The sequence below is a fragment of the Nonomuraea sp. NPDC049028 genome (assembly GCF_043197735.1).
Lineage (GTDB): Bacteria > Actinomycetota > Actinomycetes > Streptosporangiales > Streptosporangiaceae > Nonomuraea.
This window is the reverse complement of sequence record NZ_JBICTR010000003.1, coordinates 419957-475076: the sequence shown is the minus strand read 5'-3', so window position 1 is coordinate 475076 and position 55120 is coordinate 419957. Positions and strand designations below refer to the sequence as shown.

The window sequence follows — 55120 nt, the reverse complement described above, 5'->3', positions numbered from 1 at the left end:
GGGCGAGGAGACCGAGCACCGCGCCCGGCTGCTGTCGGCCAAGGAGCGCGAGATCCTGGAGAACCACCTGCTCAACGAGGTCGCCGGCACCCTTCAGGAGCTGATCACCGCGGCCGAGGCCGAGGTGCGCGAGATGAACGCCGAGCTGGCCGCCCGCCCCACGTCCACCGGAATGCGCCTGCGCCTGCTGTGGAAGCAGGCCAGGAACGCCCCGGAAGGGCTCGATCGGGTACGCGACAAACTCCGGCAGATCGTCGACGCGTGGTCGCTGGAGGATCGAGCGGCGGTCGGGGCGTTCTTGCAGGAGCGGATAGCCCGCGAGCACGCCGACAACCCGGCGGCGGGCTGGAGCGAGGCGCTGACCAGGGCGCTGGACTATCGGACCTGGCACGAGTTCGCGATCCAGCGGCTCCAGGACGGGCAGTGGAGGCCGGCCACCGGGCCTGCGTCCGGTGGTGAGCGGGTGCTGGCCGCGTCCGTTCCGTTGTTCGCCGCCGCGTCGGCGCACTACAAGTCGGCGGGGAATCCGTACACGCCGCGGTTGGTGGCGCTGGATGAGGCGTTCGCCGGGGTGGATGATGATTCGCGGGCCAAGTGCTTGGGGTTGCTGGCCACGTTCGACATGGATGTGGTGATGACCAGTGAACGTGAGTGGGGTTGTTATCCGTCGGTGCCGGGGCTGGCGATCTGCCAGCTGACCAGGCGTGACGGTATAGACGCCGTTCTGGTGACGCCGTGGCGGTGGGACGGGCGTGAGCGGACACGGGCCGAACGTCCGCAGGCGATGGCCGCTGCCGTCGCCGATCCCGGGACTGAGCCCGCCTCCGCTGCCGTACAGGACAGCCTGCTTTGACGGGCGGGGTGACGGACGGAGATGCGGCGGGCCGGGGTTTGACCGGCAATGGTTTGACCGGCGGCGGTTGGACTGGCGAGGAGCGGTTGCGACCACTGTCGGGCGGCGAGGAGCGGTTGCGGCGGCTGTTGGGGGGTGAGGAGATCGCGTGGCTCGTCGACCGCGCCCGGCAGCGGCTCGAACGCGGCCGGCCGCTCACGGGCACGGTCACCCTCGGCACCGCCTCCGCGGCGCAGCGCCGCGCGGCCGAACTGCTGCTCGGCCGCCGCGCGGGCGCCGGCGCCTCGCTGTCGGTCTCCCTGGAGGAGGTGGACCGGGTCCTGCGCGCCAGCGGCGCAGCCCCCGAAGGGCTCCATGAGGCGGTGGTACGGCTCCGCGGCCCCCTGCGCGACCTGGCCGGGGAACGGGAGGCGTCGGCGTCGGCCTGGCGGGCGGCGTACGGGAACCTCGACGCCGCGACGGCCGTCCGCCCCGAGCTGGCCGGATGGCGGGCCTGGCTGGAGTCCACCGGCCTGGTCAGGCGGCTCGCCCCGGACCCGGTCCAGGCGCGGCACCTGCTCGACCAGCTGGCCCAGGTCGTGGCGCGACTGCCGTCGCCCGGCCTGCCCATCGGCCGCTTGGCCGCGCAGACCACCGGTGATGCGCACGCCCTCGACGAGGGGAGGCCGCTGGGGACACTGGCGCTGTCGGCGGCCAAGGCGCTCACCGGCCGGGCGTACCCCGGGGAAGGCGGCGCGGACGCCCGCCGCGCCGCGTGGGCGGCCGTGGGCGTGCACCTCGACGACCTGTCCTCGCTGGTGCTCTGCCTCGGCCTGCCGGGCGACGATCGGACGCCGACCGGGCGCATCCTGGCGGCGGCCCGCGCCGCGGGCGAACCCTGCGTACTGACCCTGCGCCAACTCCGCCGCCACGACCGGCCCCTTTCGTGCGGGCTGGTGCGGATCTGCGAGAACCCCGTCGTGGTGGCGGCCGCCGCCGACGAACTGGGACCGTCCTGCCCGCCGCTGGTCTGCGGTGGCGGCCGGCCGTCGGCGGCCGTCTGGCGGCTGCTCGACCTGCTGTCGGAGGGCGGTGGGCGGTTCGCGTACCACGGGGACTTCGACTGGGGCGGCGTCGCCATCGCCGCCGCCGTCCACGACCGGTATGGGTTCGAGCCTTGGCGCTTCGACACCGCCGCCTACGAGGCGGCGGCCTCCCAGATGATGGCCTCCCAGGCAGCGCTGACCGAGCGGCCGTGCCCGACGCCGTGGGATCCCGCTCTGGCCAAGGCGATGGCGCGCCGCGCGGTGCGAGTGGAGGAGGAGCTCGTCCTACCCATCCTGCTCAGCGATCTGTCGTCAGGCCCAAACGATCGAGGTACGAGATGATGGACCTGTAGTGGACTCAGTCCAGATGGCCGAGATAGGGCCCGGCACTATTTCTCCATGAGCTGCCGGGTCGCCTCCGCACAGTGATCAGCGAGTTGTCGGCCCTCCTCGACCAGGTCGTCGACGCCGCCGGGCTCGTCATCGGGCAGTGGATTGCGTTTGGTCCACCGGCGCAGCCGTGCCAAGCCTGAACCCAGATCGGGCAGCGGTGGTCCATCGGCCAGATCGAGCCGTACCTCGTGATGGTTCTGCTTGATGGTTTCCTGCATGGAAGGCGTCTCGTAGGTGAGGTTGTGGTACCTGGCGGTGCGGTTGAGCGGGCGCGAATGCCGATGTGAACAGGCTTCTGAAGATGTGGAACAGCCATCCATCCTGCCAGGTTCGGGGCAGACGAGAAGTAGACGTACCTGGTCGACGCTCCTCTCGAGCGCCAGGCCATGCGGGAGCAGTCGGACCGGGACAGCTGATCGGGTAGAGCCGTACCCAACTGGGCTGGTAGAGCCGACCAGCAAGGTGCTGACCGAGCGGGGCAGGGCCCGAGGCCCATCTCAGCCAATGCCATACGGCTTATGCCAGATGGTCGAATTCGCCGTCCTTGGCACCGTCTAACCAGGCCTGCCACTCCCTGAGCGTGAAGACGAGCGTCTCAGCGGTGAGGGAGAGACGCATCGCGACGTGGCTGCCGGCGAACGCGATTAACAGACGAGCATCCGACTGGTCAGGGGCGTGCAGCCAGTTGGCACTGATCAGATTGAGATCCTCGGGCGTTGGCTTCGCAGTCCCGCCCGTAGCTGCCAGCGGGGGAGCAGGCAGCTCGAAATAGCCGTTCTTGGCCCCATTGAGGAAGGAGTACCAGGCATCTGCGCCTGCCCGCAGTTGGGGACCGGACGGGTTTTTTGAATCACGTAAGGCGACCCCTGCGCCGTTTGGCCTCATTTGGACGCATTGCTGGCCACTACCGGTGCGACTGCTGGTGATCCAGCCCTGCTCGTCAGTCATCGCATCGCCTTCCTCGCGTCCTTGATCAGGGTCACGGAGTCATCGGGTGCTAGAGCCATCCGGCGAGCGGCGTCGGCGGCCGTGCGATAGCGGGCAACGTCGCCCGGCGCTTCCACGAAGATATCCCCGAACAATCCCTCTTGATGGGCGACGGGAGGATCCTCTTTGTCGGGAAAGTCGAGGATGGTGAACTCGCCGTCCAGTCCGGTATGACCACCCGCGCAGAATGGGATCAGATAGATCGTGATCGCTTGATGTCCGGAGAGCTCGATCAGGTGGTCGAGTTGATGGCAGGTGACCTCCATCCCGCCGACGTGCCTCCGTAGGATGGCCTCGTCCAGGATCACGGTGATCTCGGGCGGGGCGTCCCGGCTTAGCAACTGCTGACGGGCGATCCGTGCCTCGGCTCGCCGCTGGATCTCTTCCTGCGAGCCGTCCACCAAAGTGGCCGCGATCAAAGCGTGGGCGTACTTGGGCGTCTGAAGCAGCCCGGGGATGTTGTGGGCGAGGAAGGTGATCGCTGAGGCGTCGTCTTCGAGGACGAAGTACGAGCCGCCCTTGTACATGTCGCTGTACGCCAACCACCAGCCGCGCTTCCACGCTTCCCGGCACAATCTGCCGAGTGCCTCCGCCTGGGGTGAGGGTACGCCGTAGATGTCGAGAAGGAGTTCCAGGTCTTCGACGATCAGGCGGCTCTCTCCGTTTTCGACGCGGTAGATCTTCGAGCGGGACCAGGCGAGTTGTTTGGCTACCTGCTCTGGCGACAGGCCGCGTGATTCGCGGATGGCGCGCAACTCGCGCAGCAGTCTGCGTCCGCGGACCGACAGGCTGTACCGCATCTTCCTCCTCTTTTGTTTTGTCCGGCATGGCGTCGATTCCGCGTGGATTGCGCAAGGTCGATCTTTTGTGAGTTTGAGATTTCTCATAGAAGACCTGTTGCGAAGTCAGGAAGTCTCGCCGATGATAAAGCCGCATGGTCGCTCTATGTAGTTGTGTCGTCACATCCTGCCCTTGGAAGGGTAGCGTTTCGCACGCCTTTCCCTCGCCCTCCGAACCGAGGAAGGCCTTCATCGATGAGCCCGTCAACGACGACGTCCGCAAGCCTGCCGTCCCTGCCCGCCTTGCCGGCGCTCCTCTTGTGGCCGCTGATGGCGGATGCTCCCCTCGCACGACAGGCCCGGGGTCTGCTGCTGTCCGCGCTGACCACTCTGCCCACCAGTCCGAAGCGCGTCGAAGATGCCCTTCTCATGATCGGCGAGGTGGCAGCCAACGCCGAGAAGCACGCCTCCCCGCCGTACGAACTGCGGATCTACCACACCCATCGCCGCACGGTGGTGGAGTTCATCGACGGCGACTGCCGACCATTGGTCCTGCCCCCTCAGCTGATTCCCGAGTTGACGCTGGCCGACATCGACTGCTTGGAGATCGAAGCCTTGGAGCGGGGTCGTGGCCTGCATACTCTCGTCGCTCTGGCTCAAGGGGATTGCGGCGTACGGCAACTGCCCGCTCAGGGCGGCCGTCCTTGCATCGGTAAGGTGGTCTGGTTTGCCCTGCCTCGATGAGGGTCCCGCGGCGGCTTTACTCGGTCCAGGCGCGGCACTTGCTCGACCAGCTGGCCCAGGTGGTGGCGCGACTCCCGTCGCCCGGCCTGCCCATCGGCCGCCTGTCCGCGCAGACCGCCGGTCTTCGCATTCGATTCGACGCGGGAGGTCATCTTCCTCGTCTCTGGTGACAAGGCGGGGAGCTGGGAATCCTGGTGCAACGAGGCGATTCCGCTGGCCGCTGAGCGGTTCACGGAGCATTTGATCGCGTTGAAGAAGCAGGGAGGTCGATGAGCGCCGAATTCGTCAAGTAGAGCGACGTCAAGGCAAAGGCTCGCTCACTCGACCCCCGTAGCGACGCCGAGCGTGAGGCGGGCCGGCTGGCGGCGCGGGCTCGTCGAGAGGCATACAGCGCGGCTATCAGTTGCTCGTGGAGCACCGGGATTCGTCACTGACCGCGACGCTGACCGGCCGGAAATCCAGGGGAAACCGACCCGCCGTTTAGATAGCATCCGGCCCATGGAGGTCTCCAAACGCACTCTCGCCGCAGCCGCACGAGCTACCAGCTCGTCGGTTGCCGCTGCCTGACCTCCTCTTCATTCGCCGGCGACCGGGAACGGCCGCCAGCGCGTCGTCTGACTCTTGTTCGCAGTCTGTGCTCGTGGCCCTTTCCGGTCCCTCATGACCACGAAGGGCCTATTGCCATGAACGTCGATCAGACCATCAGCACCTTCCTTGACTTCTTCCAGGAGCGTGGCCATCAACGCGTCACCGGAAGCTCGCTCCTGCCGCCTTCCGGAGATTCGGTGCTGTTCACCACCTCCGGCATGCACCCGATCACCCCGTACCTTGAGGGCCGCCCGCACCCGCTCGGGCGGCGCCTGGTCAACCTGCAACGCTGCCTACGCACCACTGACCTGGATGAGGTCGGTGACAGGACCCACCTGACGGTGTTCGAGATGCTGGGTTCCTGGTCGCTGGGTGACTACGACCACCAGCAGAGTCTTCGATGGGGCTACGAACTGCTGCGCGACGGCTTCGGCCTCCGCCCCGACCGGCTGTACGTCACGGTCTTCGGTGGCGACGAGCAGGTCGGGCCCGACACCGAGTCGCTGCGGACCTGGGGCGAGTTGGGCGTGCCGGTGGAGCTGACCGGTGATGACAACTGGTGGTCCAACGGGCCGACCGGTCCGTGTGGTCCCGACTCGGAGATCTTCGTGTGGACCGGGGAGGGCCCGCCCCAGGGCACCCCGACCAGTGACCAGCGGTGGGTGGAGGTGTGGAACCACGTACGGATGCGCTACCGCCGCCACGAGGACGGCAGCCTGGAATCCCTGCCGCAATCGGGGATCGACACAGGGATGGGGCTGGAACGGCTCCTCACGATCTTGCAAGACAAGCCGTCGGTCTTCGAGACCGATGTGTTCCAGCCGTGGATGACGACCATCCCGCTTCTGTGGAGCACGGACGAGTCGTCGTCACGGGTCATCGTGGACCACCTGCGTTCCGGCATCGTGGTCATCGGCGACGGGGTCAGGCCGTCCACCACCGGGCGGGGCTACGTGCTGCGCCGGCTCATCCGGCGGGTGCTCACCACCCTGTGGCGCGATGACTCCTCCCGCCTCTTGTCCGACCTTCCTCGGGAGCTCATCGAGCACACGCTGGAGCACTTTCGGCAACCGTGCGAGGTCAGCCAGGTACGCGAGGTGCTGCTTGATGAGGAGGGACGGTTCTCCAGCCTCCTCAGGCGAGGCCGGCAGGTGCTGACCCGAGAGGGTTTTGTCGGGAAGTTGCGCGAGGAGGACTACGACTACCTGCACCAGACCCATGGCCTGCCCCGTGACCTCGTCGACGGCCTGCTCACCCAGGGCGGACCAGGTCCATCCACTGGCACGCCGGGCTCTCAGACGTAGGGAGCAGGCCCCGCTCTTCTTACGCGGCCATATCCCATCGGTCGAGGGACACGGTGATCGGGTGGTTCTCTCGTAGCTGGGCCAACTCCGCCTCCGTGAGCGAGGTCGCGGAGGGAGACGTGCCCCCACCTTCCACCCCGCATGCAGCAGGGCGTCCTCGAGCGCCTTGATGGGGTTCGGGTGGCGAGCCAGCCGTGCAGGAACGACGCGAACAGCGCCTGCCTCGCCCGGCTGTGCTCGTCACGCTCTGCGAACGCGCGTGCCCCAGTAAGGGCCGGAAGAACGCGGTTTTGTTGAGTACCCCGATGTCAGCCGACCGCCTCCTCTGGGGCGTCATCGTCCTCCTGCGCTGCTGGCAGCGCTCGGACTGCCCGCTCTGCCATAGCGGAAGCGACCAACTCGGGACTGCCGAGAGGACGTGCGGACTGCTCCGCGGCGTGAAGTTCGATCAGCTGCCCCTCGACCACCTTGAGGGCGTGAAACTTACGCGCTGTCACGAATACCCGACTTTCCATAGAGCCGACCGTTTCGTTGTACGCCTTGACTGACCGGTCGAGCGCGCCGCCGAGCTTGTTGAGGTGGCCGCCCATGAGCGACAGGCGCTCGTACAGCTCCCGACCGAGGTCGTAGATTTGCCGGAGATTGTCCTGCAGTGCCGCCTGAGTCCAGGCGAAGGCGATCGTGCGGAGCATGGCGATCAGGGATGTGGGCGTCGTGATCAGTACGCGCTTGGATACCGCGTACTCCAGGAGGGACTGATCATGCTCCAGCGCCGGCTGGAGGAAGGCGTCGCTCGGCACGAAGAGGACCACGAACTCCGGCGACACGGCCACCCTGCGGAAGTACTCCTTGCTCCCGAGGGCGTCCACGTGCTTGCGCAAGTGCTTGGCGTGATCGCCCCAATGCTTCTTCGCTTCGCTCTCCTCGACGGCCTCGGTCGCCGCCATGAACGCCGCCATCGGTACCTTCGCGTCCACCACGACCTGCTTGCCGCCGGACAGGCGGACCACCATGTCGGGCCGGAGGGCGCTTTCCTCATCGGCGAAATGGACCTGAAGGTCGAAGTCACAGTGTTCGACCAGGCCGGCCAACTCTGCGGCCCGCTTGAGGTGCATCTCTCCCCACTGGCCGCGAACCTGCGGCTTCTTGAGCGCCTCCACCAGGTTGCGGGTCTCCTTACGGGTTCGGACGCCCTCCTCGGTCAGAGTGACCAACTGCTGGTCCAGCTTCGCCTCTGCTGCCACACGAGTGCTGCCGAACTCCTTGAGTTGCTGGTCCATCTGCGCCAGCCGCTCGTGAACGGGCTTGCTGGCCGCACTCAATGTCGCCTCGGCCTTCGAAACCAGTTCCGTCTCGGTCTTCTTCAGCATCTCGGCTGTCGTGGCGCGCAGTGTCTCTTCCAAAAGCTGATTGTTGTGCTCGCGGCTCTGGTCAAGCTCCTTGCGGACTGCCTCCAGGGCCGTGGCCTGCTCCTGAAGGGCCTGCTTTTGCGCGCTTAGCTCGCCGAGCTGCTCCTTGAGCCGCTGAATCTCCGCGCGCAATTCCCCTTCCGTGGCTGTCAGTGCCGAGACCTCCAGGTTGGTTTCGCGAACCCGGCGCTCGCTCTCTGACAGACGGCTCTGCTCGGTGCTGAGGGACGCTTTGAGCTGCTCCACCTCGGCCTGTCTGTGCTGCAGGTCGGCCTGGGCCGCCTTGGACTCAGCGATGAGGCAACCGATCCGCTCATCGAGAGCCTGGCGCTGAGTGAGCGAGGTGATGTACTCCCGCTCAAGCTCCGTGGCTCGCTCCTGGGCCTTGTCCCGCTCCACGCGCAGATTCTCGGCTTGTTCGCGGGCCTGCCGGTGCTGCTGTTCAGCGAACTTCATGTCGGCGCGCTCGTCGGCGCTCCGGCCGCGGGCGATCAGGTAAGCGACCGCGGCGGAGACAACAGCGACCAGGATCGCAAGGATGACAACGAGTTCGGGGGCCAACGGGCTTCCTCTCGGACGTACCGCAACCGGGGGTCGGCTGGGGAAGACGCGGTCACGGGAGTCCCGTCCTCATCCTCAGAGAACAGGCATCCCAGCAGGAGCAACTGTAGGCCTGAGCATCAATCCATTCTCTTAATTCATTGATATACCCTGTTATCAAATATTAACTGTCGATTTGGGACGGTTTGGTTATTGGCGAGTCGCGCGATATTCCCATCGGCAATTGCGCTGGACGACACGCTCGACGAGGATCGGCTCAACACGATCGGTGCCAAGCTCGACATCCTCAGCGAAGACCTGGAGATCAGCCGGGCGTCGCCCCTGGTGTTCATGCTCGACGAAGAAGATCATCTCCGCAAACTTCGTCGGGTTATGCCAGATGGTCGAATTCGCCCTTCTGGCGCCGTCCAACCATGCCTGCCACTCCGCGAGCGTGAAGATGAGCGTCTCGGCGGTGGAGGAGAGACGCATCGCGACGTGGCCGCCGACGAACACGATTAACAGCATCCAGCCCTGCTCGTCAGCCATCACATCGCCTTCGTCGGGCCCTTGATCAGGGTCACGGAGTCGTCGGGTGCCAGGGCCGTCCAGCGAGCGGCATCGGCGGCCATGCGATAGCTAGGTTGCCTTTTCCCGAGCTAGGTTGCCTTTTCCCGCGGCCAGGTGCCGCCCGTCCGCAGGGTCAGCCCGCCGCCCAGTGGCGGCCTGCCGATGAGCGGGTTGCTGTCCTCTTCGAGGAGGAAGACGGGCTCGCTTTCGACGTGGCGCAGGAGGTCTCCGCCAACCCAGCGTTGATCGCTCGCCGGAGCCGACGTGACCTAATCGCTCACTGTCTGCGCAGCGCAGATCGCGAGAAATATGTCGAAAGCCACCGCCCCGTAGGCGGTGGCCACGATATTGCGTCGGTCAACCTATCGCGTCAGATATGAGCGTGATGATGTGAGTTATAACCCACATCATCATATTGACTACAGCAAATGGGTGCATCCCGGTCCTTTCGGACATTCCTCTACATTGCCGGACGTGAACCGTACCCCAGGGGGAAGGTTGGCATATCTATCAAGCTTCCCTTTTCTGGCTTAAGCCTTTCACGATCCTGTGCCAGGGTGTGGCGGTTCGCCGAAATGATCTTTACGGGATGCCGTGCGGAGCGCGGGCATGCCGAGGACCCGGTGGCATGGCCTGGTGCGATCCGTGGTGTCTCTGGCGGACAAGTTGCCTTCCCCTACGCGGCGGTGTCCCAACGACCGAGGGACGTGGCGATCGGGTGACTCTCCCGCAGCCGGGCCAGTTCCACCTCCGTCAGCGAGGCCGTACTCGGAAAGGTGTCACCCACCTTCCACCCCGCGTGGAGCACGGCGTCCTTGAGTGCCGTGACGGGGTTCCGGGTGGCGAGCCAGCCGTGCAGGAACGACGCGAACAGCGCGTCCCCCGCCCCGGCGGTGCTCAGCACGCCGCGCGGCGCGACGGCCGCCGCCTTGATCAGGGTGCCGTCGCGCAGCCCCATGAGGCAGCCGCGCCCGCCGAGGCCCACCGCGGCGATCGCGCACCCGGGATAGCGTTCGAAGACGCTCGCCACCCACTGTTCCGGCGGGCCGGCCAGCCGTTCGTGGCTGCAGAAGACGATGTCGGCGACCTCCAGCCAGGGCCGGTTGTACGCGTCGTCGATGTCCGTGATCAGATGGACGTCGACCGCGATCGGCACGTTCCGTGCCCGTGCGTGGCCCAGCAGGGGCCGGACGAACGCGGTGTTGGTGAGCACCGCGAGATCGACGTCGCGGACCAGGCGGCGGAACACCTCGACGGGATATTCGGCGGTGTTGACCGCGGCGACGTACGGATGCCCGGAGCGCCGTCCGTCCGGCGCCACGAGCACCACGCCGAGCGATGAGCGCGGCACCTTCACCACCCCCGGCCCGAGCAGCCCGCGGGCGCGTAACGACGCGTTGATCGCCTCACCCGCGACGTCCTCACCCACGAAGGTGCACAGGCGCGCCTCGTCGCCCAGGGTGCGCAGGGTGTCGGCGATGTGGCACGCGGCCCCGGACACCTCGGCCCGCATCCAGTCGGGGAACCGCAGCGACGTGTACGGGAGCGGGAACTCCTCGACCGGCATGGCCATGTAGAGGCTGCTGACACCCGCTACCACTACCTTGCTGCCCATTTCTTCTCCTTCAGGGGGTGAGATGCGGCGGGGGGACCGGATCGGTCCGCGGAATGGTGAGTGGCTGCGTCATGCGCATCAGCCGGTACATCAGGCGCCGCATGTTCCGGTCGAAGCAGCCGGGGGCCGAGGTGAGCCGGGCCACGACGGCGTCGTGCCGCCCCTGCCAGTGGCCGGCGGCGGCCGCGCGCAGCTGGGCCGCCAGCGGCCCATGGGGCCGTAGCCGGGGCGCCGCCGAAGCCAGCAGCCCTCCGGCGGACTCCGGGTCCACGTCGTCCTTCGCGTCGCCCACCAGCAGGACCGGGGCGCCGCAGACCGCGCCGTACACCGCGACGGAGCCGTGGTCGCCCACCACGTGATCGGCGGCCACCAGCGCACCACGCCAGTCCGCCTCGGGCGGTATCAGGACGAGCCCGTCACGCAGGCAGTCGGCCAGCCAGGCTCTCACCTGCCAGACGCCGTGGCCGAACCAGACATTCGGATGGAAGAGCGCGGCCACGCGGTAGCGGTCGCGGGGCAGCTCGGCCAGCATCCGCCGGAACAGCTCCGCACGCCGCCCGAAAAGGGATCGTGTCCCCCAGGTCGAGGTCACCACCACGAGCTCGCGGTCGTCCTGGACGCCGAGGGCCTGGCGGTAGGCGCGCCGCTCTCCGGCACTGGCCACCAGCCGGTCATGGGAGGCGTCGCCGACGACCTCGGCGACCGCGACGGCCTCCGGACAGCTCCGCGCCAGCCGCCCCCGCTCCGCGTCGTGGGCGAGCACGATCGCCGACGGGACCACCATGCCGTCCCGGACCAGCTCCTGAGCGCTGAGCCCGTACACGCCGCGGGCCGCGACGGCGCCACCGCCCAGCCGGCGGCTGACTCTCTTCTGGTAGCCCGCGCCGTGCGGGATGACGACGAGCGGCGCGTGAACGTCCTCGATCCCCCCATAGGCGGCGGACACGGCGAGGTCGAAGCGCTGTCGAATGGCCAGCCGCCACGGCATCACCACGCCGCCGATGCGCCCGAGCAACTCGCTCACCCCGTTGCCGAAGACATCCGGGGCCCTGGTGAAGACCACCTGGACCCGCAGATCGGCGGCGAGCAGACGGACGACGTCCAGCAGAATCTGCCCGGACGTGACCGTGTGAACGATCACGAGTACGGTCCGCAGGCCGCGGCGCGTCACCCAGCGCGCCGCATCCGGCCCGACCGGCACGTGGTACCCCTCTGAACAGGACATCGGGCTTTCGACCCCCCATTTCGCGTGCGACGCGGTTTCGCGCCGCCGTATTCGCCCGGCCGTAATCCCCGTTTCAACGGCTCTATCCAAGGGTCCACCGCTTGCCTGGACAAAACCTTGCAACAATCGTGAAGTTGAAGAGTCAGATCAAAGGTGCGTATGGACCATTAAGCGAATGCGCGGGAAACTGGCGGCACGTGGGTCTTTAGCGGTGAAAGGACACTCGTGGAGTTCCGAATACTCGGCTCCGTGGAGTTGTGGTCCGACGGGGAGGCATGTGAGCTCGGATCGGCCAAGGAACGGTACATCCTGGCCATCCTGCTCCTGTCGCCTGGGCAGCCCGTGTCCATCGAAACCATGATCAACCGGGTTTGGGGCGACGCGCCGCCGGCAAAGGCGCGCGAGAGCGTCCATAGCTATATCGCCCGGCTGCGCGGACGCCTGAATCGCCGGTTCGGGGATAGCGGGGCACGACTGATTTCCCGTTCCGGGGCTTACCTTCTGGAAGTCGATCCCGAGCAGATCGACCTGTATCGTTTTCGGCGGCTGAACGTACAGGCGCGCGCTATCGCGGCCAGCGGCAACCCGGAGGACGCGCTGCGCCTGCTCCGCGAAGCGGAGAATCTGTGGCGGGGCGATCCGCTTTCCGGCCTGTCCGGGGAATGGGTGACGCAGGTCCGTACGAGCCTGGAGAGCGAGCACCGGGCGGCGATCGGCACCCGCCTGGCGATGGAGCTCGACGCGGGCCGGCACGCCGAACTGGTGGGGGAGTTGTACGGGCTGGTCGATCAATATCCGTATGACGAGTCGTTCGTCGAGCAGCTGATGGTGGCCCTGTATCGCTGCGGTCGCCAGGGTGACGCGCTGACGGCGTACCACCGGGCCAGCCACCGCCTCTCCGACGACCTCGGAGCCGACCCCGGGCCCTCCTTGCGCGGCACACACGACCGCATGCTCCGCGGCGATCCGGACCTGGCCGTGCCGCCCGCCCGCCACCGCACTCCCGGCGGGCCGCTCGCCGACAACCTGCCCCGCGACATCGCGGACTTCACCGGGCGAGAGGCGGAGCTGAACCAGCTGTACGCCGTGTTGGATCGTTCCCCGTCGGCGGTCGTGATCGAGGCCATCGACGGCATGGCCGGGATCGGCAAGACGGCCCTCGCCATCCACGCGGCGCACAGGCTGGCGGACCGGTACCCGGACGGGCGGTGGTACCTCCATCTCCGCGCGCACGATCCCCACCAGCCGCCGCTCGATCCCGCAGAAGGTCTCGACACCCTGCTCCGGCTTCTGGGAGAGGATCCCAAGCGCATCCCTGGGACGCTGGAGCCGCGTGCCGCGCTGTGGCGAGCGTGGGTCGCCAACCGCAGGATGCTGATCGTGCTGGACGACGCGGCCGGCGCCGACCAGGTGCGGCCATTCCTTCCCGGGGCGCCCGGCTGCCTCGTGCTGGTCACGAGCCGGCATCGGCTCGCCGGCCTCGAAGGCGCGCGCCCGCTCCCGCTGGACGCTCTGGCGCCACCGGAAGCGGCGCTGCTCTTCCGCCGGATCGTCGGCCAGGACCGGCAGCTCGACGCGGGTGACGTCAACCAGCTGGTCCGTCTGTGCGGCTACCTTCCGCTCGCGGTCACGATCATGGCCAACAAACTCCGCCATCGGCCGGCCCGCGGGGTCGGAGACCTGGTGGCCAAGCTGTCCCGCTCCAAGGACCGGCTGGCCGAGATGCACGCGGGAGACAGTGACCTCGTCACCGCGTTCGAGCTGTCGTACCGGGAGCTGTCCCCGGAGCGGCGGCACGCCTTCCGTCGCCTGGGCCTGCACGTCGGCGCCGACCTCACCGCGGGCGCGGCGGCCGCGCTGATCGGCTGCGACCTCGAGCGGGCGGAGCGCGTCCTGGAGGAGCTGATCGACCGCCATCTCGTGGAGGAGCCGGACTCCGGCCGGGTCCGCTTTCACGACCTGCTGCGCGCCTATGCGGCGGAGCGCGCGGCCGAGGAGGAACCCGTCGAGGAGCTGCGGCGAGCCGTCCACCGGCTGCTCGACCTCTACCTGCACACCGCCGACCAGGCCGATCGCGTCCTCTACCCGCACAGGCGCCGCGCCGCCGTGGACGTCACCCATCCGCCCGTGGATCCGCCGTCCGTGAGCGACCCGCGTGCCGCCACCGAGTGGCTGCGCGCCGAGCGGGCCAATCTGCTCATGTGTGTACGTCACTCCGCCGAGCGGGGCTTTCCGGCGCATGCGGCCCACCTCTCGCAGGCCGTCGCGACGTACTTCGAACGATCGGCGCTCTGGGAGGACGCCGCCCGCGTCCACGAGCTCGCCCGCCAGGCCTGCCAGGAGATGGGCGACCGCGAGGGGGAGGCTCGCGCGGAGCTCGAACTCAGCCTGGTACGCAGCCGTACAGGCGACTACGCCGTCGCTTTCGAACATGCCCTCAACGGCCTCAGCGCTTTCCGCGCCCTCGGCGACCGGCGCGGCGAGGCCGACGCCCTGGACCATCTCGCCCTCGTGCACTGGCTGTCCGGGCGCAACCGTGAGGCACTGGCTTACGCGGAGGAGGCGCTTGGGCTGTTCCGTGTCGTGGAGGACCGGTATGGGGAAGGGAACGCGTTGCTGCATTCGGGGATCGCGCTGTCGTACCTGGGGCGTACGGAGGAGGCAGTGGCCGTCTTCGAGAGCTCGTTGGAGATCGTGGAGGAGATGGGGGACGTCGCAACCAAGGCGATGTTGTTGAACAATCTCGGGGAATTGCACCTCAACCGTGGTGATCATCGGGAGGCGCTCGGACTCTTCCGGGACTCGCTCGCTGTCATGCGCGAGACGGGGTGGCGGCAGAACGAGGCCGTGGCCTTGAACAACGTGGCCGGCGTCATGGCCCGTGAAGGGCGCCGCGACGAGGCCTTGCATTTCTATCGTGAGGCTTTGTCAACTTATCGCGAGACCGGTGATCGCCGGAACGAGGCGGACGCGTTGAGCAATATCGGGTCGATGTACCTGGACGCGGGGCTGACCGCTGAAGCGCTGATCCATTTCCAGAAAGCGCTTGCCCTTTCGGGCGATATAGGGGATTTGTACGAAACTGCGCGTGCGCTCCAGAGGATTGGTGACACTCAGCAGGCTAGTGGGCAGTTTGTCCTTGCTCGGGATACTTATGAGCGTGCGCTCTCTTTGTCCAGGGATGTGGCGGATCCCCAGTTGGTGGCGGGTTCTCTCCAGCGTCTCGGTGAGAGTCTTCTGCAGATTCATGGGAGGAGTGCGGCGGAAGAAGTGTGGCGGGAGGCTTTGGGGATATTTGAGCGGTTGGGCGCTCCAGAGGCTAGGATTCTGCAGGATCGCCTCAACGGTCACGATGTAGCGGGATAAAAGCTGGCGCCCAATCTCCTTATTGCCCTATCTAAAAGGATATGCTTCACTTGCCGCGGTGAACGCGACAAGTTCTAGAAGGGTAAGAAAATGCCCCATATCTTCCCAATGATGATGATGTGGGTCCTGGAGGCGCTGAAGGTGGTTTTCAGCTAAGGGACCCTCAAGAGAGATGGTCCAGGCGGCCCCTGAGCCGGAGATAGGTCGCAGACTCGGCTTCGCCAAGCACTTCCAGCGCCATCTCATAGCAGTGATGTGCCTCTTCCGGTCGGCCGGTACGTTCGGCCAGCTCGCCCAGGCCCTCCAGGGCCGCGGCCCGGCCGGCCGAAGATCCCAGCTGATCCATGATCTCCAGCGCGGAACGCAGCTCACGATCCGCCTGCTCCTGATCGACATGGGCATACCCAAGAAGGATCCCCACTCGGGCCCGGTTATAGAGGTCGTCGACCTCGCTCAGCATCCTCCGCGCCTGCTCCAGATGGATCACCGCGTCAGATCCCCGCCCCTGAGCCACGAGAACGCCGGCGAGATCCGTAAGTCCCAGCGCGGCCTGCCGGTCGGCCCCCGACTCCCGGTACATGGCGATCGAGGCGGTGAACCTGGCGATCGCCACCTCATGGTCACCCCGCGCCGCCGAGACCAGCCCGAGCCGCCGCAGTGATCCGGCCTCTCTGCCCCGCTCGCCGAGCCGGCGCCAGATCTGCAGCGCCTCCTCGAACCGCTCGACGGCGTCGTCGTAGCGCCCCAGGTCGTACAGGCTCAGCCCCAGGCGGTTCAGCATCTTCGCCTCGGCGTAGGGGTCTCGGGCCGCGCGCGCCGCCGCCAGCCCCGTCTCCTCCACCCCGACCCGCTCCACCTGATGGCCCATGTACAGGAACAGCGACCACATGGAATCGGCGAGCTGCCATGCCGAGACCTCCCGCCCCCGTGTGTATGCCAGGGTGACGGCGGCGCTCAGGTTCGCGCGTTCGGCCGCCAGCCAGCCGAGTGCGTCCTGTGGGCCGCCGAAGTCCGTCGGCTCGGCGGGCGGCGGTTCGGCATCGCGAGGCAGCCCGGTGCGGTACGGCCGGAGCTGCCGTTCCGCGTTCGCGGCCGTGGCGAGGTACCAGGCGAGCAACCGCCCCTCCGCGCCCTCACGGGCTTCGCGCTGGTCCTCCGCCTCGGCCAGTTGGGCGGCGTGCAGGCGGACCAGCGCGTGATGGAAGCGGTAGCGGCCGTCGGAGATGTCGGTCAGCAGGTTCGCGTCGGTCAGCTCCCCGAGCAGCCGCCTGGCCTCCAGCCGGGGGATGTCGGCGAGCGCGGCCACCGCGTCACCACCGAACGTGCTCCCTGGTACGAGAGCCAGATACCGGTACAGCCGCGCAGTTTCGGGGCCGAGCGCTCGGTAAGAGAGGTCGAGCGCGGAGCGGACTGCCATGTCGTCTCCGATCGTCAGCGTCCGTTGCTCCTCGGCCAGCGCGGTGACCATCTCGCGAAGCGGCCAGCTCGGCCGCGCGGCCAGGCGGGCCGCCGCCACGCTCAGGGCCAGTGGCAGCCGCATGCACAGTTCGACCAGTTCGGAGGCCGCCTCCCGCTGCCGGTCCACCCGGTCGCTCCCCAGGGTGTCGCGGAGAAAGGCCAGGCTCGCCGCGGCGTCGAAGCGGTCGACGTACACCCCGCGCGCACCCTGCGCCAGCAGGCTGGTCAGCCGGTGCCTGCTGGTCACCACAGTGACGCTCGTCGGCGAGGCCGGAAGCAGCGGGCGTACCTGAGCCGCAGTCAGCGCGTCGTCGAGCACGACGAGCAGCCGTTGGTCATGGGTCACGGTGCGATACAGCGCCGCCCGCTGGGCCGGTTCGCCCGGTATGAGCTCCGCCGGGATGCCGAGGGCGTGCAGGAAGTCGCCCAGCACTTCCTGAGGGGAGGCCGGGGCACGGTCGGAATGTCCGCGCAGTTCGGCGTACAACTGCCCGTCGGGGTAGTACGAGCGGATCATGTGCGCCCAGCTCAGGGCCAGCACGGACTTGCCCACGCCCACCGAACCCGTTATCAGCACGGTGACCGGCACATCCGCCGCGTCCTCCCGCAGGCCATCGAGCTCGGCGATGGCGGCTTCACGGTCGATCAGACGCGGGCGCGGGGGAAGCTGGCTCGGCGCGGGCAGGGAGGCCACTTCGTGGAAATGGACTCCGCCGGATATGTCACGGGCTTGGACAAGCGAACCATAAACTATCCCACCCGCCTCGTTATACACAATTTCTGACAGTTTTCTCTTGGCTATCACGCCGTTTCGACACCAATCCATGCCTAGGCCCGGCTTCTGCGCCATACAGACGGAGCGGTCCGGAATGCGGGCATCAGCTGCAACGATGACGGATGAAAAAACATGCTGCAATATGCCGAGGATTCATTTCGGGCATGATGCTCTGTATTCTGTCGCTGACATAGGCGGTGATATTGGCCTGCACCAGTCGGAACGCCCACAGGGTGACTACACGACACCGCAGCGAAACGGTCGCCCATCGGAGATTCGCGGTGCGGCCATTACATACAGGCTCAAGGGGTGAGCCCCTCTTGATGGACGACGGGGTGGATCTTCTTCGTCAGGAAGGTCGAGAACAGTGAACTCGCCGTCCAGTCCGGTATGACCACCCGCGCCGAAAGGGATCAGATAGATCGTGATACGTGCCTCCGCCGGATGGCCTCGTCCCAGGATCACGGTGACCTCGGGCGGCATGTCCTGGATCAGCAGCTGCTGACGGGTGATCCGTGCCTCGGCTCGGCGCTGGATCTCCTCCCGCGAGCCGTCCACCAACGTGGCCGCGACGCCTGGGCGTACTGAGGCGTCTGCAGCAGTCCGGAACCCCGAGGCTGGGTGGCCCGACCACGCCCGGAGCTGTTCGTGAACGTTTCGACCGGACGGGGCCTCGGCATGATCCGTGAGGAACGATTGCGAGCCGCATCTGCGAGCGCGCACAGCCGGTGACTGCGTAAAATGCCCGTCCAACCCCGTTGGTGGATGGAGAGATACCTTCCCCGTATGATGTACACCTTTGAGCAACTCCGAGGCTTTGTCGCCGTAGCCGAGGAACTGCACTTTGGTCGGGCGGCCATGCGGCTTCGCATGACCCAGCCGCCGCTGAGTCGGCAGATCCGGAAACTCGAATCAGCCGTGGGCGTGCAACTGCTCGAACGTGACAATCGGCGCGTGGCGCTCACGCCGGCCGGTGAGGCCTTCCTCGGCGAGGCTCGGCGCATTCTGGCCATCGCCGAAGCCGCGTCCGATCTGGCGCAGCGCGTCCACTTCGGCACCTGTGGCTTGATTCGGCTCGGCTTCACGGCCACAGCCACGTTCAGTGTCCTTGGCCGTATGCTCAACCAGCTCGAACACGAATTGCCGGACGTACAGATCGAACTGTTTGAAATGGTGACCCGCGAACAGGTCGCAGCTCTCGCCGGCGAGGACCTCGACCTCGGACTGGCACGCCCACCGTTCGACCCCGAGTTGTTTGATTCCCTCTTGGTGTATCGCGAGGCACTATTGCTGGCGGTGCCCGCCGGGCACCGGCTGACCCGACTCGATCGGCCCGCGCACGCCGACGACCTCGGCACAGAGCCGTTGATCTTCCACGGGCAGCAGCGAGCTCGCTACTTCTACGACCTGGTGGTCAGCACTGTGCCGCTGACCCAGGAACGAGTGGTGCACAGCGTGAGCCAGGTGCTCACCATGCTGTGGTTGGTGTCCGCCGGTCGTGGTATCGCCTTCGTTCCCGCATCCGCCGCCCGGAACAACGTCCCGGGGGTTGAATACGTACCCCTGGCCAGTCGCCATCCCGAACCCGTCGAACTGCACCTACTATGGTCGCGGCACTCGCGTAATCCAGCGCTCAGCCGGGTGCTGCACGCCCTGGGGACCGGTTGCCCCGATGGTCCGCCCACGCGGTGACCTTGGTGTTTACTGAGCGCCGCCGCCGATGATGCCATCACGGTATCAAGTGATACGGAAATGCTCTTGGACAAGCATCATCGATGCTCCTAGCGTGACGGCGTGGCGCTGACCCCCCTTCCGAACCGGCCAGCCGATTGACCACCGGCCTGCTCGCGTTTCCCGTGACCCACTTTGACGATCAACTCGCCGACGACGACTCCGATACCGTGACCACCTCGCACGGCAGGCGGAACTCGGTATGGCTGGACCAGGTGTGGTTCGATTCGCCTCGCGTGGACCTGCGAACCTGCCCGGAGTGGGACCGGTCGAGTCGATCAGAACCGACGTGACCGAAGTGCTGCGAACGCAACGCTTCGACACGCGCGCCGAAGCCGAGGCGGTCGCCCGCTCCGTCCGCGCCGGCTGGACCTGTCGGGTCGACCTGACGCCATCGAGTGCCATCGCCATTCCCGACGACGGGTCACCGGTCTTCAGAGCCGGCTAGCACCCGTACCCGGCATAGACGCACATGAGACAACGCGGCGTCCTTCCCATCAGCCATCTCGTTGCACACCGGGGTTTCGTCATCACGCCTCGTCCGCACCCCCCAGAAGGGAAACCGCACATGGAATCGAGCAACGTGGATCGCAGAACACTGTTCCGCGCTGGCGCCGCGACGGCCGGGGCCGGCCTCGCGTCGATGATGGCCTCGTCAGACCCTGCCGCGGCAGCATCCGCCGACGCCCAGGAGCCGGGCAACACCGCCAAGCCCCGCATGGTGCTGGGCACCCAGAGGCGCTCGCCGTCTGAGGCCGCGCTCCAGGAGTTCAGGCGCCACGGCGTCGCCCGAGTGTGCGGCTACCCGGTGGACCCGCCCTACGACCAGAAGACCGGCGATCGCGGGTATTGGCTCGTGTCCGAAGTGGAGCAGGAGAAGGAGCGCATCGAGAGCCAGGGCCTGGAGATGGACATGGTCGCCCTGCCGTTCCTCGAATCATCATTGATCGACACCGACTTCCGTCCCGCGATCATGATGGGCAAGAGTCCTGAGCGGGACCGGGACATCGAGGACATTCAGCGGATGATCGAGGCCTGTGGCCGTGCCGGCGTCGGAACCATCAAATACAACATGAGCATCCTGGGTGTGATGACCACGGGTGAGGTGCCCGGCCGCGGGGGATCGAAGCTACGCCAGTTCCGTGCGAGCGACCTCGACTACACCTTGCCGGACACCATCGCGGGCAAGGTCGATCCGGACACGTACTGGGAGCGCATCGACTACTTCCTCGAGCGGGTCGTCCCGGTGGCGGAGCAGTACAAGGTGCGTCTCGCCTGCCACCCCCAGGATCCGGGAACGCCGCCGGGCGGGTACCGCGGCGTGGTCGAGAACGTCCTCAGCGTCCCCGGTGGCAAGGGCCTGTTCACGTTCCTGGATCTGCGCCGCAACCGCTACCACGGCCTCAACCTCTGCTGCGGGACGCTGGCGGAGATGCTGTGGAACCCGAAGCGAGAGATCTACCCCATCGTCCAGCGGCTGGCCGCCACCAAGCGGGTGTTCAACATCCACCTGCGCAACATCAAGGGGCGGCGCAACGACTTCATCGAGACGTGGGGCGACGAGGGTGACATCGACCACGCGGAGATCATCAACATCCTGGCCGACGCGGGATACGACGGGGCGATCGACCCCGACCACGTACCTCCGAGTGACGCCGACCCATCGAAGTCGCAGGCATACGCGCATGGGTACGGCTATATCCTCGGCATGATCGCGGCCGCCGAACACCGAGCAGCGCGACGGAACCCCCGAGAGTAGCCGTTCCGCGGCGTTGGCCACCGCAAGATCGCTCAACGCAGCCCCTGAGCGGCGTCCGGCTCTGCTCCGCAAGGCGCTCAAAGCCGCTGCGGGTCGTACGAGATATCTGGACAGCGACGAGGCATCGGAGGCTATCGCGGCAGCGGCCATTGTCGCCTCTCAGCGCAGCGGTGTGCCGATCACCTCGCCTTATGCGCCGGACTTCCTGCTGGAAGGCGGCAGAGTGGAGATCGATGACGAGCTCGTGACGCTGGCCGTGCGGGCGCTGGACCGGGTGATGGGTGAGGACTCGGAGTGGCTGGAGCTCTGGGAGGACAGCGACTCCTCTCCGGAGGCCGTGGCCGTCATTGAAGGCATTCGCGGTGCTCTCTAGAACGGCCCCGGTCCACTTGGATGGACCGGGGCCGTTCGTCGTGACCGGACTTGGTCTACCTCTCCTTGGAGGCCGCGGGTCACAGGCTGCGGGCGGTGATGTCGCCGCTGGAGGTGGTGGCGTGGATGTCGAGTTCGGCGGTGCCGTCGTTCTTGAGGGTGTTGGCGATGCGGCCGTGGGCGGTGCCGGCGTCGAGGGAGGCCGAGACGCCGGCGGCGGCGCTGATCGAGATGTCGCCGGACTCGGTGCGGAGCACGACCTTGCCGCCGGTGGCCTCGGCGATCCGGATGTCGCCCCGTGCGGTGCTGATCTCCGCGGCGCCGCCCAGCCGGCCGACCTCGACGTCGCCGTCGGTCGCGGTGAGGCGGAGGCTCGCGGTCTCGTCCAGCTTGATCTGGTGGTACGCGCCTTCGAAGGTGACGTCGCCGAGGCGGCCGACGGTCCGCAGTTCGGCGCTGCCCGACTTCCCCTCGACGCGGGAACCGGTGGGCAGCTGGATCGTCACCTCGATGGATCCGGTCGGGCCGAGGTACTGGTTCTTCTGCGCGGTCTCGATCCGCAGGACGCCGTCGGCGTATTCCACCGTGGTCTGCTCGGCGGCCTTGACGTCACGGCCCTTGGAGGCGTTGGCGGGCAGGACCTCAACCGTGGTGTCGGCCCGGTCGGCCGCGATGAACTGAACGCGCCCGGCGGGGATGTCCAGGACGGCGGTGATCGGGGCGAGGGTGTCGAACTGCTGCATCATGTGCTCCTTGTGCGGTGTTCTTTCGATGTCCACCATCGCCAATCGCTCTGATACCGGGCTGTCGCCGTCCTGACGCCGCCGCTGACATAACGCGGAGAGCAGCCGGCCGGGCCCCGGATCCACCCTGCCGAGGTGATGGAACGCGGTGCCGGCGGTGTAGGAGCCCGGCCTGCTCAGCGACCTGTCGCCTGTGGATCTTCATGGGGAGAGCGGTGCGGGAGGAGGAACGGTGGGCGCTTACTCCAGGTCGTAGACGGTCACCGGGATGCCTTTTGTAACGAGCCGGTGGGTGATGAGCGGTTCGATCCGGTCCCATGTCCCGCCGGCCAGGCCGCAGCCGATCCGTGGCATATGCAGGCTCGCGCCAAGTTCGATGGCTTTGATGGCGACGGCTTCCAGGCTCCGGTCGACCGCGTCGTAGCGGATGGGCGGCCCTTCCTTGGTGGGCCGGATGCCGTGCTGGCCGATCATGTTCGCCACCCACAGGGATTCCTCGACCTGCACCAGCTGCACCTGGCCCAGCTCGAATCCCGTACCTGAGCGGTGCCAGGCGCGGAACTCGGCCTCGGGTTCCGGCCAGCGGCGGGAGACGGCCAGGACGAATCCACGGCCCCAGCCGCCGACGTCATTGCAAATGTGGCAGATGATGCGCGGCTCGTTGCCGGCCGGGTCGGTCGCGTCGCCCGTGAGATAGGTGATCACGGTCTGGACCTTAGGCAGGTAGACCGACAATTCCTGTCGGACATGCTTGGCAGGATCTCCAGCGTTGATCCCCGATGACGTGGAGACTCGATGAACGCCGACGACTACGCCTGGTTCGACGACCACGACGAAAGTCTGGCCATGGCCTTCTGCATCACGTTCGTTCGAGGGCTGACCCCGCAGGAGGCATTCGACCGGCTGGGCATCACCGTCCATCCGGAGGCGGGCATCGAGGACCTTCTCGACGAGGGAGCGGTCGCTGCGAGCGCGGTTGAGGGCGGCGTCATCCTCATCGAGCCCAACGGCTTCGCCGGGATACAGGACTCGGTGACCAAGCCGCTGTCGGCGGGGACGGTGACAGCTTCTGTGTTCCTGAACATCAACGCCGACCAGCACTTTGTCCACGCAGCCGATGGCGAGGTGGTGACCAGGTTCGAGCCTGACTATCCCGGCTCCCGATCGGGCAGTGATGAGGATCGACTGCTGGCGCACATGGTCGCACTCGGCATGCCCATCGAGGATGTCGATGACGACGATGAGGACTGGGGCGATCCGATCCACACCGCGTTCGCGCTTGCCGAGCGGGCCACGGGAGTGCGGCTCACGCCGCAGGCCCTCGACAATCCGACCCTCATCGGATCCACCAGGCCCTCACCTGACATGGATGCCCAGGTGGGGCAGTTCCCACCAGGGACCCGCTCTGATCGACACTCCTGGTCTCTTGGCTGACCGTTCCTGGCACTCGCACAGAGACGCGCGGAGCGCACGTCAAGCGACGTGACCAAGAGAGATCGTTTCCCCGTGTCCCGAGCGACCGGCCACAGGACACGCGGTGGCATACCTTCGGCGAGTGCACGGGCCGGTCGTACCTGAAGCGGTTGCGGTGAGGTGATCCGAACTGTGAGTGCGGAGGTCAGGCGCTCCCGTTGAACGGCGTGAGTCGTAACCTCAGGGACGTCGGGGCAAGGTCCTGCGCATAAGGCGCGAAGTTCGCGACGTCGGCGAACGGGAATCCGCACGCCTTGAGGTCCCGGGTGTTCTCGTGCAGACGGCTGAGGCTGAGTAGCTCATCGAGAGTTGCCGCTCGGCTTTGGTAGATGGGCAGATGGTCGTTCGCGAAGTAGCCGCGCGCCGCCCCGGGAGCCGCAGGTACGCTTCTTAATGTATCCGACCGTGCACGTTACGTGACTATTCGAGGTCGGAATGTGCGGCAGTCGAGGGAAGGAAAGATGCGCGAGGTGCGCCAATTGTACGGATTCGAGCTGGAGCTCGAAGTGAGCGAATGGCTCAATAGTCTCAGCGACAGCGATTTCAAACGAGTCGATGAGGTGGCTGGCCTGCTCGCCGAGAAGGGCGCCGAACTTGGCGGACCGTGGTCGGACCACTTGGAAGGTCCGGTCTGGGAGCTCCGGGTACGGCTTCGGGATGTTGCGGCCCGGGTAACGTACTGGTGTACTGCCGACAGGACCTCGTGTTGCTCACGGTCTTCCGCAAGACCAAGCAGCATGATCAGCGACAGATCGATCGGGCGGTGTGGGCGCAGAAGATCTGTGAACGAGACCACAACGGACCGGTGGCCGAGATCTTTGAGAGGCAGGTGTGATGGCCGGCTACCACACCCGCTGGGTACGCCCTGAGGTGCGACCGGATGATCCCGAACGGATCGCGATTCAGGAGGCCCTGGCCTTCGGTAAGGCCGTCTACGACCGTCGGACCTCTCTCAATCTGACCGTTGAGGAACTCGCCCAACGGGCGGGCATGACCGTAGACGAGATCGAATGCCTGGAAGAAGGGGGCACGACACCTACGGTCGCATTGTTGCGGTATATGGCTGCCGCTCTCGACGCGGATGTGCGGTTGACGTCCGGGCACGATCTCGGTTCGGTGTGGTTCGAAGCCCACGCAGCCTGAACGAAGCCATTGGTGGAAGCACCCGCAGTCGAGAGGTGGATGGTCGGCAGGTCGCGTCCCGTACACCGCTGGCGGCGTCAAGCTGGAATGTCAGGCGGTCCCGTTGAACGGCGTGAGTCGTAGCCGCAGGGCTGTGGGGGCCAGGTCCTGTACATAGGACGCGTAGTTCGCGACGTCGTCGAACGGGAACCCGTACGCCTTGTGGTCCCGGGTGTTCTCGTGCAGGACCCGCGCGTAATGGTTGCTGACCGACGTGAGATAGAACGTGCTCCGGTCGGTCGTCGGCTGGTCGGGGTGGTTGTGCAGGGTCGAGCGGTTGAACGCGGCGCCGAGGATCGCCGCGACCGGACCGGAGGTGCCGCCGGCGTCCAGGGCTCCGTTGCAGTAGAAGATGTCGCGGGTGCTCGGCCGGGCGAACGTCCGGATGCCGTTGTTGAAGACGAGTTGGCCGCCGGACACCCGCCCGGGGTACGTGGTCCCGCCGACCGTCACCCGCAGGTTGGCCGAGGCGTACGTGTTCCAGACCTGAGTGATGTACGGATCGAAGTACGTGGAAGAGAAGATGCCCGAGTCGATGCCGTGTCCCGGAGCGATCACCCGGAGGTTGTCGCCGACGATGAGGGGCCGGAAGGCGGGGTTGGCCGCGATGCCGGCGAAGATGGTGTCGCGGCCGTTGGGGACGAGGGTGCCGACGGTCTGGCTGGACTGCCCGTCGAGCCGGAGCTCCATCGGGATGCTGAACATGTCGACCATGGTGGTGTTGCAGAACATGCCGTCGCTCTTGAACGTGAACTCCATGAAGTCGTGCAGCACACCGTAGCTGGGGTCCGAGCTCACCCAGCCCGCCGGGTGCTGTAACGCCGGTCGGCCGTTGCCGTCCGTGACCACCCTGAACTTCACCTTCTGGCCGATGGAGACGTAGATGCGGCCGGACATCCATGGCAGGTTGAGGCGGGTGTCGCCGTTGGCGGCGAGCGGGATGGACAGGTCGGCGAAACCGTCGGGGCCGTTGAGTGAGGCCGATACCGGCACCCTCGTGCCGTCCGCGCGGACGTAGACCTGCTGGCCGGTGGCCAGGTCGGTGCCGACGATGTAGAGGAAGATCGCGTTGTTGGCGTACCGGAAGGTGTGGTTGACGACGGTCAGGGGGAGCACCGTGGCGGCCTCGGCTCGGGGGGGCGAGGGCCAGCACCGGAGTGGCGGCGGCTACCGCCGCGCCGGCGAGTAGGGTTCGTCTTGTGATCATGGTTCGGGCTCCTCACGGTCGTGCCGGCTGCGGGGTAACCTTGCCGCCCCAAAGGCTAAGAGAGCGCTCTCTCGCAGCTTTTGGTTAAGTTTCTTTTCTGTAAAGCGGGCTGTCAAGGGCCTGGGTGGCGGTCAGTGGAGGTGAGGTCGTGAATCTGCTCGACGACGACGCGCTCGAGCGTTCCTCCGTCGTGGCCAACTGCCGGATGAACCGCGAACGCCGCCTGCCCGGCTACAACCGCGAGTTGGGCATCGACGTCGTCGACACACTGCGTGTCCGGCGGCGCGCGGGGGAGCCCGTGCGTTGGCTCGATCTGTGCTGCGGGACGGGGTACGCGCTCGGCCAGGCCGCCGACCTGCTCGGCGGCGAGGACGGCGAGGACGGCGAGGGCGGCGAGGGTGGCGAGGCTGAGATCGTCGGTGTGGATCTGGTCGGCTTCTTCGCCCGCACGCCGTGCCCGCCCCGCCTGCGGCTGATCACCGCCTCCGTCACCACATGGCGGCCCGAGCATCCCTTCGACCTGATCACCTGCGTACACGGGTTGCACTACATCGGTGACAAGCTCGGGCTACTTGCCAGGATCGGCACATGGCTCGCCGACGACGGACTGTTCCTCGCGAACTTCGACGTTCGCGCCATCCGTCTGGAGGGCGGCGCGCCCGCGGGCCGCCGCCTCACCACGTCGCTGCGCTCGCAGGGCGTGAGGTACGACGGCCGGACCCGGCGGATCGGCTGGACGGGGCGGCGTCTCATCGACCTGCCGTACCGCTACCGGGGGTCTGACGATCAAGCCGGTCCCAACTACACCGGCCAGCCCGCGGTCAACTCGTACTACGAATACTGCTGAGCTGGGGTCTTCCCATTAGCTCGTGAGCAGAGCTAATCTTTTTGGGATGAGCGCAGCGGACCTTCCTGACGCCCTCGTCGGTGTCCTGACCGGTATCCAGCGGCTCATCCGGCGTCGGCTGCGCCAGGGGATGACCGGGCCGCCGCTCCGTGGCGCCCAGGTCGAGTTGCTGCGGCTGGTCGGCGCCAATCCCGGCATCGGCGTCTCGGCGGCGGCCAAGGAGCTCTTTCTGGCGGTGAACTCGGTGTCCACGCTGGTCAATCAGCTCACCGCCGCCGGGCTGCTGCGGCGCGAGATCGGCCATGACGACCGCCGCTCCGCCCGGTTGCTACTCACCCCCGAGGCCGAGGCGCGACTGCGGGCGTGGGAGGAGCGGCGGGCCGCGCTCGTTCGCGAGCGGGTGCAACGACTCAGCGAAGAAGACCGGGTCGCAATGGCCGCCGCGCTTCCGGCGTTGCGCCGGCTGGCCGAGGGTCTGCAAGAGGAGGCGGAAATGATATGAGTGACGACACACCGGCCGTCGCCTGTACGGGCCTGCGCTACTCCTTCGGGCAGACCAGGGCCGTGGACGGCCTTGATCTGACGGTCGTCGCCGGTGAGGTGTTCGGTCTGCTCGGTCCCAACGGCGCCGGCAAGACCACCGCCATCCGCTGCGTGACCACACTGCTGCCCATCCCGTCCGGGATGGTGCGGGTTTTCGGGCACGACGCGGCCACCGAGCAGATGGCGGTACGCCGCCTGCTCGGCTACGTACCCCAGCAACTGTCGGCGGACGCGAGCCTGACGGGACGGGAGAACGTCTCCCTGTTCGCCCGCGTCTTCGACGTCCCCCGCCGTGAGCGGGCGGCCCGTGTCGAGCAGGCACTCGAGGCCGTGGGGCTCGGCGAGGCCGCCGACCGGATGGCCGCCACCTTCTCCGGCGGCATGGTACGCCGCCTCGAACTCGCCCAGGCGCTGGTCAGCGCGCCGCGCCTGCTCATGCTCGACGAGCCGACGATCGGGCTCGACCCCATCGCCCGCACCAGCGTGTGGGAGCACATCATGGCGGTACGCGCCGCCACCGGGATGACCGTCCTGGTCACCACGCACTACATGGACGAGGCCGACCAATACTGCGACCGGGTCGCGCTCATGCACCAGGGACGCGTACGGGCGCTCGGCACACCGCAGCAGCTCACCGACGACCTGCGCGCCCGCCTCGGCGACGGCTCGGCCCCGACGCTGGAGGACGTCTTCCGTGACGTCGCCGGCAGCGGCCTCGGCGACGGAGGAGGGGAGTTCCGCGATGTCCGACGTACCCGCACCACTGCCACTCGACTCGGCTGACAGGAGCGGCTTCGACCTGCTGCTCGTTCCGCCGCGTGCCCGCACCGGGTGGCGGGTGCTGCCCGCCAGGGTCGCCGCGATGTGCGTGGTGGAGCTGCAGAAGCTGCGCCACGATCGCACCGAGCTGTACACCCGCGCCGTCCAGCCCGCTCTGTGGCTGCTGATCTTCGGCGAGACCTTCACCCGGATCAAGGTGATCCCCACCGAGGGCATCCCCTACCTGGACTATCTGGCGCCCGGGATCATCGCCCAGTCCACCATGTTCATCGCCATCTTCTACGGCATCCAGATCATCTGGGAACGCGACTCGGGCGTCCTGACCAAGCTCCTGGTCACGCCGACGCCGCGAGCCGCGCTGGTCACCGGCAAAGCGTTCGCCGCCGGGGTCAAGGCGATGATCCAGGCGGTGGTCGTGGTGCTCATCGCCGCGCTGCTGGGCGTGAGCATGACCTGGAACCCGGTACGCCTGGCCGGGGTCATCGTGGCCGTGGTGCTCGGCTCGGCGTTCTTCTCCTGCCTGTCGGTGACGATCGCCGGGATCGTGCTGACCCGCGACCGGCTGATGGGCATCGGGCAGGCCATCACGATGCCGTTGTTCTTCGCGTCCAACGCGCTCTACCCGACCACGGCCATGCCCGACTGGCTGCGGTACATCAGCGTGGTCAACCCGCTCAGCTACCAGGTCGACGCGCTGCGCGGGCTGCTGCTCGGCATCCCCACGAACCTGCCGCTGGACTTCGCGGTGCTGCTCGCGGCCGCGGCGCTCGGCATCACGGCGGCCTCCTGCCTGCTGGGGCGGCTGGCGCGGTAACTCACCGGCTCAGCCAGGTGAGGGCGCCGGTGACCAGGGCTTCGACGCCCATCGGCAGGGTTGGGGAGATCAAGGGGGCGAAGAAGGGGGAGTGGTTGCCCGGTACGTCCTCGGCCAGGCGGCCCTCCCGCTCGGCGCGCGCGTACTGGGACGGATCGATGCCACCGAGACCCCAGAAGACGGAAGGCACCCCGGCGGCGGTGCCGAAGACGCCGAAGTCCTCGCTGCCCATCATCGGCGCCAGGTCGGCGACCCGGGCGGCCCCGAAGCGGGTGGTGAAGGCGTCGGTCACGTCGGCGGTGGCGCCGGGGTCGTTGGCGGTCAGGGGGAAGGCGTTGAGGGTGTGGAACGAGGGCGGCCGGGGCGCGCCGGACGCCGCGGCCTCGGCGTTGACGACGCGTTCGATCGCGGCCAGCAGGGTGCGGCGGACCTCGGGGGAGAAGGTGCGGATGTTGAGCGTGATGGACGCCTCGTCGGCGATGACGTTCTCCTTGTGGCCCGCGTGGATCTGGGCCACCGTCAGCACGGCGCGCTCGAAGGGGGACACCTCACGGGAGACCACCGTCTGCAGGCGCATCACGATGGCCGCGGCCAGGATCACGGGGTCGACCGTACGTTCCGGCTGAGAGCTGTGCCCGCCCCTGCCGTACAGGCGGATCTCCATGCTGTCGGCGGCGCCCAGGATCTCTCCCGGCCGGATGAACACCGTGCTCGCCGGTCGCGGGAGGACGTGCTGCCCGAGGACGACGGCCGGCCGGCCGGTCAGGTCGAACAGCCCGTCGTCCACCATGGCCTGAGCCCCGGCCGCGATCTCCTCCGCGGGCTGGAACAGCGCCACGAGCGTGCCCGCCCACTGGTCGCGGCCCGCCGACAGCAGGTGCGTGGCCCCGGACAAGCAGGCCACGTGCATGTCGTGGCCGCAGGCGTGCATGAGTCCGTCATTGGTGCTCGCGTACGGCAGGCCGGTGCGTTCCAGCACCGGCAGGGCGTCCATGTCGGCGCGCAGCGCGACCGTCGGCCCCTCCCCGTTGCGCAGGACGCCCGCCACGCCGGTGCCGCCGATGCCGGTGCGCACCTCGAACCCGGCCTCCCGCAGGCGATCGGCGGCGATGCCCGCCGTGCGCTTCTCCTCGAAGGCGGGCTCGGGGTGCTGGTGCAGGTCCCGGTAGAGCGCGGCGAGCTCGTCCCGGGCCGCGTCGTCGAGCCGGCCCATCACCGCGTCGATTCCCCTCATGCGAGTCCTTCCAGCGTGATGATCTCCTTGATGAGGGTACGGCGGGCGGTGTCGAGCTGGTCCGGGGCAGGGGTGATTCGGGGGAAGCCGTCGGGCAGCTCGCGGAGTACGGCGTGGTACAGGGCGCTACGGCGAGGCTGACGCGCCGGTCGCGGCAGGCGGAACAGCGCGGCCACCAGCCGGTCCACGGTGCCGGTGTCGAAGACGGACTCCCACGCCTGCCGCTCGGGCCCGAATCCGAAGCCCTCGCGAGGGTCGAGCAGCCGGGTCGCGGCGGTGGCCGCCTCATCGACCGCGAGCCCGACATCGGTGCTGTCGAGCACCACGCCGTACTCGCGCGCCGCCGCTTCAGGCGAGACCACCCCGCGCTCCACGTCGCGCAGGACGGCGGCGGGGTCTCTGGTGTACGGGTCGCCGTAACCGCCCGCGCCCGAGGTCAGGAGGGTGACGACGTCCCCACGCTCCAGCGGCAGCACATCGATCTTGAGATGCCGGCGCTCTCCCGGCGTGCCCGGGTTGACGATCAGCTCCGTAGGCGCGCCGGGACCGCCGCCCCGCACACCCCACGGGCGGAAGCACAGCCGTTCCAGCCCCCGGGCCAGCAGTTTCGAGCCGTCGTCCAGCACGCGGAAGGTCAGTTCGAGACCGCAGCCGCCGCGCCAGCGCCCGGCGCCCCCGGAGTCCGCCCGCAGGCCGTAGCGGAGGATCTCGACGCCGATCTCCGTCTCGACCGTCTCCACCGGGTTGTTGGACAGGTTGGAGATACCGCTGTCGCGGCCGTCCACTCCGTCGGCGCCGTCGCGGGCGCCGGTTCCGCCGACCATCGGCTCCAGCACCTGGACGTTCTGCTGCTCGGCCACTACGACGGGCACCACCAGGCCGCTGGAGGCCGCCGGGAGGATCGCCGAAGCGGCGAGCCCCAGCGCGCCGCCGACGGCGTCGTTGACGCGGGACGCCGAGGCATGCCGTACGCCCACGGCCGCCGGGCGCACCGGGTTGACCAGCGAGCCCTCCGGCGCGGTGACGCTGATCGGCTCGATGAGCCCGGCGTTGAGCGCGATGCCCGGGTCGAGCGTGCAGATGAGCGCGAGCACCCGAGTGGTGATCCAGGCGTGCGGCCGGCCCAGGGTCGCGATGTTGAAGGCCGCGGCGACCTGCGGATCCGTACCGGTGAAGTCGAGATGCAGCTCGCCCGCGTCGAGGGTCGCGGTGACCGACAGGCGTACCGGGATGCTGGAGACCGCGTCGTCGTCGAGGTAGTCGACGAACCGGTAGGTGCCGTCGTCGAGCCGGGACAGGGCGGCCCTGGCCTTGCCCGCGGTGTAGGAGACCAGGTCGTCCTGCGCCGCGAGCACCGTGTCCACGCCGTGCTGGGCGATGACGCCCGCGAGCCGTTCGCGGCCGGTGCGCAGGGCGGCGAGCATGGCCCGGATGTCGCCCTGGTTGGCTTCCGGCGTGCGGCTGTTGGCCGTGATCAGCGCCTCCACGTCGCGGCTCGGCTCGCCCGCCTTAACCAGCTTGACCGGCGGGATCTGCAGGCCCTCCTGGTAGATCTCGTCGTTGATCGGCGACAGGCTGCTCGGCACCCGGCCGCCGATGTCCGAGCAGTGGATGAACGCCCAGCCGTAGCCGACCACCTCGCCCTCATGGAAGTACGGCTCGATGACCTGGATGTCGGTGAGGTGGGTGGCGAGGCCGCCGGACCGGTACGGGTCGTTGGTGATGATCACGTCGCCCGGTTCCAGCGGCCCGGCGCTCCGTACCGCCTCCAGGAGGTTCAGCCCGACGAACCCCGACACGCCGATGCCGCGCGGGTAGGCGACGAAGCCGCCGTCGAGCCCGGCGAGCGCGCAGCAGAAGTCGGCGGTCTCCTTGACGTACAGAGACCGGCTCGTACGCTGCAGCGTCAGGCACATCTCCTCGGTCAGGGCGCTCAGCCGGTTGCCGACGATCTCCAAGGTGACGGGGTCGAGCCGCACGATCAGGCCTTTCGATGTAGATGCAGGTTCCCGGCGCCGTCCACGTCCCCGGACCAGCCGGGCGGGACGACCACGGTGGTGTCGTCCTGCTCGACGATCGCCGGGCCGTCGAACGCGTCGCCCACGCCCAGGGTCGTCCGCAGGTGGACGTCGGCGGCGTGCCACGCGCCGGCGAGCAGGACCTGCCTGCGGCCGTGCGGGGTGGGACGTCCCGTTCCCGGGCGTACAGCGGCGGACGGCAGCTCGGCCACCGGCCCGACGACGCCCAGCCTGGCGGTGCCCAGCTCGATGGGGGCGTGCTGGTCGCGGAAGCCGTACAGACGCTCGTGCTCGGCGTGGAACGCCTCGGAGATCGCCGCCACCTCGAACCGGCCGGGATCCAGGGCGACACGGAGCTCGTACGCCTGGCCGGAGTAGCGCATGTCGGCCGAGTAGGACAGCGAGGAGCCTGCCGCGGCGGCGGACTGTTCGGTGAGCCAGGCGCGGGCCTGGCCGGACAGTTCGCCGAGGATGTCGGCGAGACGGGCGGCGCTCGTGGGGTCGAGGCGGCGGCGCAGGCTGCGGGCGAAGTCGCGGCGCAGGTCGGCGCCCGCCGCGCCCAGGGCGCAGAAGGTGGCGGCCGTGGGCGGTACCACGATGTGGGTGATGCCGACCTCTTCGGCGAGCATCGCGGCGTGGGTCGGGCCCGCGCCCCCGAACGGGACGAGGGTGAACAGCCGGGGGTCGAGGCCGCGCTGGGCCATGATCTTCTGGAGCTCGGTGGCCATGCCCGCCGTGGCCACCCGCAGCGCGCCCGAGGCGACTCGGTGCGCCGCCTCCTCAGCGGCGCCGTCCCCCGCGGAGCCCAGGCGGGTGGCGAGGTCGGCGAGGGACTTGCCGGCGGCGTCCGCGTCGAGCCGCATCCGGCCCCCGAGGAACGTCGCCGGATCGATCAGCCCGGTCGCCAGGTAACAGTCGGTCACCGCCGGACGGTCCCCGCCCCGGCCGTACGCCACCGGGCCGGGCTCGGCCCCGACGCTCTCGGGCCCGACCTTGAGCACCCCTTGATCGTCCACCCGGACGACGGACCCGCCGCCCGCCCCGATCGCGCTCACCGCGACGACGGGCACGATCAGCGGCAGCCCGCCGACCGTGGTGTGCGTCGCGAGTTCGGGCGAACCGTTGACGGTCACGGAGATGTCGCTGCTGGTGCCGCCCATGTCGAAGGTGACGATGGCGCCCATGCCGAGCCGGGCGGCCGCGGCCACTCCGGCGGCCGGGCCGGACAGCACGGTCTCGATGGGCCGTTCGGCGGCGGAGCGCAGGGTCATCGACCCGCCGTTGGACGCGCTGATGAAGATGGGGGCGGGCACGCCCAGCGCGCGTACCCGGCTCTCCAGCCGTCCGAAGTAATCGCGCATCAGCGGCTGGATGTAGGCGTTGAGGCAGGCCACCAGCGCCCGCTCGTACTCGCGTACCTCGGGCCAGACAGTCGCGGAGGCCATCAGCGGCAGCTCCGGGAGCCGCGCCCGCAGGCCGGCCGCGACGCCCTCCTCGAAGTCCGGGTCGGTGTAGCCGTGCAGGACCAGGACCGCCGCCGCGTCGGCCCCGGTGGCGCGCAGCCGGGCGGCGACGCGGTCCAGTTCCGGCGCGTCCGGTTCGGCCACCGGCACGCCGCCGGGGCCCAGCCGGGCGGAGATCTCGACGATCCGGTCACGCGGGACGAGTGGTTCCTCCTTGCCCGCGTACAGGTCGAAGGAGGACGGCATGCGGCTGCGGCCGATCTCCAGGATGTCCCGGTAGCCCTCGGTCACGACCAGGGCGATCCGCGCGCCACGGCGCTGGATGATGGCGTTCAGCCCGATCGTGGTGCCGTGCGTGATACCGCCGATCTCCTCGGGCCGCAGGCCGGCCTGCGCGAGGATGGCCGCCAGCCCGTCCGCGACGGCTCTGGAGGGGTCGGCGGTCGTGCTCGGCTCCTTGTGGTGGACCACCAGGCCGCGTTCCGGTACGGCGGCGACGAGGTCGGTGAACGTGCCCCCGACGTCGATGCCGATCCGCGCCATCAAGGGAACAGCCGTAGTCACAAAGCCTCCGAAATACGAGCGAACCTATCGGCGATCACCATCACGACCACGCTCGCGGCCATGAGGAGCGTGGACACCGCGGCCATCGACGGGTCGAGCTGGTACTGCACGGCCGAGAAGATCCGCAGCGGCACCGTCGTGGTGTTGGCACCGGCCACCAGAGCCGTCACGGCCACCTCGCCCAGCGACGTGACCGCGGCGAGGATCGCGCCCGCGAGGATGCCCGGCCGCAGCAGCGGCAGCGTCACGGTGAAGAAGACCCGGGCCCGGCCCGCGCCCAGGCTGGTCGCGGCCCGTTCGAGAGCCGGGTCGAGGTTCGCCGCGCTCACCATGACCGCGCGCACCACGAAGGGCAGCGCGACCAGCGAATGGGCCAGCCACAGCCCGGGGACGCTGTTGATCAGGCCGACGCCGTGGAAGTAGTAGAGCAGACCGAGCGCGGTGATGATCTCCGGGACCATTAGCGGCGACAGCGCCAGCCCCTGAAGCAGCCGCCGCCCGGGGAAGGAGCCCCGCGCCAGACCGTAGGCGGCGAGGGTGCCGATCACCACGGTCGTCGGTACGACCATGAGCACGAGGATCCCGCTCAGCCGGAACGACACCTGCCAGTCGGGCGAGCCGAGCACCTCGGCGTACCAGCGCAGTGACAGCCCGGACGGCGGGAAGGCCATCGAGGCGTCCCGGTTGAACGAGCTCACCACCAGCACCACCAGCGGCGCGATCAGGAACAGGAAGACGGCCGTCGCGCAGGCGCCGCCCAGCAGCCCCACGGCCCTGTCGTAGCCGAACCTCCGTCGCCGCTCAGCCATGGAGCCGCCGTTCCCAGATCCGGAACCCGCCCGCGAGCAGCGTCGTGGACAGGAGCGTGAGCGCCAGCAGCGCGAAGCTGAGCGCGGCCGCGACCGGATAGTTGAACACCGTCTCCACCTGGTCGTAGACGCGGATGCCGGCCAGCGGCTGGGTGACGCCGCCGACCAGCAGCGGCGTGATGTAGATCCCCATGGCGAGGGCGAAGACGATGAGCGCACCGGTGACCACGCCGGGCAGGCTGAGCGGCACCGTGACCCGCAGGAACGTCCGTACCGGCCCGGCGCCGAGCGTCTGGGAGGCCCGGTGCAGGTTGTGGTCCAGCCCGCCGAGGGCGGTCGTGAGCGGGATGATCGCGAACGGCAGCAGCACGTGCGTCACGGCGATCACGACCGACGGGTAGCTGGTGAGCAGCCGCGCGGGCTCGTCCCGCAGGCCGGTGGCGACGAGCAGCCGGTTCACGACCCCGTTGCCGGACAGCAGGACGACCCATCCGTAGGTGCGTACCACGACGCTGGTCAGCAGCGGCGAGATCACGATGACGAACAGCAGGGTGCGCATCGTCCCGGGGGCGCGGCGGGCCAGGACGTACGCGGCCGGGTACGCGAGCAGCACGCACAGAGTCGCCACCAGCAGCGCGGTGGCCAGGGTCTCCAGCAGCGAGCCGTAGAAGTAGGGCTCGGTGAAGACCCGCTTGTACTGGTCGAGGGTGAAGCCGGGCAGCGCCGTGTTGTAGGAGTCGACCGGGCTGAAGCTGAGCCGGAGCAGCTCCACGAGCGGCACCAGGAACAGCGCCGTCAGGAAGACGACCAGCGGAGCCACGTACGTCAGACCGGCCCATCGTTTGGCACGGGTCATCCGCCCGCCCCCACGTCTCCGTCCGCGCTCACGTCTCCGGCGTCTCCGGTGGCTCCCACGTCTTCGCCCGATCCCGCTCCCGTGTCGAGGACGATCACGTCCGCCGGGTCCCAGTGCGCGACGACGCCCGAGCCCGCGCCCGGTGGGTCGGCGGAGTCGGCGCCCGTGTCGGCGACCTGCACGGTCAGCGTGCGCCCGTTCGCCAGCCGCACCTCCACGTGCCAGGCGTCGCCCGCGAAGGCGCGGTAGCCCACGGTCCCGGGCACGCCCTGGCCATCAGCGCCCAGCCGGATGCGTTCGGGACGAATCGCGACCACAGCCCGGCCGCCCTGCCGGACCGGTAGCGGGCCGGCGTCGAGCAGGATCCCGTCCACGTCGAGCCGGCCGTCGGCCACCGTGCCTTCCAGGACGTTGGCCGCGCCGATGAACTGCGCGACGAACCGGGTCGCCGGCCGGCGGTAGACCTCGTCGGGGGTGCCGAGCTGCTCGATCCGGCCGCCGTTCATGACCGCGATCCGGTCGGACAGAGCCAGCGCCTCCTCCTGGTCGTGGGTGACGAAGACCATCGTGGTGCCGATGCGGCGCTGGATGGCCCGCAGCTCCACCCGCATCTCCCTGCGCAGCTTGGCGTCGAGGTTGGACAGCGGCTCGTCGAGCAGCAGGACGGCGGGCCGGATGGCGAGGGCGCGGGCGAGGGCCACCCGCTGCTGCTGCCCGCCGGACAGCTGCCGGGGGCGGCGGTCCGCGTAGCCCTCCAGGCCGACGAGGCGCAGGGCCTCGCGTACCCGCTCCTCCCGCTCGGCCCGGTCCAGCCGCCGGATCCGCAGCCCGTACGCCACGTTGCCGGCGACGGTCATGTGCGGGAACAGCGCATAGCTCTGGAAGACCATGCCGAGCCCCCGCCGGTACGGCGGGCGGTCCGTCACGTCGGCGCCGTCGATCACGATCCGCCCGGCCGTCGGCTGCACGAAGCCGGCGACACAGTTGAGCAGGGTCGTCTTGCCGCAGCCACTGGGCCCGAGTATCGAGAGGAACTCGCCCTTGCGGATCGACAGCCGCTCCAGTTCGAGCACGCGGGCGCCCTCGTAGCCGGCGGCCAGGCCCTCGATCTCGACGTGTCCGGCGCCTTCCTCGGGCAGTTCGATCAGCCGAAGATCTGGTTCCACCGCTGCTGCCATTCGTTCAGCTTGGGGGTCGCGACCGCGTAGTCGACCCAGATGAACTTGCGATAGACCTCGGGTCCGTGCTGCACCCGCTGGTCGAACTCCTTGCTGTAGGTGATCGTGTCGTTCCCGGCGGCGTACCAGGTGCCCTCGGCGAAGGGCTTCTGGTTGGGCGCCGCCGTCAGGTAGTCGAGGAACTTGGTGGCGAGAACGGTCTTCGCCGTGCCGGCGGCGACGAAGTACGAGGTCAGCGCGCCCACCGGACCGGACTTGGGATAGGTGTAGCCGATCGGCGAGCCGGCCTGCTCCATGGCGAAGGCGCGGCCGTCCCAGAAGGGCATGATCCAGGCGTCGCCGTTCTCCATGACCGTGGCGGCGTTGCCGGCGTTGGCCGGGAACGACGACACGCAGCCCTTCAGCTTCGCCAGCTGGGTGAACGCCTTGTCCACCGCGGCGGGGTCGGACAGCTTGCCGCCCTGGGAGGTGACCAGGGCGGAGAAGAACTCCAGGCCCGGGTTGTAGGTCAGGGGCGGCAGCGCGACATGGCCGCAGTACTGCTTGTCGAAGATGTCCGACCAGTCGGCGGGCGGATTCTTGATCTTGTCGGTCCGGTACATCAGCCCGGTCGAACCCGTGGTGAGCGGCACCCCGTACTGCTTGCCGTCATAGGCGGACTTCTCGGTCAGTACGGGGTCCAGCTCCTTCCAGTGCGCCAGCCGGTCGGTCGGAAGCGGCTGGAGCAGGCCAGTGGCCGCGGCGGGGCGCGAGGCGTCGGGCGTGAAGGCGATGACGTCGAACGGCGGGTTCTCGCCGCCGGCCGCGCGCAGCTTGGTGAGCCATTCGGCGTTCGCGCCGTAGACGAGGTTCACCTTGACGCCGGTGTCACGCTGGAACGGCTCGACGAACGACTTCTTGAACAGCTCACCCCAGGCACCCGCGAACGCGGTGACCGTGATCTCCTGCTTCGCCGCATTCGTCGAGCCGCCGCCCGTGTCCACTCCGCCGCACGCCGCGAGCCCCAGCACGATCGCCACGCCCGCTGCCGCAAGGCGTGTTGTTCCGCCCCTCATCAATCCCTCTCTGTCTGAGCCGCCAGTCAGGCCCGAAGACAAAAACCGACTATAACAGTCGGAATGATGGGTTACTTTACCCCATGCCGAGTTTGACCTGGTGCGCCCCATACCCCACCTATTGCGATGTATGGCAGTCTGACTGGCTGTATGGGGTAAATGGCGGGGTCACCGCCGGCTGAGCCAGTGAGCGAGCCGGTCCAGCGACAGGTTGATGCCGATGAAGATGGCCGCGATGAGGATGGCCGCCGGGATGACGTTCGAGAAGTTGGCCGCGATCCCGTTCAGCCCCCGGTCCACCAACTCGTCGTAGCCCACGATCAACCCGAGCGCCGAGTCCTTCAGCAGTACCACGAACTGGCTGATCACGGCCGGCATCATGGCCCGGAACGCCTGCGGCAGCAGCACCAGCCGCATGACCTGTCCCTTGCGCAGCCCGATCGCGTGGGCCGCCTCCGCCTGGCCGCGGGGCAGGCTCAGCACCCCGGCCCGGATGATCTCGGCGATCACCGACCCGTTATAGAAGGTCAGTCCGAACACCACGGCGGTGAAGGCTGAGACGTTGGACCCGGTAAAAACGTAGGACCCGAAGAAGGCGAAGAAGATGAGCAGCAGCAGCGGCACGGCCCGGAAGAACTCGACCACGGCCGCCGCCGGCCACCGGATCCACCGGTGGTCCGAGAGGCGGGCCGTCGCGAAGACCAGCCCGAACAGGCCCGCCAGCACGACGCCCGCCACTGCCGCGGCCAGTGTGCCCGCCAGTCCCGGCAGGATGAAGGTGGTCCACACCTCCGGCCGCAGCAACGGCGTCCACTTGCCGGCCGCCCACTGCTCCTTGGCGTCGAAGCGTACATAGGTCACATAGGCCAGCCCCAGCAGGACCAGCGCGATGACCCCGGCCAGCACCCGGTTGCGCCGCGCGCCGCGCGGCCCCGGCGCCTCGTAGAGGTTGGCGTAGCTCACCGGGCCACCGCTCATCGGGCCACCGCCAAGCGCCGTGACAGCCAGCCGAACAGCAGGCCCATGGGCAGGCACAGCAGCACGAACCCGGCCGCGAACCCGAGGAAGATCTGCATCACCTGGTCTCCGTACGTCTCGATCATCTCCCGCATCCGCACCGACGCCTCGCTCACGCCCACCACGAGCGCGATCGTGGTGTTCTTGGTCAACGCGATCAGGATGCTGCCCAGCGGCGCGATCACCGCGCGGAACGCCTGCGGCAGCGTGATCAGCCCCAGCGTCTGGAGGAAACCGAGCCCGAGCGAGCGCGCGGCCTCGGCCTGGCCGACCGGCACGGTGTTGATGCCCGCGCGCAGCGCCTCGCAGACGAACGCCGAGGTGTAGGCCGTCAGGCCGATGCAGGCCAGCCAGAAGTTGTTGGTCGCGATGTCGGACGAGAGCTCCACGCCCAGGTTCGCGCCGACGCCGAGGCCGGTGAACAGCAGCAGCAGCGTCAGCGGGGTGTTACGGGCCACGGCCACGTAGACGCCGGCGGCGCGGCGCAGGGTCGCCAGCGGCGCCACGCGCATGGCCGTCAGCAGCGTGCCGAGCACCAGCGAGCCGAGCGCGCTCACCGCCGTCAGCCGCACGGTCATCCAGAAGGCCGCCACGACGGTGTCCCACTCCAGAAGCAGCGCGTCCATGATCAGTACTGCTCCAGCTTCGGGGCCTCCGGCACGGTGAAGCCGGCTCCGCCGAAGCTGCTCTCCAGCGCCTTCTTCCAGCTACCGTCGGCGAACATCGTGGTCAGCGCCTCGTTGACGGCCTTGCGGCCCGCCGAGTCGTCCTTCTTGAGCCCGATGCCATACTTCTCCGTGCTGAACGGCTTGCCGACCAACTTGAGCTTGCCGGTGTGCTGGGCGGCGTACCCGGCGAGGATCACGTTGTCCGTGGTGATCGCGTCGAGCTGGCCGCCGAGCACCCGGTCCACGCACGCGGAGTAGGTCCGCTCCTCCTGCAACTGCACCTGCTTGGCGTAGCTCTCCTTGACCTTCTGCGCCGGGGTCGAGCCGGCGACCGAGCACAGCTTCTTGCCGTTCAGCGTGTCGGGGCCGGTCAGCGCCGTGTCGTCCGCCCTGACCAGCAGGTCCTGACCGGCCACGAAGTACGGCCCGGCGAAGGAGACCTTCTGCTTGCGCGCGTCGGTGATGGAGTACGTCGCCACCACCATGTCCACCTGGCCCTGCTGCAGGAACGCCTCCCGGTTGGCCGATACCGTCTCCTTGAACGTGATGTCCTTGGCCTCGACGCCGAGCGACTTGGCCACGTACTTGGCGACCTCGATGTCGAACCCGGAGAAGCCGCCGTCCGGCGTCCGCAGGCCGAGCCCCGGCTGGTCGGCCTTCACCCCGATGACCAGCTTCTTGTCGTTCTTGGCCTTGTCCACGACCGAGTCGTAGGTGTCCTGGCCGCCGCCGCAGGCAGTGGCGGTGGCGGTCAGGGCGACGACGGCGAACACCGCGTAAAGGGATCTTCCAAACATGACGCGTCCTTAGTGAGTGAGGATCTTGGCGAGGAACGACTTGGCGCGCTCGCTGCGCGGGGTGCCGAAGAAGTCGTCCGGGGCGTTCTGCTCGACGATCTCGCCGTCGGCCATGAACACCACGCGGTCCGCGGCCCGGCGGGCGAAGCCCATCTCGTGCGTGACGACGACCATGGTCATGCCCTCGCGGGCCAGCGCCGTCATCACCTCGAGCACCTCGTTGACCATCTCCGGGTCGAGCGCCGAGGTGGGCTCGTCGAACAGGAGCACCTTCGGCTCCATGGCCAGCGCGCGGGCGATCGCGACGCGCTGCTGCTGGCCACCTGACAACTGCGCGGGGAACTTGCCCGCCTGGCCGCCGATGCCGACGCGCTCCAGCAGCTCGTACGCCTTCTTCTCGGCGTCCGCCCTGCTCTTCTTCAGTACGTGGACCTGCCCGAGCACGACGTTCTCCAGGACCGTCTTGTGCGCGAACAGGTTGAACGACTGGAACACCATGCCGACCTCGGCTCGCAACCGGGCCAGCTGCCGCCCCTCTTCGGGCAGCGGCGTGCCGTCGATCGTGATGGTGCCGGAGTCGATGGTCTCCAGCCGGTTGATCGCGCGGCACAGGGTGGACTTGCCGGCGCCCGACGGGCCGATGATCACCACGACCTCGCCCCGCCGTACGCTCAGCTCGACGTCCCTGAGCACGTGATGATCGCCGAAGCGCTTGTTGACCTGGTCGAGGACGACCAGCCCTTGATCGGACACGGGTGATGCTCCTTCCGTCCGCGTTGGCGCAACGGTAGGAGCGGCTTGTGTCACGCAGAGGGTTGTGCGCGTTCTGCTCAGTGATTGACCGGCCGTCAGCGAGTGACGGGCGGCTTGGCCTGTGCGGCGGTCGCGCCGGACAGGCCGATGGTGTCCCTGAACGCCCGATCCCACCGGCCGTCTCGCAGACAGCGCCCGATCAGCCCGCTGAGGTAGTCGCGGAACACCACGTCCTCCTTGCGGACGCCCATGCCGTACGGTTCGCGGCCGAACGGCCGGCCGACCAGCCTGAGCGCGTCCGGCCGCCGGTTCACCAGGCCGAGCAGGATCGTGTCGTCGGTGCTGATGGCGTCGATGCGGCCGGCTGTGAGGGCGGGCACGCATTCGCTGGAGTTGTCGACCACCACCAGTCGGGCGCCGGGCACGCGGTCCCGCAGCCGGTCCAGGGAGGTGGAGCGGGTGGTCGTGCACACCGCCCGGCCGTCGAGGTCCGCCACGTCGTCGATGCGCTTGTCCCCGGCTCTGACCAGCACGTCCTGCCCGGCTTGGTAATAGGGCTCGGTGAAACCGACGACCTGGCTCCTGGCCGGCGTGATGGAGTAGGTGGCGATGACGAGGTCCACCACCCCCTGCCGCAGGAAGTCCTCGCGCTGGACCGGCAGGGTCTCCACGAAGCGGACGTTGCGCTCACTGCCGGTTAGGTCCTTGGCGACCATCCTGGCCATCTCCGCGTCGAACCCGGTGATCCGCCCGCTGTCCGGATCCTTGAACCCGAACAGCGGGTAGTCGAACTTGATCCCCACCGTGAGCAGGCCGTTTCGCTGGACGCGGGCCATGGTGGAGCCCTCGGGGAACGCTGGCTCTCCGGAGGAGCCGCAGGCCGCCAGCGCCAGGCACGCGAGTACGGCGAGCAGCGCCCTGACCGGCTTCACCGCACCCAGTACCGGTGCTGCGGGCGGCCCGTCGGTCCGTACCTCAGCCTGGCCTCGACCTGTCCCCGTTCGACCAGGTGTTCCAGGTAGCGGCGGGCGGTCGCCCTGCTGACGCCGATGGCCTCGGCGAGTTCGTGCGCCGACAGGTCGTCCTGGGCCGCGGCCAGCCCGTCGAGCACCGCCTGCTCGGTCGCCGCCGAGATGCTCTTTGCCCGGGGAGACGCGTCCAGATGCAGCGAGCGGAAAATCCGGTCGATCTCCTGCTGCTCGACGAACCTGCCGCCCGAGCCCAACTGCTCGACCGTCGCCGCGTACCGCAGCAACGTCTGCTCCAGAATCCCGGCCCTGGTCGGCTTGACCAGGTAGTAGAGGGCGCCGCGCTGCATGGCCGCGCGCACCGCGGCCGACTCCTTGTGGCCGGAGATCACGATCACGTCGGTGGGTGGCTGGTCCGGGCGCCGCAGCCGGTGCGCGACCTCCAGCCCGGGCAGGTCGGGCAGGTGCAGGTCCAGCAGCACCAGCCGCGGCGCGAACCGGTGGGCGGCGGCGAGCGCCACTTGTCCGGTGTGTGCGATCCCCACCACCTTGAACCCGGAGACACGGTTCACCTGGGCGTGCAACGCGGAGGTCACGACCGGGTCGTCGTCCACGATGAGAACGGTGATGTCCGCCGCTCCAGGCATCGCCACACTCCTAGCTCGACTGTGATCGACGCGGGCATCTTAGGGATGTCGTGTTACAACCAATCGCCTTCTGCTCCTTTTGCTCAGGGCGGGGCTTCGCCCCAAGCTCTTCCCTCCTACTGTGTGATGCGTGTCAGCGGCCGGTGAGCCGTGGGGGAGGTGATCACTGGTGAGAGAGCGCGGATGGCTCCTGGCAGTGACGGCGCTGTGGATTCTGCTCGGCCTGCTCCCGCTGGCGCTGCTGACCTCGTCCAGCATCACGCTGTCGGCGGAAGCGGTCGGCGACGAGGTCGGCGACCGGGTGCGAACCACCGCCTCGGTCAGCCGGGTCGTGGTGGAGCAGCAGCTTGGCTCGCTCAAGCAGCTCGTCAGCGCGTACGCCCAGCGGCCCGCGGTGCGCGCCGCGGCGACCTCTGGCAAGGCGGTGAGCCGCGAGACGATGATCGGGTTCCGCGAGGAACTGGGCAGGATGCGCGCCGGAGTCGGCGGCGTGATCGTGATCGGGCTCCGGGGCGACATCGCCGGCGCCGAGCCGACGAGCGTGCTGCCCCAGGACGTCAGCAGCACCGACTGGTACGTCGCCGTCCGCGATCGCCTGCGACCCTACATCTCCCAGGCGTACACGCCCACGATGCGCGGCGTGTCCAGGGCCGTCGCCGCGGCCGCCGTGATCCCGAGCGCCGACGGCAAGAGCGTGCTGGGCGTCCTGGCCGTCGTCTACAGCCTGGACGCCATCCAGGACTTCGCCTCGCAGGCCGCCGAGGCGCAGGGGATCCGGCTGCTCATCACCGACCAGTCGGGCGTGCTCGTCGCCGACCCCGGCAGGAAGCTCTACGCCCTCACCTCCCTGCGCGAGGACCCCAGGGTGGACGCGGCGCTGGCCGGCCGTACCCTCTTCACCACCCACCACGACGCCGGCGGGAAGGTGCTGTCGGCGTCGGAGCCCATCCCCGACGTCGGCTGGACGGTCACCGCCGAGGTGCCCGCCGACGCGGCGCTCGCCTCGGCCGAGCAACTCCGGGTACGGGTGCTGTCGATCGCCGCCGTCCTGGCGCTGCTGATCCTCATCGGGTTCGGCCTGCAGATCCACACCACGCGCGGCCGGCGCCGGGCGCAACGGACGCTCGCCCGGTACGCCGCCGAGCTGGCCGTGGCCCGGGACGAGGCCGTGAGCGCGTCCGGCGCCAAGTCCGAGTTCCTCGCCAAGATCAGCCACGAAATCCGCACCCCGATCAACGGCGTCCTCGGCATGAACTCCCTGCTGCTGGAGACCCGGCTCGACGGCGAGCAACGCCACTACGCGAGCACGGCGCAGGAATCCGCGCGGAGCCTGCTCCGGCTGCTCGATGACTTCCTCGACCTGTCGAAGATCGAGGCGGGGCATCTGGAGGTGGAGTCGGTGCCGTTCGACCTGCTCCGGCTCTGCGACGAGGTGGTGGCCCCGTTCGCGCCGCACGCCTACCAGCAGGGGCTCTGGCTCACCTCGCGGCTCGGCGACAGCCTGCCGCAACAGGTGCTCGGCGATCCGGTACGTCTCGGGCAGGTGCTCACCAACGTCGTGGGGAACGCGCTGAAGTTCACCGTCAAGGGTGGCGTCGACCTGGAGGTGACCCTCGACGAAGGCGGTCCCGGCGACGACCGGGTCACGCTGCGGTTCACGGTGACCGACACCGGTGTGGGCGTCGGGCAGGGCGACCTGGAGCGGGTCTTCGGCATCTTCCGTCAGGTCGACTCCCCGATCACCCGGCGGACCGGCGGGAGCGGCCTCGGCCTGGCCATCAGCAGGCAGCTCACCGAGCTGATGGGCGGTGAGATCGGGCTGGACAGCGTCGAGGGAGTGGGGAGCCGGTTCTGGGTGACGCTGCCGGTGGACGTACTGACGTGGTCGGCCCCGGCCGCGCCCGCGCTGCGCGGACGGCGGGTGCTCGTCGCCGACGCCCGGCCGGAGGACCTCGCGCTGGCCGGGCGCATCCTGGACGATGCCGGTCTGGTGGTGGAGACGGCCTCCGACGGCCCGGCCGCCCTGGCCGCCCTGCGAGCCGGCGCCGCGGCGGGACGTCCGTTCGACCTGGCGGTCATCGACCTCGACCTCGATTTCGCGTTGGCCGACGGGGAGCCGGCCGATCCGCTGCTCCGAGACGCCGGTGTCGTCGTGCTCGTCACACCGGGGCGCCCGGGGCGCGCCTGGCCGATCTCGGTGGCCGAGCGGACCGTGCAGTCGGTGACCCGGCCGCTCAGCCGCCGCCGGCTGCTCGCCGCCGTAGAGAACGCGCTGACTCCCGCGCAGGGCGCTGGGCCGGGTTCCGTGCCTGCCTCCGCGCAGGGCGCTGGGCCGGGTTCCGTGCCTGCCTCCGCGCAGGGCGGCGAAACGCCGGATGCGCCGGTCGACGGCGCCGCACCGGCGCGGATCCTGGTCGCCGAGGACGACGAGGTGAGCCGCCAGGTGGCCGAGCTGGTCCTGCGGAGGGCGGGCCACCACGTCGACTCCGTCGCCGACGGGAAGCAGGCCGTGGCGGCGGTGCTCCTGGGCGGGTACGACCTGGTCTTCATGGACTGCCAGTTGCCCGTTCTCGACGGCCTGGCCGCGACCGCCGAGATCAGGCGGCGCGAGGAGCCGCGCACGCCGATCATCGCGATGACCGCCGCCGCGATGCCGGACGACCGGCTTCGCTGCCTGGCGGCGGGCATGGACGACCACCTGGCCAAGCCGGTGGACTGGCAGTACGTCGTGACCCAGGTGCCGCTGTGGGCCGCCACGTCAGAGGTCCCGCCGGAGCTGGCGGGGCTGTCGCAGGGGGATATCACGGAGATCGCCGAGGTGTTCCTCTCGACGGCCATGGCGATCTATGACGAGCTCCGCCAAGCCGAACGCGGTCAAGACCTGGCCCGGGTGGCCGCGCTCGCGCACCGGTTGAAGGGCAGCTGCGCGACCGTCGGGCTCATCGAGGCGGCTGAGGTGTGCGAACGGGTCGAGGTGTCGGCCATGCGCGGGGTTGCCGAGCGGGAATCGGTCGATCGGCTGGGTGGTTTGTTGCGCGAGCTGCCGACTTGGATGTCAGCAAATTAACCCTGGTGACGGATTTATTAACGTGTGAGTAATTTTCTGTCACTAGCGTGCTTATGTCGCGAATTAACGTATTTGTAATGGGGGAAGGTAAATGGCGGATTCGACTGAGGAGCCCAGTCCCACGGGCACCCCCACCCCGTCGGACACTCCCACCGCGACACCCACGCCCACGGACTCCCCGGCACCCACGCCCACGGATACACCCACGCCCACCCCGACCCCGTCGGACACGGCGACCCCGACCCCGTCGGACACACCCACCCCGACCCCGTCGGACACGGCGACCCCGACTCCGTCGGACACCCCTTCCCCATCGGGCACCCCCACGCCATCGAGCCCGCCGTCCAGCACCCCTCCGGACGCGTCGAGCCCCACGCCGACGCCCACCCCCTCGTACACCCCGACCCCGACCCCGCCCCCGACGCCCGGCGGGCCGCCGGGCGCGTCGGGCCAGGTGCAGATCGACTGGAACTCCATTCGCGAGCTGGCCGGACTCTTCGACAAGCTGGGCGACGACGTCGTGGAGCGCCGCCTGAACTCCTGGAAGCTGGGAAGCACCTCCGGCCTCGTCGGCGGCGACGAGGAGGGTATCGATTGGGCCGAGTGGTACCACGCCGGTTACGCCGCCCTGACCCATCACATGGACGCCATCGCCGAGAAGAACTTCACAGCGGCCGGCAATCTGCGCAGCCTCGAGAAACTCTGGGACTACCTGGAGCAGGACATCATCGCGTCCCTTCCCGCGGCCCTGGACCTCCCTGACGCGCCGATCCCCGTGACGCCGCCGGCCAGGGAAGGTGCCTGATGTTCGATCCGTTCCAGGCGCTCGCCTGGTTCGCCGACGTACACGTGCCCGTGGCCGACGTGTCCAACCTGCGGGCGCGCGCGACGGAGCTGCGCGAGTTCGCCAAGGCGATCGGCACGCTCGCGCAGCACACGGAGAGCGGGGTCGCGGGCGTGCTCAAGACGAACGACAGCCGGTCGGTCGACCGCTTCGCGGACGTGTGGCCCGACCAGCTCGCCCCTCGCTACGCCGCCATGCGGGCGGCGCTGAACGAGCTGGCCGACGGCTGCGACGACTACGCCGACGCGGTGGAGGAACACCGGGAACAGCTCAAGATCATCGGCACCCAGCTGGCCGCCATGGCGTTCACCATGATGTTCGGCTATCTCTACCCGGCGGCCAGGATCGCGGCCGAGGGCGTGTTCAAGTGGCTCGTGGCGCGGGCCAGGCTGGAGAAGACGATCTTCCAGAAGCTGATGAAGACCATCCTGGCCGCGAAGGTGGGCAAGTTCAACGTGGGCACGTACGCGGTGCGCGAAGGACTCGACGCCGTGGCCGACTCGGTCGTGTGGGCCACAGTGAAGACCGGCGTGCACGCGGCGAGCTCCGCCGCCACCGGCCAGCCGATGGGCAACCTGTGGGAGTACGCGGGCAAGCACTTCGTCGCCGAACTGGCCTATGACGGCGGTATCAAGGCCCTGCGCGACGTACGCAAGTTCATCCCGGCCACCAGATTCACCGAGACCATGCTCGGCACCGGTCCCATGGGCAACTTCTTCCGGCGGACCACGTCGGCGGCGACCCTCTACGCGCTGGTCGCCAACGGGGACATGTCCGTCCAGGGATCGCTCCGATCCGCTTTGGCGCACGCCCCCCGGGCGTTCATCCTCCACCGATAAGGAGCCGGCATGACCATACCCAGGAGCGGCGATCCGGAGATCGACCGGGCGCTGGCGCAGCTCGCGGTACAGACGGCTCAGTTCGAGGAAGTGGGGCGCCGACTGGAGTCGGCCAGGGGGCGCGGTGTGGCGGCGGACGGGCAGGTGACGGTCGAGGTCCTGCCCAGCGGCGGGCTGGCGAGCGTGCACATCGCGCCGCGAGCGATGCGGCTGGGCTCCGAGGCGCTGTGCGAGGCCCTCATGGAGGCGGCCCGGCAGGCCGAGGAGGACGTGACCGCCCAGACCTTCGCCGCCACCCAGGCCCTCTTCGAGGAGCCCGGCCGCTGACGTCGCGGGGTCAGGGGCGGGCCGGCGGCGCCGCGATCGGGCTGTAGTGGAGGCTCGCCAGCAGGCGCCGGTCCCCGTCCTTGACCGAGATCTGGGTGACGCGGAAGCGTCCGTCGGCCGGTGTGCCCTGGTACGCGGCGCGCTGCGCCAGCACGCCGATGGCCACCGCCGTGTCGCCGTATTCCCGTACGGTGACGTCCGCCCAGCTCATCTCGTGCGTGACCATGCCGCCACCGCGGTAGCGCGCCAGCCACTGGTCCTTGTTCAGGATGAAGCCGAGCGGCCCCACCAGGGTGAAGTCGGGCACGGCGAGCGCGTCGAGCGCTGCGGTGTCGCCGCGGCGCTCGGCCTCCATCCACTGCCTGCTGAGTTCGTCGAGTCGCTGGTCGATGGTCATGATCAGATCTCCTGTCTCTCCATAGGCTGGCCCTGGCGGTACATGCGCGGGGGCTTGTTGCCCGCCGCCTGCCCGCCGTCGATGGGCAAGGTCACTCCGGTGATGAACGACGACTGGTCGGAGCAGAGCCACACGACCGCCGCGGCCACCTCTTCCGACCGGCCGATGCGCCGCATGGGCGTCGACAGCCCGGCCAGGCGCTGCGCCTCCTCGCCCGCCGCCTCCAGGTGATGGGTGAGGATCGGGCCGGGGGCGACCACGTTGACCCTGATGCCCTGGTCGGCGTAGTCGAGCGCGGCCACCTTCGTCAGTCCGATGATCCCGGCCTTGCCCGCCACGTACGCGCTCAGGCCCGAGTGGCCCTGGAGCCCGGCGAGCGAGGCCATGTTGACGATCGACCCGCCACCCGAGGCGAGCATGGCCCGGATCTGGTACTTCATGCCGAGGAAGGTGCCGCGCACGTTCGTGCGAATGCCCCGGTCGAACTCGTCGGGATCGATGTCGGCCAGCGGTGCGGGCATCGGCCCGTCGGTGGCGTTGTTGAAGGCCGCGTCCAGCCGGCCGAAGGTTTCCAGCGCCCGCTGGACCAGCCGCTCGCTCGACGCCGCGTCACCGACGTCAAGGGATACGGCCAGCGCTTGCCCGCCGTCGAAGCGGATGTCCGCGGCGACCTGTTCGACCGCCTGCGTGTCGCGGGCGCCGAGCACCACGGCGGCGCCGGCCTGGGCCAGGGCGCGAGCGGTGACGGCACCGATGCCGCGGCTGGCCCCCGCCACGACCGCGACCTTGCCATTGAGGGAAGGGTTTGGCTGCATGCCCTTGACGATAGATATCGAAGCATTAGATGTCAAACGATTAGATGGCACGCTAAACTCGGCGGCATGATGCCACCCTTCCGGCCACCGATCGGCCTGCTGCTCACCAACACCGCCAGGACCGTGAGCCGGGCCTTCGACGACGCGCTCGCCTCCGTCGGCGGGTCGGCCCCGGTCTGGCAGATCCTCATCTCGATCAAGTCCCGGCAACTGGGCAACCAGCGCGAGCTCGCCGAGGCGGTGGGCATCCAGGGGGCGACGCTGACCCATCACCTCAACGCGATGGAGAGCGGCGGCCTGCTGACCCGCCGCCGGGACCCCGCCAACCGGCGCGTCCACGTGGTCGAGCTGACCGAGGAGGGGGAGCGGTTGTTCCACCGGCTGCGTGAGGTGGCGATGGCCTTCGACACCCGCCTGCGCGTGGGCCTCAGCGAGGAGCAGACCGCCTCGTTCGAGGAGATTCTCGCCCAGCTGGCGCAGAACATCCGCGACTAGACAGGCGGCCAGACCGGCCTCAGCCTGCGGGTTTCGGCCGATGCCTGCCGGGAAGCATGGTCCACGGCCCCCCGCCCGCGGGAGGTGGAGACGTATGCGCATCGAGGTGACGCCTGACGGTCCCTACGTGGTGACCGGATCGGTCCCCATGGCCAGGCAGGTCATCGGCGGCGACGCGATGGGCCAGTCGACGAAGTGGATCCAGGGCGAGGAATATCCGGTCGCGGAGTCGTACGAGCTCTGCCGCTGCGGCCGTTCGCAGAACAAGCCCTACTGCGACGGCAGCCACGAGCGGGTCCGGTTCGACGGCACGGAGACCGCCTCGCAGCGGTCATACCTGGGGCAGGCGGAGGAGCAGACCGGGCCCGAGCTGGCGCTCACCGACGCGCCCGCGTTCTGTGCTTTCGCCCGCTTCTGCGATGCGGACGGGCAGGTATGGAAGCTCCTCAAGATCCCCGGACAGGGCGAGACCGCCGCGCGACAGGCCGCGCACTGCCCGTCGGGCCGGCTCACCGCCTGGGCGTCTCGCGCGCCGATCGAGCCCGAGTTGCCGCCGTCCATCGGCATCGTCGAGGACGAGGTGGCGGGCGTGGGCGGGCCGATCTGGGTACGCGGCGGCATTCCGGTCACCTCGGCCGACGGCCAGGACTACGAGGTACGCAACCGGGTCACGCTCTGCAGGTGCGGAAGCTCGAGGAACAAGCCGTTCTGCGATGGCTCGCACGTGACCATCCGCTTTGCCGGCGCCTGACCCCGGTTCGACCTGACTCCGCGGCATGAGGAGGATGGGTTCATGAACACACGATCTATTGGCCAGGCCCATGTCGGCGCCATCGGGCTCGGCGCCATGCCCATGTCCGTAGCGGGGCACATGCCCGACGAAGCCCAGTCGATCAAGACCATCCACGCGGCGCTCGACGCGGGAGTCACCCTCATCGACACCGCCGACGCCTACACACCGTCGGCCGACCAGGTGGGTCACAACGAGCGGATCGTGGCCAAGGCCCTGGCGAGCTGGAGCGGCGACACCGGCGACGTGCTCGTGGCCACCAAGGGCGGCCACACTCGCATAGAGGGTGGCGGGTGGCAGGTCAATGGCCGGCCGGACTACCTGGCCGAGGCGTGCGAGCGCTCCTTGAAGGCGCTGGGGGTGGAGGCGATCGGGCTCTATCAGCATCACCGGCCCGACCCCGCCGTGCCGTACGAGGAGACGCTCGGCGGCCTGCGCGACCTGCTCGACGCGGGGAAGATCCGGATGGCGGGCATCTCCAACGCCAATCCGGAGCAGATCAGGCTCGCCCACGAGATCCTGGGCGGGCGGCTGGCCAGTGTGCAGAACGAGTACTCGCCGAAGTTCCGGACCAGCGAGCCGGAGATCGACGTGTGCGCGGAGCTCGGGGTGGCGTTCCTGCCGTGGTCGCCGCTGGGCGGCATCAGCTCGGCGTCCGAGCTCGGCGGCAAGCACACGGCGTTCGGCACGGTGGCGGCGGCGCGGGGCGTGTCGCCGCAGCAGGTCTGCCTGGCCTGGGAGCTGGCGCGCAGCCCGGTGGTGATCCCCATCCCGGGGGCCAGCAGGCCGGAGAGCATCATCGACTCGGCCGCCGCGGCCGACCTCGTCCTCACCGCCGAGGAGCTGTCCCTGCTTTCTTAGCTGGACGCTTCTTAGCTCTATAGCAAGTGGGCTGGGGCCGGCTGGTCGGCCGGCTCCAGCCCGCGCAGCTCGGCCAGGGTCTCATCGGCCCAGGCGAGCGCCGAACGGCCCTGTGTGAGGCCGAGGTTGAGCGCGTACCGGCCGAGCCTCGACCCGTCCTCGGGTTTGCACTCCAGGACGGCCAGCCGCTGCTGGAACCCCGCCCTGATGCGCTCGACCACCGCGATGGCCGACTCCCTGTCGAGCAGCGGAAGCAGGAACGCCTGGAGGGCCACCTCGCTGCGTATCGCACCGACCGGTTCGTGCTCGACCAGCCAGGAGCGCACCTGCTCCGCGCCCTCGGGCGTGATCGCGTACATCTTCCGTCCGCGCGCCCCCTCCGACTCGACCGCCACCAGCCCGTCGGCGGCCATCTTCACCAGCTCCGGGTAGATCTGCGTATGCCCGGCCTGCCAGACGTGATTGAGCGACCGCTCGAAGGATTTCGCCAGGTCGTAGCCGCTGGCCGGCCCCTTGGCGTCGAGGAGCCCGAGCAGCGCGATCCGTAGGGACATGTCGGCAAGCATAGCAAAGTGTTGACATGTCAATCCTTACATGTCACTCTCCACACGTGAATACTGACACGAAGCGCAGAGGCGATGGCCTCCTGCTGGTCGCCGTGCTCGGCGGCATGTTCTTAGGAATGCTCGACCAGACGATCGTCGGTACGGCCCTGCCGCGGATCATCACGGAACTGGGCGGCGTCGATCTCTACACCTGGGTCGTCACGGCCTACCTGCTGACCTCGACCGTGACCGTGCCCCTCTATGGAAGGCTGTCGGACCAGCACGGCAGGAAGCCGCTGCTGCTGATCGGCATGTCCGTGTTCCTCCTGGGGTCGGCGCTATGCGGGGTGGCGCAGGACATGACGCAGCTCATCCTGTTCCGCGCGTTGCAGGGCTTGGGCGCGGGCGCGCTGCTGCCGCTGTCGATCGCCCTGGTGCTCGAACTGTTCCCGCCGGAGAAGGGCGGAGCCCGGGTGCAGGGCGCGATGGGCGGAGTGATGGCGCTCAGCTACCTCGCCGGGCCGTTCCTGGGCGGGCTCTTCACCGACCACGCGAGCTGGCGCTGGGCCTTTTATGTGAACGTGCCGATCGGCCTGGTGCTGATCGCGATCATCGTGCTGCGCCTGCCGCGCCGGCCGGGACATGGCGGCGGACGGCCCGACTACCTGGGCATCGGGGTCTTCACAGTTGGCATCAGCTCGCTGCTCATCGGCCTGACCGAGAAGGGGCTCGACGGCCACACCTGGACCAGCGTGCCGGTGATCGGGCCGATCGTGCTGGCTCTGGTGTCGCTCGTGGTGTTCGTGGTGGTGGAGATGCGGGCCGAGGCGCCCATCATGCCCATGCACCTGTTCCGGAACCGTACGTACACGCTGGTCAACGTGACCTCCTTCTTCACCGCCTTCTGCATGTTCGCCGGCGTGGTGTTCCTGCCGCGCTACTTCCAGGAGGCGCTCGGCGCCAGCGCCACCGAGTCGGGGCTGCGGATCTACCCGCTGACCCTGGCCATGGTGGTGGGCAGCATGGTCGTGGGCGCGCTGATCAGCCGGACGCGCGTCTACAAGCCGTGGCTGGTGGCGGCGCCGTTCCTGCTGGTCGTGGGCACGCTGTTGTGCGCCGGTCTGACGCTGGACACGCCGCCCTGGGTGCTCGTCGGGTGGATGGCGCTGATCGGCCTCGGCATGGGCCCGATGCTCTCCGGCCTGACCGTGGCCGTGTCGAACTCGGTGCCGCCCCAGTACATGGGTACGGCCTCGGCCAACCTGACGTTCTTCCGCCAGATCGGCGGCTCGGTCGCCCTGGCCCTGGCCGGCACCGCCTACACCTCCGTCATCGCCACCGAGGCGCCGCTGCACGGACTGGCCGCCGCGCACGCCTCGGCCGCGGCCCTGGTCATTCCCTCGCTGGGGGTCGCGGGCGCCCTCGTGGCGCTGGTCGCCCTGATCGCCATGCCCGGTGTGCGGATCGACCGGGAAACCCCACAGCCCAAGGTCGAGGCCAGTTTCGCGTCCTGAGCGCCGTCATGCGAAGCTGTCCTTGTCCCCAACACCAGGAGGTCCTCATGGCGGAAACACCGGAGCCGGAAGTCGACGAAACTCCCGAGGACGAGATGAAGCGCAAGTTCCGCGAGGCGCTGGAGCGCAAGCGTAACCAGCATGCTGACTCGAGCGCGGGTGGCAGGGGCAACGACCCTTCCAAGATTCACGGCGCTCACGGGCCCGCCGCCAGCAAGCGTTCTTTCAGGCGGAAGAGCGGCGGTTGACCTGAGCTTTTCTGGGGGTACGGCATGCCGTACCCCCCTTTTTTCTTGACCCTCTAGGTAGATCTTCGCCCGTTTCATGGGCTTATGTTTGCCTTTGTCCGGTTCGGTACCTATAGTTCATGGAGTTACCAGCCGGTGACTTTGGGGCTTCAACAGGGGAGTACCAACCGGCAGGCGCCGAATCCCGCTCGCGGGAACCGGGGAACCAACGTTCCTTAGGGGTGAATCCGACCTCGGTCGGTAGGGCATCTCCACGTCCGAACCCGTCAGCTAACCCGGTAGGCGAGATGGAGAGGACACCTACCGCATGCGTAACCCCCGCGTCGTGCCGCCAGCCCGCGTGTTGTCGTCCGCAGACTGACCGGCGCCTTCCCCCCGCTCTTCCACGCTCCGCGTAGCGACCGTTTGGCGTCTTGCCCGGCTACGCCCACCTTTCACGAGCGCGATCCCCTTTTCCCGTATAAAGGACTTCACTGCTTCATGTCTGTTCGCTCTGCTATGCTCACCGCCGCCCTCGTAGGCGCGATCTCCATCAGCGCAGGCACCGCCGCACACGCCGACACCGGCAACGACAAGAAGGTCCTGCTCAAGGGCAAGACCACCGCGTCCTACTTCTGGGACGACTCCTCCGGCCGCGCCGGGGACACCGGGCTGCCGGCCAGCGGCAAGCCCATGCAGAAGGGGCTCGCCGCCAGCCCGAGCTGGCCGCTCATGACCGAGGGTTACGTCGTCTACAAGGGCAAGAAGATGCCCTTCTTCGTCGGCGACCGCGGTCCGGGCGTGCCGTCCTCCAGCGGCGTCATGCTCGACCTCGACGCCAAGACTTTCGCCGCCCTGACCGGTGGCCGCTTCAACTCCAGCACGCTGGGCGTGGACGGCAACGGTGGCGCGGGCCACATCAAGATCGACTACGTCATCACCAAGTGGGGTAGCGGTCCGGGCAAGAAGAACTACCCGCAGCCCTTCTCGACCGGTGCGTACGCCGTCGTGGACCGCAACCCCGCCAAGCCCCCGAAGATCGTGGCCGAGGGCGACAAGCCCGCCGCGGTCAAGCCCGCTCCCGCCAAGGCCGTGCCGGTGGCCGCCAAGAAGGCCGACAAGGCTGAGGAGAAGATCGTCGAGTCGAACGCCATCGGTGGCGCCGCCGCGGCGGTCGCGCTGGCGATGTTCGGCGGTGGCGTGACGGTCGGCCGCGACCGGATCCGCAAGCTCGTCCGGCGCTGACAACCGTCAGGTCCGAAGACGGTCTTGCTGACGGCCGTCAGGTCC

At 68.7% G+C, this 55120-nt stretch carries 56 protein-coding genes and 1 riboswitch (1 of these 57 only partly in view); of the genes, 27 read left to right on the top strand and 29 right to left on the bottom strand.

What is annotated here, in order from left to right:
• Both ACGFJ2_RS13105 and ACGFJ2_RS13100 read left to right on the top strand, forming a co-directional pair.
• Positions 1–853, top strand: the 3' end of a protein-coding gene (locus tag ACGFJ2_RS13105; protein ID WP_393467686.1) for a TIGR02680 family protein. It extends 3284 nt beyond the left edge of the window; only the last 853 of its 4137 coding nucleotides appear in the window; its start codon lies beyond the left edge, outside the window; its stop codon occupies positions 851–853.
• 86 nt (positions 854–939) lie between these two features.
• Complete coding sequence (locus ACGFJ2_RS13100) at positions 940–2220, top strand: TIGR02679 family protein (RefSeq protein WP_393467684.1); 1281 nt, start codon at positions 940–942, stop codon at positions 2218–2220.
• Between the two features lie 47 nt (positions 2221–2267).
• Here the strand turns inward: ACGFJ2_RS13100 and ACGFJ2_RS13095 are convergent, their stop codons facing one another.
• From ACGFJ2_RS13095 to ACGFJ2_RS13085, 3 genes are all read right to left on the bottom strand, one after another.
• On the bottom strand, positions 2268–2489 hold the full coding sequence (locus tag ACGFJ2_RS13095) for a hypothetical protein (RefSeq protein ID WP_393467681.1): 222 nt from the start codon (positions 2487–2489) through the stop codon (positions 2268–2270).
• Positions 2490–2787: 298 nt separating this feature from the next.
• Positions 2788–3219, bottom strand: coding sequence for a DUF397 domain-containing protein (locus ACGFJ2_RS13090; RefSeq protein WP_393467678.1), 432 nt, complete (start codon positions 3217–3219; stop codon positions 2788–2790).
• Entirely contained in the window at positions 3216–4058 is an 843-nt protein-coding gene (locus ACGFJ2_RS13085; protein WP_393467675.1) for a helix-turn-helix domain-containing protein, read from the bottom strand. Before ACGFJ2_RS13085 ends, ACGFJ2_RS13090 begins: the two co-directional genes overlap by 4 nt.
• 234 nt (positions 4059–4292) lie before the next feature.
• Between ACGFJ2_RS13085 and ACGFJ2_RS13080 the strand changes: the two genes are divergently transcribed.
• The 3 genes from ACGFJ2_RS13080 to ACGFJ2_RS13070 all read left to right on the top strand — a co-directional run bounded on the left by ACGFJ2_RS13080 (position 4293) and on the right by ACGFJ2_RS13070 (position 6673).
• Positions 4293–4781, top strand: coding sequence for an ATP-binding protein (locus ACGFJ2_RS13080; RefSeq protein ID WP_393467673.1), 489 nt, complete (start codon positions 4293–4295; stop codon positions 4779–4781).
• Entirely contained in the window at positions 4778–4951 is a 174-nt protein-coding gene (locus ACGFJ2_RS13075; protein ID WP_393467671.1) for a hypothetical protein, read from the top strand. Before ACGFJ2_RS13080 ends, ACGFJ2_RS13075 begins: the two co-directional genes overlap by 4 nt.
• A gap of 513 nt (positions 4952–5464) precedes the next feature.
• Positions 5465–6673, top strand: a complete 1209-nt coding sequence (locus ACGFJ2_RS13070) for an alanine--tRNA ligase-related protein (RefSeq protein WP_393467669.1) — start codon at positions 5465–5467, stop codon at positions 6671–6673.
• Between the two features lie 308 nt (positions 6674–6981).
• Here ACGFJ2_RS13070 and rmuC read toward each other — a convergent pair whose 3' ends face one another.
• The 4 genes from rmuC to ACGFJ2_RS13050 form a co-directional block, all read right to left on the bottom strand.
• Entirely contained in the window at positions 6982–8643 is a 1662-nt protein-coding gene (rmuC, locus tag ACGFJ2_RS13065) for a DNA recombination protein RmuC (protein ID WP_393467667.1), read from the bottom strand.
• Between the two features lie 189 nt (positions 8644–8832).
• On the bottom strand, positions 8833–9171 hold the full coding sequence (locus ACGFJ2_RS13060; protein WP_393467664.1) for a hypothetical protein: 339 nt from the start codon (positions 9169–9171) through the stop codon (positions 8833–8835).
• Between the two features lie 697 nt (positions 9172–9868).
• Positions 9869–10807: a carbohydrate kinase family protein gene (locus ACGFJ2_RS13055; RefSeq protein ID WP_393467662.1), complete on the bottom strand. Its 939-nt coding sequence runs from the start codon at positions 10805–10807 to the stop codon at positions 9869–9871.
• Between the two features lie 10 nt (positions 10808–10817).
• On the bottom strand, positions 10818–12008 hold the full coding sequence (locus ACGFJ2_RS13050) for a hypothetical protein (RefSeq protein WP_393467659.1): 1191 nt from the start codon (positions 12006–12008) through the stop codon (positions 10818–10820).
• 249 nt (positions 12009–12257) lie between these two features.
• On the opposite strand from ACGFJ2_RS13050, the gene ACGFJ2_RS13045 reads away from it, so the two are divergent.
• A complete protein-coding gene (locus tag ACGFJ2_RS13045; RefSeq protein WP_393467657.1) occupies positions 12258–15398 on the top strand; it encodes a BTAD domain-containing putative transcriptional regulator in 3141 nt (1046 codons plus the stop codon).
• 163 nt (positions 15399–15561) lie between these two features.
• Here the strand turns inward: ACGFJ2_RS13045 and ACGFJ2_RS13040 are convergent, their stop codons facing one another.
• Entirely contained in the window at positions 15562–17550 is a 1989-nt protein-coding gene (locus ACGFJ2_RS13040; RefSeq protein WP_393467654.1) for an ATP-binding protein, read from the bottom strand.
• 318 nt (positions 17551–17868) lie between these two features.
• A complete protein-coding gene (locus ACGFJ2_RS13035) occupies positions 17869–18192 on the bottom strand; it encodes a hypothetical protein (protein ID WP_393467651.1) in 324 nt (107 codons plus the stop codon).
• A 225-nt stretch (positions 18193–18417) separates the two neighbouring features.
• Between ACGFJ2_RS13035 and ACGFJ2_RS13030 the strand changes: the two genes are divergently transcribed.
• From ACGFJ2_RS13030 to ACGFJ2_RS13015, 4 genes are all read left to right on the top strand, one after another.
• On the top strand, positions 18418–19323 hold the full coding sequence (locus tag ACGFJ2_RS13030; RefSeq protein WP_357956247.1) for a LysR family transcriptional regulator: 906 nt from the start codon (positions 18418–18420) through the stop codon (positions 19321–19323).
• 328 nt (positions 19324–19651) lie between these two features.
• The gene (locus ACGFJ2_RS13025; protein WP_357956244.1) at positions 19652–19810 is read left to right on the top strand and encodes a hypothetical protein; all 159 of its coding nucleotides are present in this window, start codon (positions 19652–19654) and stop codon (positions 19808–19810) included.
• A 135-nt stretch (positions 19811–19945) separates the two neighbouring features.
• Positions 19946–21121, top strand: a complete 1176-nt coding sequence (locus ACGFJ2_RS13020) for a mannonate dehydratase (protein ID WP_393467647.1) — start codon at positions 19946–19948, stop codon at positions 21119–21121.
• 13 nt (positions 21122–21134) lie between these two features.
• Entirely contained in the window at positions 21135–21494 is a 360-nt protein-coding gene (locus ACGFJ2_RS13015; protein ID WP_393467644.1) for a DUF4259 domain-containing protein, read from the top strand.
• 79 nt (positions 21495–21573) lie between these two features.
• Here the strand turns inward: ACGFJ2_RS13015 and ACGFJ2_RS13010 are convergent, their stop codons facing one another.
• Together ACGFJ2_RS13010 and ACGFJ2_RS13005 are read right to left on the bottom strand one after the other, a co-directional pair.
• Positions 21574–22236 (bottom strand): DUF4097 family beta strand repeat-containing protein, encoded by a 663-nt coding sequence (locus ACGFJ2_RS13010; RefSeq protein ID WP_393468525.1) that lies wholly within the window; start codon positions 22234–22236, stop codon positions 21574–21576.
• A gap of 240 nt (positions 22237–22476) precedes the next feature.
• On the bottom strand, positions 22477–22941 hold the full coding sequence (locus ACGFJ2_RS13005) for a macro domain-containing protein (protein ID WP_393467641.1): 465 nt from the start codon (positions 22939–22941) through the stop codon (positions 22477–22479).
• Positions 22942–23031: 90 nt separating this feature from the next.
• Here ACGFJ2_RS13005 and ACGFJ2_RS13000 point away from each other — a divergent pair, with 90 nt between their 5' ends.
• From ACGFJ2_RS13000 to ACGFJ2_RS12990, 3 genes are all read left to right on the top strand, one after another.
• Positions 23032–23670, top strand: coding sequence for a DUF6461 domain-containing protein (locus tag ACGFJ2_RS13000; protein WP_393467639.1), 639 nt, complete (start codon positions 23032–23034; stop codon positions 23668–23670).
• A gap of 500 nt (positions 23671–24170) precedes the next feature.
• Positions 24171–24578, top strand: a complete 408-nt coding sequence (locus tag ACGFJ2_RS12995; protein ID WP_393467637.1) for a type II toxin-antitoxin system RelE/ParE family toxin — start codon at positions 24171–24173, stop codon at positions 24576–24578.
• Positions 24544–24852: a helix-turn-helix transcriptional regulator gene (locus ACGFJ2_RS12990; protein WP_363996542.1), complete on the top strand. Its 309-nt coding sequence runs from the start codon at positions 24544–24546 to the stop codon at positions 24850–24852. Before ACGFJ2_RS12995 ends, ACGFJ2_RS12990 begins: the two co-directional genes overlap by 35 nt.
• A 90-nt stretch (positions 24853–24942) precedes the next feature.
• On the opposite strand, the gene ACGFJ2_RS12985 is transcribed toward ACGFJ2_RS12990, so the two are convergent.
• Positions 24943–26007, bottom strand: coding sequence for a beta-1,3-glucanase family protein (locus ACGFJ2_RS12985; RefSeq protein WP_393467633.1), 1065 nt, complete (start codon positions 26005–26007; stop codon positions 24943–24945).
• A gap of 239 nt (positions 26008–26246) precedes the next feature.
• Here ACGFJ2_RS12985 and ACGFJ2_RS12980 point away from each other — a divergent pair, with 239 nt between their 5' ends.
• The 4 genes from ACGFJ2_RS12980 to ACGFJ2_RS12965 are packed head-to-tail and all read left to right on the top strand — an operon-like array spanning position 26247 to position 29082.
• Positions 26247–26945, top strand: coding sequence for a class I SAM-dependent methyltransferase (locus ACGFJ2_RS12980; RefSeq protein ID WP_393467630.1), 699 nt, complete (start codon positions 26247–26249; stop codon positions 26943–26945).
• A 46-nt stretch (positions 26946–26991) separates the two neighbouring features.
• A complete protein-coding gene (locus ACGFJ2_RS12975; protein ID WP_393467627.1) occupies positions 26992–27447 on the top strand; it encodes a MarR family winged helix-turn-helix transcriptional regulator in 456 nt (151 codons plus the stop codon).
• Positions 27444–28271, top strand: a complete 828-nt coding sequence (locus ACGFJ2_RS12970; RefSeq protein WP_393467624.1) for an ABC transporter ATP-binding protein — start codon at positions 27444–27446, stop codon at positions 28269–28271. Before ACGFJ2_RS12975 ends, ACGFJ2_RS12970 begins: the two co-directional genes overlap by 4 nt.
• Positions 28231–29082, top strand: coding sequence for an ABC transporter permease (locus ACGFJ2_RS12965; protein ID WP_393467622.1), 852 nt, complete (start codon positions 28231–28233; stop codon positions 29080–29082). Before ACGFJ2_RS12970 ends, ACGFJ2_RS12965 begins: the two co-directional genes overlap by 41 nt.
• Position 29083: 1 nt before the next feature.
• Here the strand turns inward: ACGFJ2_RS12965 and ACGFJ2_RS12960 are convergent, their stop codons facing one another.
• The 13 genes from ACGFJ2_RS12960 to ACGFJ2_RS12900 form a co-directional block, all read right to left on the bottom strand.
• Entirely contained in the window at positions 29084–30316 is a 1233-nt protein-coding gene (locus ACGFJ2_RS12960; RefSeq protein WP_393467620.1) for an amidohydrolase, read from the bottom strand.
• A complete protein-coding gene (locus ACGFJ2_RS12955; RefSeq protein WP_393467618.1) occupies positions 30313–32295 on the bottom strand; it encodes a hydantoinase B/oxoprolinase family protein in 1983 nt (660 codons plus the stop codon). The genes ACGFJ2_RS12960 and ACGFJ2_RS12955 overlap by 4 nt, the downstream gene beginning before the upstream one ends.
• Positions 32296–32297: 2 nt before the next feature.
• Complete coding sequence (locus ACGFJ2_RS12950; RefSeq protein ID WP_393467615.1) at positions 32298–34361, bottom strand: hydantoinase/oxoprolinase family protein; 2064 nt, start codon at positions 34359–34361, stop codon at positions 32298–32300.
• Positions 34358–35170: an ABC transporter permease gene (locus tag ACGFJ2_RS12945; protein ID WP_357956212.1), complete on the bottom strand. Its 813-nt coding sequence runs from the start codon at positions 35168–35170 to the stop codon at positions 34358–34360. The genes ACGFJ2_RS12950 and ACGFJ2_RS12945 overlap by 4 nt, the downstream gene beginning before the upstream one ends.
• Entirely contained in the window at positions 35163–36026 is an 864-nt protein-coding gene (locus ACGFJ2_RS12940; RefSeq protein ID WP_357956209.1) for an ABC transporter permease, read from the bottom strand. The genes ACGFJ2_RS12945 and ACGFJ2_RS12940 overlap by 8 nt, the downstream gene beginning before the upstream one ends.
• Positions 36023–37192: an ABC transporter ATP-binding protein gene (locus ACGFJ2_RS12935; protein WP_357956207.1), complete on the bottom strand. Its 1170-nt coding sequence runs from the start codon at positions 37190–37192 to the stop codon at positions 36023–36025. Before ACGFJ2_RS12935 ends, ACGFJ2_RS12940 begins: the two co-directional genes overlap by 4 nt.
• On the bottom strand, positions 37171–38223 hold the full coding sequence (locus tag ACGFJ2_RS12930; RefSeq protein WP_357956205.1) for an extracellular solute-binding protein: 1053 nt from the start codon (positions 38221–38223) through the stop codon (positions 37171–37173). Before ACGFJ2_RS12930 ends, ACGFJ2_RS12935 begins: the two co-directional genes overlap by 22 nt.
• Before the next feature lie 204 nt (positions 38224–38427).
• Positions 38428–39237: an amino acid ABC transporter permease gene (locus tag ACGFJ2_RS12925; RefSeq protein WP_393467610.1), complete on the bottom strand. Its 810-nt coding sequence runs from the start codon at positions 39235–39237 to the stop codon at positions 38428–38430.
• Positions 39234–39902: an amino acid ABC transporter permease gene (locus tag ACGFJ2_RS12920; RefSeq protein ID WP_357956201.1), complete on the bottom strand. Its 669-nt coding sequence runs from the start codon at positions 39900–39902 to the stop codon at positions 39234–39236. The genes ACGFJ2_RS12925 and ACGFJ2_RS12920 overlap by 4 nt, the downstream gene beginning before the upstream one ends.
• Positions 39903–39904: 2 nt before the next feature.
• Entirely contained in the window at positions 39905–40741 is an 837-nt protein-coding gene (locus ACGFJ2_RS12915; RefSeq protein WP_225292269.1) for a glutamate ABC transporter substrate-binding protein, read from the bottom strand.
• A 9-nt stretch (positions 40742–40750) separates the two neighbouring features.
• The gene (locus ACGFJ2_RS12910) at positions 40751–41494 is read right to left on the bottom strand and encodes an amino acid ABC transporter ATP-binding protein (protein ID WP_308016144.1); all 744 of its coding nucleotides are present in this window, start codon (positions 41492–41494) and stop codon (positions 40751–40753) included.
• Between the two features lie 95 nt (positions 41495–41589).
• Positions 41590–42426, bottom strand: coding sequence for a glutamate ABC transporter substrate-binding protein (locus tag ACGFJ2_RS12905; protein WP_393467606.1), 837 nt, complete (start codon positions 42424–42426; stop codon positions 41590–41592).
• Positions 42423–43109: a response regulator gene (locus ACGFJ2_RS12900; RefSeq protein WP_393467604.1), complete on the bottom strand. Its 687-nt coding sequence runs from the start codon at positions 43107–43109 to the stop codon at positions 42423–42425. Before ACGFJ2_RS12900 ends, ACGFJ2_RS12905 begins: the two co-directional genes overlap by 4 nt.
• Positions 43110–43278: 169 nt before the next feature.
• On the opposite strand from ACGFJ2_RS12900, the gene ACGFJ2_RS12895 reads away from it, so the two are divergent.
• Positions 43279–46176, top strand: coding sequence for a response regulator (locus ACGFJ2_RS12895; RefSeq protein ID WP_393467603.1), 2898 nt, complete (start codon positions 43279–43281; stop codon positions 46174–46176).
• A gap of 63 nt (positions 46177–46239) precedes the next feature.
• Here ACGFJ2_RS12895 and ACGFJ2_RS12890 read toward each other — a convergent pair whose 3' ends face one another.
• Positions 46240–46653 carry a hypothetical protein gene (locus ACGFJ2_RS12890; RefSeq protein ID WP_393467601.1) on the bottom strand — a complete coding sequence of 138 codons (414 nt, stop codon included), beginning with the start codon at positions 46651–46653 and terminating at the stop codon, positions 46240–46242.
• Here ACGFJ2_RS12890 and ACGFJ2_RS12885 point away from each other — a divergent pair.
• From ACGFJ2_RS12885 to ACGFJ2_RS12875, 3 genes are read left to right on the top strand one after another with little or no spacing between them, the layout of a single operon-like run.
• The gene (locus tag ACGFJ2_RS12885; RefSeq protein ID WP_357956189.1) at positions 46631–46981 is read left to right on the top strand and encodes a hypothetical protein; all 351 of its coding nucleotides are present in this window, start codon (positions 46631–46633) and stop codon (positions 46979–46981) included. The two genes, ACGFJ2_RS12890 and ACGFJ2_RS12885, sit on opposite strands and share 23 nt — an antisense overlap.
• Positions 46981–47859 (top strand): hypothetical protein, encoded by an 879-nt coding sequence (locus ACGFJ2_RS12880; RefSeq protein ID WP_357956186.1) that lies wholly within the window; start codon positions 46981–46983, stop codon positions 47857–47859. Before ACGFJ2_RS12885 ends, ACGFJ2_RS12880 begins: the two co-directional genes overlap by 1 nt.
• A gap of 9 nt (positions 47860–47868) precedes the next feature.
• Positions 47869–48186 (top strand): YbaB/EbfC family nucleoid-associated protein, encoded by a 318-nt coding sequence (locus ACGFJ2_RS12875; RefSeq protein ID WP_357956184.1) that lies wholly within the window; start codon positions 47869–47871, stop codon positions 48184–48186.
• 10 nt (positions 48187–48196) lie between these two features.
• On the opposite strand, the gene ACGFJ2_RS12870 is transcribed toward ACGFJ2_RS12875, so the two are convergent.
• Entirely contained in the window at positions 48197–48583 is a 387-nt protein-coding gene (locus ACGFJ2_RS12870; protein ID WP_357956182.1) for a nuclear transport factor 2 family protein, read from the bottom strand.
• Positions 48584–48585: 2 nt separating this feature from the next.
• Positions 48586–49398, bottom strand: a complete 813-nt coding sequence (locus ACGFJ2_RS12865) for a glucose 1-dehydrogenase (RefSeq protein WP_357956180.1) — start codon at positions 49396–49398, stop codon at positions 48586–48588.
• A 66-nt stretch (positions 49399–49464) separates the two neighbouring features.
• Between ACGFJ2_RS12865 and ACGFJ2_RS12860 the strand changes: the two genes are divergently transcribed.
• The 3 genes from ACGFJ2_RS12860 (at position 49465) to ACGFJ2_RS12850 (ending at position 51544) form a co-directional block, all read left to right on the top strand.
• Positions 49465–49893 (top strand): MarR family winged helix-turn-helix transcriptional regulator, encoded by a 429-nt coding sequence (locus ACGFJ2_RS12860; RefSeq protein ID WP_357956179.1) that lies wholly within the window; start codon positions 49465–49467, stop codon positions 49891–49893.
• 94 nt (positions 49894–49987) lie between these two features.
• Positions 49988–50644, top strand: coding sequence for a CDGSH iron-sulfur domain-containing protein (locus ACGFJ2_RS12855; RefSeq protein WP_393467596.1), 657 nt, complete (start codon positions 49988–49990; stop codon positions 50642–50644).
• Positions 50645–50686: 42 nt separating this feature from the next.
• A complete protein-coding gene (locus tag ACGFJ2_RS12850) occupies positions 50687–51544 on the top strand; it encodes an aldo/keto reductase (protein ID WP_357956173.1) in 858 nt (285 codons plus the stop codon).
• Positions 51545–51561: 17 nt separating this feature from the next.
• On the opposite strand, the gene ACGFJ2_RS12845 is transcribed toward ACGFJ2_RS12850, so the two are convergent.
• On the bottom strand, positions 51562–52098 hold the full coding sequence (locus tag ACGFJ2_RS12845; protein ID WP_357956171.1) for a PadR family transcriptional regulator: 537 nt from the start codon (positions 52096–52098) through the stop codon (positions 51562–51564).
• 56 nt (positions 52099–52154) lie between these two features.
• Here ACGFJ2_RS12845 and ACGFJ2_RS12840 point away from each other — a divergent pair, with 56 nt between their 5' ends.
• The 3 genes from ACGFJ2_RS12840 to ACGFJ2_RS12830 all read left to right on the top strand — a co-directional run bounded on the left by ACGFJ2_RS12840 (position 52155) and on the right by ACGFJ2_RS12830 (position 55075).
• Positions 52155–53603, top strand: coding sequence for an MDR family MFS transporter (locus ACGFJ2_RS12840; RefSeq protein ID WP_393467592.1), 1449 nt, complete (start codon positions 52155–52157; stop codon positions 53601–53603).
• A 47-nt stretch (positions 53604–53650) separates the two neighbouring features.
• Positions 53651–53851 (top strand): DUF5302 domain-containing protein, encoded by a 201-nt coding sequence (locus ACGFJ2_RS12835; RefSeq protein ID WP_357644044.1) that lies wholly within the window; start codon positions 53651–53653, stop codon positions 53849–53851.
• Positions 53852–54016: 165 nt separating this feature from the next.
• Positions 54017–54151: riboswitch (cyclic di-AMP (ydaO/yuaA leader) on the top strand.
• A gap of 180 nt (positions 54152–54331) precedes the next feature.
• Positions 54332–55075 carry a hypothetical protein gene (locus ACGFJ2_RS12830; RefSeq protein ID WP_393467590.1) on the top strand — a complete coding sequence of 248 codons (744 nt, stop codon included), beginning with the start codon at positions 54332–54334 and terminating at the stop codon, positions 55073–55075.
• Positions 55076–55120 lie beyond the last annotated feature (45 nt).

Excerpts from the sequence above, each read along its gene's own strand:
- ACGFJ2_RS13095 (WP_393467681.1), bottom strand. The coding sequence starts at position 2,489 with ATGCAGGAAACCATCAAGCAGAACCATCACGAGGTACGGCTCGATCTG.
- ACGFJ2_RS13090 (WP_393467678.1), bottom strand. The coding sequence starts at position 3,219 with ATGACTGACGAGCAGGGCTGGATCACCAGCAGTCGCACCGGTAGTGGC.
- ACGFJ2_RS13085 (WP_393467675.1), bottom strand. The coding sequence starts at position 4,058 with ATGCGGTACAGCCTGTCGGTCCGCGGACGCAGACTGCTGCGCGAGTTG.
- ACGFJ2_RS13080 (WP_393467673.1), top strand. The coding sequence starts at position 4,293 with ATGAGCCCGTCAACGACGACGTCCGCAAGCCTGCCGTCCCTGCCCGCC.
- ACGFJ2_RS13075 (WP_393467671.1), top strand. The coding sequence starts at position 4,778 with ATGAGGGTCCCGCGGCGGCTTTACTCGGTCCAGGCGCGGCACTTGCTC.
- ACGFJ2_RS13070 (WP_393467669.1), top strand. The coding sequence starts at position 5,465 with ATGAACGTCGATCAGACCATCAGCACCTTCCTTGACTTCTTCCAGGAG.
- ACGFJ2_RS13060 (WP_393467664.1), bottom strand. The coding sequence starts at position 9,171 with ATGGCTGACGAGCAGGGCTGGATGCTGTTAATCGTGTTCGTCGGCGGC.
- ACGFJ2_RS13055 (WP_393467662.1), bottom strand. The coding sequence starts at position 10,807 with ATGGGCAGCAAGGTAGTGGTAGCGGGTGTCAGCAGCCTCTACATGGCC.
- ACGFJ2_RS13030 (WP_357956247.1), top strand. The coding sequence starts at position 18,418 with ATGATGTACACCTTTGAGCAACTCCGAGGCTTTGTCGCCGTAGCCGAG.
- ACGFJ2_RS13010 (WP_393468525.1), bottom strand. The coding sequence starts at position 22,236 with ATGCAGCAGTTCGACACCCTCGCCCCGATCACCGCCGTCCTGGACATC.
- ACGFJ2_RS13000 (WP_393467639.1), top strand. The coding sequence starts at position 23,032 with ATGAACGCCGACGACTACGCCTGGTTCGACGACCACGACGAAAGTCTG.
- ACGFJ2_RS12995 (WP_393467637.1), top strand. The coding sequence starts at position 24,171 with ATGCGCGAGGTGCGCCAATTGTACGGATTCGAGCTGGAGCTCGAAGTG.
- ACGFJ2_RS12990 (WP_363996542.1), top strand. The coding sequence starts at position 24,544 with ATGGCCGGCTACCACACCCGCTGGGTACGCCCTGAGGTGCGACCGGAT.
- ACGFJ2_RS12975 (WP_393467627.1), top strand. The coding sequence starts at position 26,992 with ATGAGCGCAGCGGACCTTCCTGACGCCCTCGTCGGTGTCCTGACCGGT.
- ACGFJ2_RS12970 (WP_393467624.1), top strand. The coding sequence starts at position 27,444 with ATGAGTGACGACACACCGGCCGTCGCCTGTACGGGCCTGCGCTACTCC.
- ACGFJ2_RS12965 (WP_393467622.1), top strand. The coding sequence starts at position 28,231 with ATGTCCGACGTACCCGCACCACTGCCACTCGACTCGGCTGACAGGAGC.
- ACGFJ2_RS12960 (WP_393467620.1), bottom strand. The coding sequence starts at position 30,316 with ATGAGGGGAATCGACGCGGTGATGGGCCGGCTCGACGACGCGGCCCGG.
- ACGFJ2_RS12945 (WP_357956212.1), bottom strand. The coding sequence starts at position 35,170 with ATGGCTGAGCGGCGACGGAGGTTCGGCTACGACAGGGCCGTGGGGCTG.
- ACGFJ2_RS12940 (WP_357956209.1), bottom strand. The coding sequence starts at position 36,026 with ATGACCCGTGCCAAACGATGGGCCGGTCTGACGTACGTGGCTCCGCTG.
- ACGFJ2_RS12925 (WP_393467610.1), bottom strand. The coding sequence starts at position 39,237 with ATGAGCGGTGGCCCGGTGAGCTACGCCAACCTCTACGAGGCGCCGGGG.
- ACGFJ2_RS12920 (WP_357956201.1), bottom strand. The coding sequence starts at position 39,902 with ATGGACGCGCTGCTTCTGGAGTGGGACACCGTCGTGGCGGCCTTCTGG.
- ACGFJ2_RS12915 (WP_225292269.1), bottom strand. The coding sequence starts at position 40,741 with ATGTTTGGAAGATCCCTTTACGCGGTGTTCGCCGTCGTCGCCCTGACC.
- ACGFJ2_RS12900 (WP_393467604.1), bottom strand. The coding sequence starts at position 43,109 with ATGCCTGGAGCGGCGGACATCACCGTTCTCATCGTGGACGACGACCCG.
- ACGFJ2_RS12890 (WP_393467601.1), bottom strand. The coding sequence starts at position 46,653 with ATGGAGTTCCAGTCGATCTGCACCTGGCCCGACGCGCCCGGCGGCCCG.
- ACGFJ2_RS12880 (WP_357956186.1), top strand. The coding sequence starts at position 46,981 with ATGTTCGATCCGTTCCAGGCGCTCGCCTGGTTCGCCGACGTACACGTG.
- ACGFJ2_RS12875 (WP_357956184.1), top strand. The coding sequence starts at position 47,869 with ATGACCATACCCAGGAGCGGCGATCCGGAGATCGACCGGGCGCTGGCG.
- ACGFJ2_RS12870 (WP_357956182.1), bottom strand. The coding sequence starts at position 48,583 with ATGACCATCGACCAGCGACTCGACGAACTCAGCAGGCAGTGGATGGAG.
- ACGFJ2_RS12865 (WP_357956180.1), bottom strand. The coding sequence starts at position 49,398 with ATGCAGCCAAACCCTTCCCTCAATGGCAAGGTCGCGGTCGTGGCGGGG.
- ACGFJ2_RS12860 (WP_357956179.1), top strand. The coding sequence starts at position 49,465 with ATGATGCCACCCTTCCGGCCACCGATCGGCCTGCTGCTCACCAACACC.
- ACGFJ2_RS12855 (WP_393467596.1), top strand. The coding sequence starts at position 49,988 with ATGCGCATCGAGGTGACGCCTGACGGTCCCTACGTGGTGACCGGATCG.
- ACGFJ2_RS12850 (WP_357956173.1), top strand. The coding sequence starts at position 50,687 with ATGAACACACGATCTATTGGCCAGGCCCATGTCGGCGCCATCGGGCTC.
- ACGFJ2_RS12845 (WP_357956171.1), bottom strand. The coding sequence starts at position 52,098 with ATGTCCCTACGGATCGCGCTGCTCGGGCTCCTCGACGCCAAGGGGCCG.
- ACGFJ2_RS12835 (WP_357644044.1), top strand. The coding sequence starts at position 53,651 with ATGGCGGAAACACCGGAGCCGGAAGTCGACGAAACTCCCGAGGACGAG.
- ACGFJ2_RS12830 (WP_393467590.1), top strand. The coding sequence starts at position 54,332 with ATGTCTGTTCGCTCTGCTATGCTCACCGCCGCCCTCGTAGGCGCGATC.